This is a genomic window from Pedobacter chitinilyticus, from assembly GCF_003313385.1.
Classification (GTDB): domain Bacteria; phylum Bacteroidota; class Bacteroidia; order Sphingobacteriales; family Sphingobacteriaceae; genus Pedobacter; species Pedobacter chitinilyticus.
This window is the reverse complement of the sequence record NZ_QMHN01000003.1, coordinates 1-57,671: the sequence shown is the minus strand read 5'-3', so window position 1 is coordinate 57,671 and position 57,671 is coordinate 1. Positions and strand designations below refer to the sequence as shown.

Sequence of the window (57,671 nt, the reverse complement as noted above, 5' to 3'; positions counted from 1 at the left end):
ACGACAAGGGTCATGCGACCTACAAGAATTTATTGAGAGAGGCTCGATTCGAAATCAGTAAAGCTTTAGCCAACGATCAGAAAATTTTAGGCTTAACCCGATTACATCCCGAAAAATTCACCATCTTTTCAGCGGTAAGCTTGGCCTACGCATTTGCTAGGTTAGATAAGCAAATTTTGCTGATAGGTGATGCAGAAATGGCTTCGGAAATACAAAAATGGAATATTCCAACCAATCAATCGCTGAAGACTGTACTGGATAATCTAACTTTGCAAAAAAACAATCGTATCACCTTTTTGAATAGTGATTTAGGAGGTGTTTCCCTGCTTGAAAATAAAGACAATCCAAGTATTACGCAAATCTTTAAAAGCTTGAAAAACGAGTTTGACATGATCATTGTTTATTTGGATGCGGTCAACAGTGTTTCTGATATCAAAGAATGGATTTTGTTTACAGAGAAATATCTGGCCACTTTTATGGCAGGAAATTCCATCAATGAAAAAGATAAAGAGTCGATTAAGCTTTTAAATAAAGACGAAAAATTTATTGGCTGGTTGATTAATGGTGTGAAACAAAAATAAGCAAGTTGATGCTTAAAAATTTGTACATACATATTGGCAATCATAAAAAGCAATTGTTGTTTTTTTTAGTAGCCATGAGCCTCTCCATTCTGGTTGCTGGCTCCACCCAGCGCTATGGTTTTTTAGGCCCTTTGGCAGTGTTGGCTTTGGCTGCTGCTGGAACTTTCGTGATTGCTTCGTTCAATAATCCACGTATCGCTTTTATCTTTTATTTTGCCTATTGCTTTGTGCTGGGCTTCGTGGTGAAAACTTTTTTAAATATTCCTGTAGGTTTGGCCATGGATGCCATTTTATTGCTCACTTGGGGTAGTCTTCTGGTGAACATGAACAAGTTCAACTGGAAGAGTTTGAAAAACGAGCATGTGATGTTGTCGCTCATTTGGTTTGGCATAAGTCTGCTACAGGTACTCAATCCTTACGGGGGTAGCCTTACAGGATGGTTCAACGAGTTAAGGTTTACCGCACTGAGTTGGTTGTTGATAGCACCAATTGTTTTCCTGCTGTTTAATCAAATGGCCGATTTAAATCGGTTCATTGCTTTTATTCTGTTCTTCTCTTGCCTGGCTACCTTATATGGTGTTAAACAGTTGTATATTGGTTTGACTGGCGGCGAGCGGCAGTGGTTAGATGCCGGAAATAACGTTACCCATATTTTGGGTGGTAAGCTGCGGGCCTTTTCCATTTATTCGGATGCAGGTCAATTTGGCGCATCGCAGGCCATCATGGCGGTTATTGCAATGGTGCTTGCTATGGGGCCATTCTCCATCACAAAGAGATTGATTTTTGGAGCAATTGCTTTGATAATGTTATATGGGATGGCTATTTCGGGTACCCGCGGCGCTTTGTTTGCCTTGGTATCAGGTTTGGCTTATGCACTGTTTTTAAGTAAAAACTTTAAAATGCTCATTGTTGGAAGTGTGTTTGCACTTGGTGGCTTGGGGGTACTAAAATACACCAAAATTGGAGACGAAATTTTTCAGGTGAGGCGTTTACGTAGTGCCCTAGACCCTAAGGATGCTTCTTTTAACGTAAGGGTCGAGAATCAGAAGAAGCTCAAATTCCTATTAAGGGATGAACCTTTTGGGGCAGGTTTGGGCATGAGCGGCATGAATGGAACCACGTATAATGCAGATAAGCCCATTGCCAACATACAACCCGATAGTTATTGGGTAAAAGTTTGGGTAATGTATGGCATTATTGGTTTGCTCATTTGGTTCGGGATCAATTCCTATATCATTGGCAAATGCAGTGGTATTGTTTGGAATTTAAAAGACCCCAAACTGAAAGCGAAGATGATTGCTTTAACTTCGGGAACGGTGGGCTGCTTTATTTGTAGCTACGGTAACGAAGTCATGAATGGTTTACCCTCATCTGTAATTATGTTTATGTCGTGGTCATTTGTATTCATTTCACCCTGGTTAGATGAAAAAGCGAAAATAAAAGCCGATGGAGATGATTTATAGCTTGATAGATATTTTGTTTTGGGTTTTGGGTATTTATTTGCTGCTCAATTGCTGCTACTTGGCTTTTTTTGCGCTGGTAGGGTTATTCAACTTGCCCAAATCAAAGAAAGAGGCCAATGCATATCGGAAAATCGCCGTGTTGTTTCCTACCTATCAGGAAAATGCGGTGATTGTAGAAAGTGTAAAAACAGCATTAAAACATCAATATCCAGGAACTTTTAAAGTGGTGGTGATTGCTGATGGCTTGCAGCCAGAAACCATTGTTCATCTGAAAGAGCTGGGAGCAACCGTAATTGAAGTGTTTTTTGAGAAAAGCACCAAAGGCAAGGCGATGCAGTTTGCCATGAACCAATTGGAGCAAGAAGGATTTGATATTGCTGTAGTATTGGATGTAGACAATGTGATGAGCGACGAGTGTTTGCTGTATATTAACGGCGCTTTTGAAAGAGGAAACAAAGTGGTACAAGCGCATCGTGTCGCTAAAAACATGGATAGCAGCTTTGCATTTTTGGATGCTTGCAACGAAGAGGTAAACAATCATCTTTTTCGCAAAGGCCATGCGGTGGTAGGTTTATCCGCAGCACTCATTGGGTCTGGAATTGCTTTTGATTTTGAGTACTTCAGACATCTATTAAACAACATTGGTGAAACCGTGGGAGAGGATAAGCAATTGGATTTTATGATTGCCAAGGATAAAGTGGAAGTGGCATATTTGAACGATGTTTATGTTTACGATGAGAAAATAGAAAATGCCAAAGTATTTACCAAACAGCGTACCCGTTGGATCGCTTCGCAAGTAGAGTTCTTAAAGAAATATGCTTTTGAAGGTTTTGTGCAATTATTTGAAGGCAATTTGGAGTTCTTCAACAAAAGTTTACAGACTTTTTTGGCACCGCGGATGCTGCTTTTGGCGTTTCTTTTCATCATGTCGATACAGGCATTTTTTAATCCTTTTGGACCAGCAACCCAGTTTTGGGTAGGTTTATTCCTCAGCCTTTGTCTTACTTTAGTGATTTCAATCCCGAGAAGGTTTTATACGGATAAACGTTTATATATTTCCTTGTTCCAGATTCCTAGAGCAATGCTGGGTATGGTAATCGCACTTTTCAGCATAGGCAAGGCCAAAAAATCATTTATGGTGACGCCTCATCATCATAAACCAGTAGAAGAAAAAGAAGCTTAATGATATGCCTTTAGAAATACTTGCCATTCCTGCGATCATTTTTGGAGTCCTCGGATTTATCAGAGGATTAGGGGCGTATAGAAGAGCAAACAGTAATAATTCGTAGTGAAATGGCGATAATTGAAAATAGAGATTTTATTGTGGTTGGTCAACAACCCTGGGACACCCCAATTGGGAGTAACTGCAAAGATTTAGCTTTAGAATTCAGTAAACATAACCGAGTACTATACATCAATGCACCTTTAGATCGCCGTACAAAATTTCAGCAAAGCCATACCGAGGGCGTAAAAAAACGCATGCGGGTGATCAAGGGACAAGAAGAGGGACTGGAGCAGATAGGACCTAATTTTTGGGTATACTATCCCGATGTGATTAACGAATCCATTAACTGGATGAAGCCTACAGCATTGTTCAGGATCTTCAATAAAATCAATAATAAGCGATTTGCCAAATCGGTTAAAAAGGCAATAAAACAGCTAAATTTCAAAGATTTTATCCTTTTTAACGATAGCGATATGTTTAGGAGCTATCATTTGAAAGAGCTTTTAAATCCTAGCACGAGCATTTATTACTCTCGTGATAACCTGTTGGCCACACCTTATTGGGGTAAACATGGAAAGCATTTAGAACCAGAACTGATTAAGAAAAGTAACTTATGCGTAGCCAATTCGGTTTATTTGGCTAACTATTGCAAACAGTATAATCCAAATTCTTTTTACGTTGGGCAGGGCTGTGATTTTGAACTCTTTAAAAACGACGATAGTGTTAAAGTGCCAGAGAGCCTTAATGCGATTAAAAAACCAATTTTAGGTTATGTAGGTGCTTTGTTAGCTATACGACTTGATGAGCATATTCTGTTACACTTGGCACAGCAAAAGCCAGCATGGAGTATTGTTTTGATAGGACCAGAAGACGATGACTTCAAAAATAGCAAGTTGCACGAAATGGAAAATGTACACTTCCTTGGCCCTCAAAAACCCGAGACTTTGCCTGCTTATATTAAAGGTTTTGATGTTTGCCTAAATCCTCAAGCCCTAAATCCATTGACGATTGGCAATTATCCGCGTAAGATAGATGAATATTTAGCGATGGGTAAACCAACCCTTGCCACTAGAACCGAAGCGGTAGGTATTTTTGCGGACTATGTTTATCTTGCCGAAACCAAGGAAGAGTATGTGTCACTGGCGGAAAAAGCGTTGGCTGAAAATTCAGAAACTTTAGCTAACGAACGCATTGCCTTTGCAAAGACCCACACTTGGGAGAAAAATGCAGAAGAGATTTACAAGGCAATTCAAACTGTAGAATAATAATATGTCATTAACCACCATCATTACCGTTAATTTTCATCAAGCAGCGGTGACCATAGATTTATTGAAATCTGTATCAAAATGGTATAGCCCTTCTGAAGTGGAAATCATTATTGTGGACAATGGTGCTAATGAAAATAACGAAGCTACTTTTACGCCCTATTTTGGGAATACCACTTACATTCAGTCTAAAGAAAATTTAGGATTTGCGGGAGGCAATAATCTGGGCATTAAACAAGCCAAAGGCGATTATATTTTCCTGTTGAATAACGATACAGAAATCCCAGAGGGATGCATTGAAACACTTACGGCTGAACTGGAAGCCAACGAAAACATTGGTTTACTATCTCCATTGTTGTTGTATTTTGATCAAAAAGATTTAGTGCAATATGCAGGCTTTACGCCAATGAATTATCTTGTAGCCCGTAACGCCTACATTGGGCAGTTCGAAAAAAATGAAGGACAGTTTAATGATCAAACCTATCAAACTGGTTTTTGTCATGGTGCAGCGGTAATATGTCGTAAAGCAGATTTACTAAAGGCTGGCTTAATGGATGAAACTTACTTCCTGTATTACGAAGAGCTGGATTGGTGCGAGAAGTTTAAGCGGATTGGTAAACAGATTTGGTTTACTGGGAAAACTCACGTTTATCATAAAGAATCCATCAGTGTAGGCAAAGCAAGCCCTTTGAAAATCTACTTCAACACCCGTAACAGGATGTTGTTCATCAGAAAGAATACGAGCTTGGTAAACACGATGTTGTTTGCTGTTTATTTTTCTTTAATTGCCTGTCCAAAGGCGATTCTTAAATTCATGCTCAATAAGCAGCCACAGCTAGCCAAATGGACCTTCAAAGGTTTATGGTGGAACTATACCCACAGCAAAAACAGTAGGAATTTGGGGTATGAGATTAAGTAGGTTGCCTTTGCAAACTCGTAACCCCGTATGTGCGGGATAACGGTGATATAGACTATGCTAAAAAAGCTAACTAACTCATTTGTATGGTTACTATCGAACATCAAATTTTTAAAAGTTTTAATTTTTGATAGTATCATTTGCTACTATCATGAGAAGAAATAAAACACAGGAATCACTACCTCAACCGTTTCCAAACCGTAGCAAAAGCATATTTTGTGAACAGGTACATCGATTCAAATAGCCCTAATTTTTCACTTTCTCTTAGTATTTTCCAAGTGTAGCCAATTACTTTTAACTTGTTGGCCGATACGGAACCTTTTCTAATTCTGTACCACACTAAGGCATCATTAATACCATATCCAGTGACCGATTTTTTGAATAAGTCTAGCCAAAATATCCAATCCTCATGACCTGCTTTTTTAAATTTTAAGTCGCCAATGGCACTTCTTAGTGTAAGAGAAGTAGAAAAGATAATCACATTGTGAGACAATAACTGTCTGTAATTAACGCTGTAGGGCGCTTCTATTTTTGCAGAAATGATTTTTCCTTCCTCGTCGATTCTATGGTAGGCACAGAAAGTCATGGTTAGGTTTTTATCTTCCATGTAAGCCACTTGCTGTGTCAGCTTGTCTTTTAACCAAATATCATCGCTATCTAAAAAGGCTACATATTTACCATTAGTATGCTCCAAACCTACGTTACGGGCATTGGCAACACCACCATTTTGAGGTAATCTAACCAGCTTGATATTGCTGTGTTGTTGTACAAAACCTTCTACTATTTTGCAAGTATCATCTTTCGAACAATCATCAATCACAATGAGCTCCCAGTTTTGGTAACTTTGTTCCAATACAGACTGAATTGTAGGAACAATAAAATCGGCAGAATTATAACAGGGCGTAATGATGGATACAAGTGGTTCCAAGCGAAAATAAATTAAGTGCTACAAAACAAAATCATTAACAAAATAAACACATTTTCTCTTAAAACGAGTTAAAGTTTAAACATAAAACGATTACTTTAGCAAAGCTGTTTTCGGGTATGGATAAAAGACGTTTCGTAGTTAACCTAGTTTCAAATTTTTTCAGTGCACTCTCGGGCGTTGGTATTTCGTTTTTCCTAACGCCTTACATTGTAGAGCATTTGGGAAAGGAAGCTTACGGTTTCTTCCCCTTGTCGAACAATTTTGTGATGTACGCTGGGATTATCACTACGGCGCTAAACTCCATGTCTAGCCGATATATCACTATCAGCTTGGAGAAAAAGGACATTAAGGAAGCAAATACTTATTTCAATTCAGTTCTGTTTGGTAATATTCTCATCTCGCTGGGCTTCGTTCTGGTAAGTGCCATATTTTGTCTGTTTATAGATCAGGTATTGGATATTCCAACCGCTCTGATTCATGATGTACGACTGTTGTTCATTTTTATCTTCCTCAGTTTAGTCATCAACGTTTCTTCCGCTGTTTTTCAGGTTACGGCTTTTGCGCTAAACCGCTTTGATAAACTGGCATTCATCAATATTATTTCTAATGTGTTGAAATTGGGAGCAATTATCTTGTTGTTCTATTTCTTTACGCCTAGGATTTACTTTTTAGGTGTAGTTACTGCCGTAACCGCATTTTATATGCTTGTTGCCAATTATCGGCTGACCAAAAAACTACTTCCCGAAGTACAGATAAGCTGGTCTTTTTTCTCTAAAACTGCGCTATACGTTATTGTGGGTTCTGGAATCTGGAATTCTATCATGGCCATGGCCAATGTGGTCAATACACAATTAGATTTATTGATTGCCAACCATTTTTTCGGAGCGTCTGGCATGGGCTTTCTATCACTGACGAAGTTCATCCCCAATGCCATTTACATCCTTTTAGGAATTATTGTGCCTATATTTTTGCCAGAGATGCTAAAGGCTTATGCCAATAACGACATGAATAGGTTGAAAAAAACCTTAGATCTTTCATTTAAGGCTATTTTCGTGGTGGTTTTATTACCGCTATCCGTGTTTTTCGTATATGGCGAAGTGTTCTTTAAACTTTGGTTGCCTACGCAGGACGCCCATGCGTTACATATTTTATCGGTCATTACCTTAGTGCCTTTTATTGTACATGGTACTGTAGAGACGGTTTATCACGTTTTTGTGATTACAAATAAGTTAAGGATAGCTTCTTTTTGGGGCATTTTTGTCTCCATTTTTAACTTTGTACTGGTGATTGTTCTTTGTAAATACAGTTCTTTGGGAGTTTATTCTATTCCCGTTGGAGCGCTCATTAGTGGTGTAATAAGTCATCTAACCTTTACTCCTTTGTATGCCGCCTATTGCTTACAAGAAAGCAGGTGGTATTTTTTCTTTAAAATTATCAAAGGACTTGCTGGTTTCTCGGTATTGGTTGGGATCAGTTATGGATGGAAACAATTAAACTTATTTATGGTTAACACTTGGCCAATGTTTATCATTAACAGTTTAATTTTAGGCGCAATTTTGTTGATAGTTACTTTGTTTATGAGATTTAACAGTACAACTAGGGCTGATATTTTTAGGAAATTGAGACAAAAAGTAAATTTATGATACCCAAGATTATACATTATTGCTGGTTTGGCAGGGGCGAGATGCCAGAGCTTGCGTTAAACTGTTTAGAGTCTTGGAGAAAGTTTCTTCCTGACTTTGAAATTAAAGTTTGGAATGAAGATAATTTCGATGTAAATAGCTTCCGCTTTTCGGCAGAAGCTTACAAAGAAAGAAAGTTTGCCTTTGTGTCGGATGTGTGCAGGTTGTATGCGCTGAAGGAGATGGGAGGAATCTACATGGATACCGATGTTCAGTTTTTAAGGCCATTGGATGAAGAGATGCTTAGCAAAAAAGCCTTCACTGGTTTTGAAGATAATCTACTGTTATCGTCGGCAATTATGGGCAGCGAAAAAAATGGCAAATGGATTAATGACCTGTTGCCCCATTACGAAAATAGAAGCTTTTATTTGAAAGACGGTAGTTTTGATGTGAACCCCAATACAGAAATTATCACCGCCTTTATGAGAGATAAAAAGGGAATCAAAATCAATAATACTTTTCAGGAAATAGCACACTATTGTGTGATTTATCCGAGTGATTATTTTTGCCCTAAAAGCTGGAAGACTTTAAAGATAAAACAAACAAAAAATACCTATTGTATTCACCATTTTGCGGGTTCTTGGCTGCATACCAAACAGAGCTTTTTAGGTAAACTGGCTAATTTTTTGTTAGGTAAAAGAATTGCAAATGCTTGGGCGGAGAAGTATCGTGGCAATAAAAACGCTAAGTAAATAAGGTCTATAAATAGTAAATTAAGCTCATGATACCTAAGATTATTCACTATTGTTGGTTTGGAAGAGGAGAAATGCCAGAATTAGCGCTTAAATGCCTCGATTCTTGGAAAACATATTTGCCAGAGTATGAAATCATGCTTTGGAATGAAGACAACTTTGATTTTAATAAATACCAATATGCTGTTGATGCCTACAAAGCAAGAAAATTTGCTTTTGTGGCTGATGTTTGCCGTTTATATGTGCTCAAGGAAATGGGCGGTCTTTATTTAGATACAGACGTAGAATTTATCAAGCCTTTGCCAGATCAGTTTTTAGACGATATTGCCTTTACCGCATTTGAAGACCAATTAGTTTCGGCAGGCGTAATTGGCAGCGTGAAAAATGGAGAATGGATCAGTAGCTTGCTTTCTTTTTACAACGATAAAAGCTTTTACAAGTCGGATGGAAGCTTAGACGTAAATCCCATTACTGAAATGATTACGAGCTTTCTGGCTAAAGAGAAAGGGGTGCTACCTAACAATACCTATCAAAAAGTAGAAGGTTATTGTACCATTTACCCAAGCGAGTATTTCTATCCTAAAAGTTGGAAGACCTTAAAAATGAACATCACGCCAAATACCTATTGCATCCATCATTTTGCAGGCTCTTGGATTGATCGCAATTATACTTTATTAGGTAAAATTGCCAATTGGCTTTTAGGAAAAAGAACTGCTGAACGTTGGTCCGAAAAGTATCGAAAAATCAAATCTCGTAAATAATACTAAAGCGCTTTTACCCAATTCGAGAGATCTTCAATTACCCGCTGTTCTACATTGGCAGGTTTTTGGTATTGCAGCGCATTTCCTTTTTCCTCTTGTTGGCTAAATAAGTGGTTAAAGTCGGGATATAATTTGAACTCCACATTTCTGTAACCAGCCAAGGCATCCTTCCATAAAAGGTAATCGGTTTCTGGAACTTGAAAATCATAACCACCTTGAATAACGAAAATGCGTTGTTTTAAGGTTTTAGCTGTTTCAACTTGGTTGTAGTTGTTTAAGTCAACCCAATAGCTTGCTGGTAAGCCCAAAACAAGAGAATCGGGCTTCATTTTGCCAAGCTTGGTAAATCTGGTTTTTTCTATTTCAGTAATGGCCTCTGCAAGTGATTTTTGCATCGTACCTGTCGTATCTTTACTTTGTGATACCAAGTATTTGTTTTGATCAATAATCAAGTCGGTAAATTTACGTGCAGGAGCAGCGGCCAAAATAATACCTCTAATATCTGGTGCCAGTGTGGCAATACGAGGGGCAAGCATTCCGCCTAAACTATGACCAAGTACGTAAATGTTTTTAAGATCGGCTCCTTCAATGGTTTTTGCCAATGCGATCGCTTGTAAGGCGTCATCTAGCACTTCTTCTTTTACGGTGAATGCTTTACCAAACTCAGCTGGGTAAAGCAAGGTTCTTTTTACATAACGAACCGAAGCGATTCCATTAGCTGCTAAGCCTGCTGCAATATCCTTAAATGGTTTGTTGGGGCCAATAGTTTCATCCATATCACTAGGGCCCGAACCATGTACCAATACAACTACTGGGAAACTGTTGCCATCTTTAGGAACGGTAATCACCGCCGCTAGCTGATGTCCTGGAGTTTGAATATAAGTTGATTTTTCCTTGTATAACGTAGAATCCGCATAACCAGGAGCTCTATAAGTAATTGCTTTTGGAGGTAGATGCATGCCCACTAGCTTCTCTGATTTATCAAAAACCAGTACAAAGTCCTGTGAGTCATATTCGAACTCTCCACTTACGGTAACGGCATAAAACTCTCCTTGATTTTTGCTGCCAGTAGCATCTATTGCTTTAACTTTTCCAAGTCTTTTCTCTAATGCAGTCCAAAATTGTTTTAGATTTTCTGCGCTAACTTTTGTTTTTCCCTCTTCTGAGAAATAACCATGAGCTTCTTCAAATTTGCCTGCCGCAAATAAATCAAAAAAGGAATTGGCCTTGCCAAATAGGCTAAATACATTTTGTGAAAAGCTATTTAGTGAAAATGCAGCTAAAACAAATAGTAAAAAAATCTTCTTCATTAGTAACTTATGAAATTTAATAGTATGCTATAAAGCCAAATGTACTATTTTTTGCAAAAAGTCAACGTAGTTTTTAGTTAGAAGAAGAACTATTTTGCCACAGATGCACAGAACATGTCTTGTATGATGTTAGAATTTAAAATATCTGTGAATCTGTGGCTAAAAATTGTGAGAGTTTAGTCGCTTATAATAGCTCAGACTCTAAGGTAATATCAGTGTTTAATAATTTCGAAATGGGGCAATTTGCTTTGGCATCCGCTACCAATTCATCAAATTTTTCTTTGGATAATCCTTCGGCTTTTACTTTTACTACCAAATGGATATTGTCAATCGCTCCTTTTTCAGGATTAAGGTTTACGGTAGCTTTAGTTTCAATACTTTCTGGCGTAATGTTTTCTGCCGAAATGTTGAAACTTAGTTTCATGCTGAAACATCCTGCATGCGCAGCAGCAACTAATTCTTCAGGGTTGGTTCCTGTGCCTTCTTCAAAGCGGCTTTTAAATGAATATTGAGTGTCTTGTAAAGTAGTGCTTTGGGTAGTTAAAGTACCTTTTCCATCTTTACCTGTACCGTTCCATACGGCGGTTGCGTGTCTTTTCATCTGTTTTAAATTTTATGGCTTATACTAAGATAAGTGCTATACATCAAATTAATGTTGTACACAGGTTAATTGTTTTCATAAATTTAACTTTATTTGTTTAACTCAATCAATCATGACCCCAAACGAAGCCCTTATCCATCAGTTTTATACAGCATTCCAACAAAAAGATGTGAAGACCATGCAAAACAGCTATGATGACCAAGCTATTTTTAATGATGCTGTTTTCATCAATCTTGATGCCCAAGAGGTAAGGGCCATGTGGCAAATGTTGTTATCGCGTAGTGAAGATATGAAGCTGAGTTTTGGCAAGGTGAAAGAAGATGGCGATAAAGTGACCGCTTATTGGGAAGCCCATTATACATTTACCGCTACAGGTAAAAAGGTGGTCAATAAAATTGATGCTGAATTTGAGATTAAAGATGGCAAAATCATTAGACACACGGATACCTTTAATTTTTACAAATGGGCCAGACAGGCTTTTGGTAGTGGTGGACTATTGCTAGGATGGACAAACGTTTTTAAGGAGAAAGTTCGTCAAACAGCAAAGAAGAAATTGGATGATTATATGCAGAAACTTAATCAACAGTAACTGTTAAACCCTCTTGTTGTAAGATTTTTCGGTACACTTCCATCTCGGTAAAAGAGCCTTCCAAAACAGCGCATTTACCTTCGTTATGTACTTTCCACGCTATTTTTTCAGCTTGCGTTTCATTGTAGTCGAGGTAGCGCATCATGCACCAAATCACATGATCAAAGGTATTTACATCGTCATTCCACAGAATTAAACGGTGTATCGTTTTCAACGAAGTTAAAATCTCCTCAAGGGTGAAGGTTTCTTCCTGAGTTTGTGTTGACATGTTACAAAAATACAAATAGATTTACGAATAACGATTTTAGATTTACGATTTGATTAGAAAACATCATGTTGCGCCAATTTCTTTGTTCGGGACAATAGTCATTAGTCGATCTAAAATCGTAAATTAACCTATCTTTGTTGATCAAACCACCTAATATGTATAGGACAAAAATTGCTGGCATAGGTCACTATGTGCCAAAAAACGTGTATACCAATAACGATTTGTCGAGGTTTATGGAAACCAGTGATGAGTGGATCCAAGAGCGTACTGGTATTAAAGAACGTCGTTTTGCCGAAAGGTTCGAAGAAACCACCACTACCATGGGTATTGAAGCGGCTAAAGTGGCCATGGAAAGAGCGGGCGTAACAAAGGACGATATAGACTTTATTATTTTTGCCACACTTAGTCCTGATTATTATTTTCCAGGTTGTGGTGTATTGTTGCAGCGTGAAATGAAGATGAAGGAAGTAGGTGCCTTGGATATCAGGAACCAATGCTCGGGTTTTGTGTATGCACTTTCTGTTGCCGATCAGTTTATTAAAACTGGGATGTACAAAAATATTTTGGTGGTAGGTAGTGAAAAGCACTCTTTCGCCATGGATTTTGAAACCCGAAGCAGAAATGTATCCGTGATTTTTGGAGATGGTGCTGGAGCTGCGGTGTTACAACGTTCCGAGAAGGAAGGACAGGGAATTTTAAGTACGCATTTGCATAGTGATGGCGCCGATGCTGAGATTTTGGCCATGCATTATCCCGGTGCTCACGCCAATAAATGGCTGAAGGATAAACCTGCTTTCCCAGAAAAGGAACTTGGCGGTTTGTTTATGACTACTGAACAATTGGAAAGCGGTGCAGCTTTGCCTTATATGGATGGTCCAGTGGTATTTAAAAAGGCTGTAGTGAAGTTTCCAGAAGTGATTAACGAAGCTTTAGCGGCTAACGATTATACCGCAAAAGATATTGATTTATTGGTGCCGCATCAGGCTAATTTGCGCATCAGTCAATACGTGCAACAATTGTTGGGCTTGGCTGATGATAAAGTGTTTAACAACATTCAAAAATATGGCAACACCACTGCGGCATCTGTGCCTATCGCATTGAGCGAGGCATGGGAAGCAGGTAAAGTTAAAGACGGAGATTTGATATGCTTAGCGGCATTTGGCTCAGGATTTACTTGGGCAAGCGCATTAATTAAATGGTAACAATAAGCAATAAAAATCCACTTCTAAATACTAAAGGCTAATTACTAAATACTATTATGTTCAAAATAGGAGATTACGTTCGGTTTATTGATGAGAAAAGAGAAGGCTATGTAACTAGTGAAATAGACGAGCACACGGTAGGGGTTACAGATACTGACGGGTTTGAAATACCAGTGTCCACAGGTAATTTGACCTATGTGCATGGCCATTTTAGCAATGCCGAAACGAGCAATAATGCCATGCCTACCCAACAGGTAGATGAGAAATTTGTAGAAGACGGGATTTATTTGGCAGTTGCTGAAGATGCTAAGGCTTCTGTGGTAGCGCATTTTACATTATTGAACCAAACTTCTTATCAACTATTGTTTTCCTTAAAAACTGAAAAAGGGGGGATTTATAAAGGTGAATTTGCAGGTGTAATTCAACCTAAAGGGATAGTGCAAGTTTACACCGCTAATCTGGGCGATTTAGACAACTGGCCTAATTTTACTTTTCAAGCATTATATTTTACGACTTCCAATAAAAAACCTAAAACACCATTACAAGTCGAAAAACGCTTTAAGTCGAAAGATTTTAGTGGCGCTAAGAACCAAATTACAGAGATCAATAAATTTGGTTGGCTAGTGAGGTTAGATGAACCAGCATTGGTGGTCGATGCTCAAAAACTAAAGGAGAGCTTTTTTACACCTAAGGAAGAAAGGCCAAAAATTGCCAAACCAGCTAATGAGGTAGACTTGCATATTGAGAGGTTAAGGGATGATCATCAATTCCTGTCGCAAAGCGAAATCTTAGAAGTTCAATTGGCAAAGTTTCAAGGAGCTTTAGACGCTGCGATTGTGCATCAAATGCCTTCCATCGTATTCATCCACGGTGTTGGAAATGGTACGTTAAGACATCATATCCATCAAAAAATCAGCAAACACCCTCAGGTGCGCACTTTCATGGATGCCCGTAAAGAGAAATTCGGTTACGGCGCTACCGAGGTTGTGTTTAAGGTATAAAATAGGAAGTTGGGTGGGTAAACCACCCAACTTTTATCCAAATAAATCTTCTTTAACACCTGTAAGTCCTAAACCAGGCAGTTGATTGAGCACATATTTACCATGTTCAAAAGCAGGTTGGTCGAATGGATTGTTAATGGTCAAAAATGGCCCATCTAAATCAGCCCAATCGCAAAGCGGAGCTAAATGTGCACCTGCCAACGTCGCAATGGAAGTTTCGCTCATGCAACCAATCAATACTTTCATGCCTAGTTGACGTGCCCTTAAAATCGTCTGATGGCCTTCGTACATGCCCGTGCTTTTCATCAGTTTAATATTAATGCCGTGATAAGCACCTTTCAATGAATCTAAATCAGAGAGACGTTGCATGGCCTCATCAGCTAAAATTGGAACAGGGCTACGCTCCGTTAACCAAGCATTGCCTTCCAGATTATTTTTGTCCATCGGTTGCTCAATCAAAACCACTCCTTTGTCGTGTAGCCAATAAATCAAATCGATGGCTTTTTTTCGTTCATTCCAACCTTGGTTGGCATCTACATAAAGTGGTACATTGGTAACGCTGCGAATGGTTTCAATAATTTCTTTATCATTATCTCTGCCAAGTTTAACTTTTACCACTTTAAAGTCTTTGGCATCTTCCAGTTTTTTCTTTAAAACTTCGGGGGTATCAATGCCTACGGTGAAAGAAGTTACAGGCATTTTTGCAGGATCAGCACCAAATATTTCGTAGCAAGGTTTGTTCAATAACTGACCATTTAAATCGTGAAGTGCTATATCGATAGCTGCTTTGATCGCAGGATTTCCAGGAGCCAAACTATCTAAATATGCATTAACACTAGCAAAGTCAAGCGGGAATTTAAATTGGTTCCAGTCTACTTTTTTCAAAAAAGCATTTGCCGTTTCATAGCTTTCGCCCATGTAAGGCACCATACTTGCCTCTCCATAACCCACTTTACCTTCGTGTTCTACTTTTAATAAGAATAATGGGGTGCTGGTTCGGGTGAATTTGGCAATAGAAAATGGGTGTTTTAACTCTAATTCAAATTCCTTGCAACTAATTTTCATCTTTAATCGTCTAAATCATTAAAAAGGTTTACAGCCTTACAGTATATTTGTTAACGCTAATATATGGCCATGAATTCTATTTCAAGATTACGTTATTTTCTTTACTTATCCATATTAATTGTTGGATGTACTACTGGAAAAAATGCCTTACAAAAAGGTGATTACGATGCGGCAGTTTCTAAAGCGGTTGACCGATTAAGAAGCTCCCCACAAAATAAGGAAGCAATGCAGGTTTTACCCGAGGCATTTGATTTGGCTATTAAAACCCACTTGAGGAAAATTGACGAAGCTAAGGTTTCGGTGGATGCCCTGAAATGGGAAAATATCATGTATCGCTATCAACAAATTAACCAGCTGAGCGATGAAGTGAACGCTTGTCCAAGCTGCTTGAATTTAGTTCCCAACCCGCCAAAATATGTAAAGGAATTTGAGGATTCTAGATACAAGGCAGCCGAAGCACGTTACTTACTAGGCGAGCGTTCGTTGAGAGAAAACAATCGTCAAAGTGCAAAGGTGGCTTATCAACATTTTGTGAAAGCGCAAAGTTTATATCCATCCTTAAAAGGAGTAAAGGAAAAGATTGAAGATGCCTATTGGGCTGCGGTGCTAAAAGTGGTGGTTCAGCCAGCAGTCATCAATAGTAACGCCTATAAGTTGAGTAATCAATATTTTCAGCAGCAAATTGCCAATTATTTGGCCACCTATAAAGGGAATACTTTTGTAAGATTTTATGCAGAAGAAGATGCTGCGGCACAAAAAGTAAGGGCCGATCAATTGATAGAATTGCATTTTGATGATTTTATTGTTGGCCAAACCTACGTAAAGGAGAGAGTAGAAAAGTTGAAAAGAGACAGTGTAGTGATTGGAGAAAACAGACATGGTAAAATTTACGGAACAGTAAAAGCTACTTACAGTGAGTTTGAGAAGCAAGTTTCTTCTTCGGGTTTATTGAACTTTGCCGTTGTAGATTTGCGCACCAACAAACTACTACGTAATCAAAAAATAGCTGGTACTTACGTTTGGAAAGATTACTGGGCTTCCTTTAGAGGAGATGAACGTGCATTAGATAGACAGCAACTAGCACTCACTAGAAAGCGAGAGGTGATGCCTCCGCCTCCAGGCAATTTATTTGTGGAGTTTACGAAGCCAATTTATGCTCAGTTAGTAGATCATATCACTTCGTTTTATAGCAGGTATTAGTTTAATTTTGAATGATTAAGAGTTGAATGATTGAATAAAGCTATTGATCAGTTAACCAGTTAAACAATTTCAACAGTTAACCATCTTTCATCAATATGACAATAAAACAATTACTCCCTTGTCAATTATTGTTAATATTGCAACGATGAACCATAGTCTTTATAATCCTTTTAAAACGTTCGATTTTAGAAACGACAAATGCTTTTTGAGCGGTAGTTCAACTTCACCTCTGGCTGTTCGCGTGTTGCCTGATTGGTTGTTAAACATGGCCAAGCTTACCGGCGAGGAACAGATTAAGTTTTTGGATGAAAGCATTAGGACGTATAAAAGTTTGGTGGTTCCTGCCAGCGCAGAAATCTATACGGAAACCATTTTACCTTTAGAGCAAAAGCTGGAAACTGCTTTTGAGCAAGGTTATAAAGGTGCTTCGGCTTTGCCAGAAATAGATTTGTTTCATTGGATTGGCAAATTGATGTACAGCTTTTTGTATATCGAAATGCAAGGGGCAATACGCTTAAAGCAGCTGAGTGGCGATGGCATGAATATGTCGCAAGGCTTAATGCACAAGTTTAGCAATTTACATTTAATGCTGCAAGGTATTTTTAGAGCGGTAGAATTTGAAGAATTTAGACCCTGGTCAATTGTGGTAGTTCCTTTAGAAAATACGGAGACCGCATTTAGCTTCCGAGATGAAATTAATACCTTGATTTTCTCCCTAAAGTTTAAAGATTTTGGAATTGTGGCCTGTTTGCAGGATAATGGAACTAATAAAAGATACCATCACGAACTGCTAGAATCTATTAACGACAAGCCATTGACCGACCAGCAGTTTGAAGAGTTGGCTGCTCGCTTCTTTTATTCGGCTTATTTGTTTAATCGCTTGCCAGAGTACAATGTCATTGAAGCTAACGATGTGGCTTACATTGACCCAATGCCTTTGCGTGGGATCCAAAACAAACCTCTTTTTGATGAATGGCAACACAAAACCTATGCACAGGTACTCGAAAATTTCTGGAAACCTTATGGCTTTACCTTATTCGAGATCATCAAAGATCCAAAAGCACCAATGAGCTTTTTCGAGCAACCTTTATTGCCAGATGCTGGTTAGCTGATTTAAGAAATGAGTGATTATTCCAGGTTTAAGAACTACCGTTAAAATTAATCCAGATAATGCACCAAAAAAGTGTGCATCGTGGTTAATATGATCTCTGGAGTTTTTGGACATGTACATGCAATAAGCAAGGTAAAGCACGCCAAACAAAATAGCTGGCATAGGAATGAACATTACCAGAATGAGATTCAGGGGATCAAACAAAATGTAGCTAAAAAGCACTGCGCTAATTGCTCCTGAAGCGCCCAAGCTGCTGTAGCTATAATCGTCTTTATGCTTAATGGCCGTTGGAATATCGCTGACCACCAGGGAAATTAAATAAAGCACGGCAAATTGCCAATGGCCTATCATGGCTTCTAATCTAAAAGCAAAGAAAAAGAACGTAAACATGTTAAAAAACAAGTGCATCCAATCCGCATGGATAAGCCCACTGGTGACGAATGTATAGAGCTTTCCTCCTTTTGCCAGGCTATAAGGATGCAGCATAAACTTGCCGAATAGCTGTGTATTGTTAAAAGCGTAAATGCTTGTTGCAATAGTGAAAATAAAAATGATGGAGGCCACGGGAGCCATGTTCCAATATTCTAATGCCATATTGATTTTTGGTTACTGTTTTAAAAATCACGTCATTGCGAGGCACGAGGCAATCCTACAAATAAGTTAAAGGAGAAACTCTCGCTTTAAAATGGATTCGTTCCTCGCAATGACGAAAATCTTATTATTTTATGTCTAATTCAATTTCCTTCACTAACCTTCCAATAGGGTAGCGCATAAAAGTTGGCTCAAAATAATCAGAATTTTTGTAAATGAACTCTAATTGTGCATAAGCACTTTTGGACAGCTCCGAATTTTTAGCTTTTTCGGCTTCCAGTTTTTGCTTTAAGGAAGGATTGTCTTTTAAAAGTTGTGCTGCGGTATCTTCAAAAATGTAGGATGAAAAATGTTCCTTTTGTCCTAAAATAGAATCGAAGAAGTTCCAATTGAAGAAAGAATCAGGAGCTTGAGGTTCCAAGGTTTCTACAATGTATCGATTGGTTTTTTGATTGACATAAACAACATAATCTCCCGCATAACATTGAATGTTTTGTTGCTTAGGCTCTACTTTTACTGCAGAATGTAGATAGTGCCCTTCGAAAGGTTTTTGAGCGGTCTTAAAATCAATGATGTAATACATTTCAAGGGCTAACTTTACGTCTTTTTTAAACTGGCTCACCTTAACATTATTCAGTTTAAGCAATTGTACCACTTGGCTCCAAGCCTTTGGAATAACGTAAGCAATAGGCTTTTCAATTGTTAAAGCTGGCTCAAAATTGTTCCATTGCTTAATGGTTTTGGTATAAGGTTCGTTCCTATCGTAATACAATCTTTCCAACCCACTTACCTCACTAGGTTTGTATTTGGCAGCATAACCTTTAAATTCTATCTCATCAAACTGATCTCTGTTCAATTTCCAGTCTAAAGTAAATGTTGTTTTCGATGCCGTCTCCGCATCTGCTTTTTTCTTATTCTCCCCAATTGTTTTGGCATCACGTTCTACCAAAGCAATATAGGTTTCCAGTAGTTTGTAAGTTGATTCTACCCTTTGATCATAAGGTTTTAGCATGTGAGTTTCGGGCATAAAACCAATGGTATTGTGCAATGCTGCATAGCCTGTGCTATATCGTGGGCTTTCCATAAAACCAGAGATGCCGTTGTCTGGAGTTTCCTTAACCGAATTTACATAGGGAATTAACTCAAAACCTTTTTCCTTCATTTCTTGATACAGATAAGGCAGCATTGTTTGGGTGAGATAGTTCGATAATGTGGGATTGAGCTTGTCCTTTTGTGTAGGGATCAAAGTCATTGTGTATTGATAATCTGCGCCATTGCTGGTATGGGTATCCACAAAAATTTCTGGCTGCCAAGCGTTAAAAATCTGCTGGAAAGCTGCTGAGTTTTTAGAGTCAGTTTTGATGAAATCACGATTAAGATCGTAATTCTTTCCGTTGCCTCTAAAGCCGTAAGCTAGTGGGCCATTTTGGTTCGCTCTTGAAGTACTGGTTCGGTTAAAGCTACCATCAATATTGTAAACGGGGATAATACAAATGACTACATCTTTGGGTAGCTGTCCTTGTTTGAGCAAATCCCTTGCTAACATCATACAAGCATCAATACCTTCTGGTTCACCAGGATGAATCCCGTTGTTAATGAGCAACACACGTTTATCTGCTTGTTTGATCTTGGCTACATCAAAAATACCATCTCTGTTAAGTACCAACAAATGTAACGGCTTACCAAAATCAGTTTGACCGTAAGTCATCAGCTTTGCTTGCTTGTCAAATGTTGTAGCTAGTTTTTGATAGTAAGCAATTGCCTCACTATAAGTTGCAGTAGCTTTTTTTTGACTAGCCTCATAAGGAGTTAATTGTGCAAAAGCAGTCATGGTAGTACAGATAAGTGACAAAAGAAAATATACCCTCATTATAAAATGATTTGAGCATAAAAATAGCTTTTGTTTTTTTAAGAAGATGACTGTATCCAAAATTTTGGATAGCCTAGCACAAAATAAACTATCGGATGGTTTTTCTGGTAATGCCCTTAGGACCAAATGTATATTTAACGCCTATAGAAAGGAAGTTATACATGTCTGGACTTACGTTTTTAAATCCTTTTGCTCTAGGGTCATTATATCCGTCAAAATTATCAGCAAACACAAAATTTGTTTGATAATTGACGTTAAAAATGTACCTGATTTCGCCCCAGCTATCTGGGAAGTAGAAATCAATTCCTAAGTTAACAGGCACCATCACACTTGAGCCCTTATCTTCGCCAGGAAATGTATAAATACTGCCATCATCTTGTGGTTTATACCTTACAATGGAGTTCATATGGCTCTGAACAAAACCTAAGCCTGTTCCAAGGTAAAACCCTTTGGTGTAATTCAAAAAATCACTGTAGTAAAAATCGGTGAATTCGCCAGCTCTAAATTTGAAGTTTAGGGCAACGGCTTTAAAGGCATTAGTAAATTCTCTTTGGTGAGGATCTGTTACACGATTGCCACCTTTGGCCAAGCCCATTTGCAATTCTAAACCTCCAGTAATAAAAGGAGTAAAGTGATAGTCAAGAGCACCATAAGCACCGTATCCAAAACCACCTTTTTTAACGTCGGTGAAAGTGTATGTTCCACCGCCGCCAATACCGCCGCTTAATTTATAAAAATTTGATTGACCAAATGCTGTAACCGTAAAAAAAATCAGTGATAAAGCTAAGTAACGTTTTTTCAAGTTGTTATAAATTAAGTGCTTACTTTGCAAAAGTATAATTCTTATTCAAAATAATAAATAATATCTTTGAATTTATGCAAGATATAAAAATAAATGCTGTTTCTATAACCGAAAGGTTCATGAAATATGTAAAAATAGACACTCAATCTGACGCTTCTTCACCAACCACTCCTTCTACTGCTAAACAGAAAAATCTGGGCAAGATTTTAGCGCAAGAATTGCTAGAGTTAGGCTTAAGTGATGCACACTTGGACGAGCATGGCTATGTCTATGCAACTATTCCTTCTAACACAGATAAAAATGTGCCCGTAATTTGCTTTTGCTCACATATGGATACCTCTCCAGACAGCAGTGGAGAGAATGTAAAACCGATTATTCATAAAAATTACCAAGGTGAGGATTTGGTTTTGCCAGATGATCATAACATCGTCTTAAAGTTTTCGGAACACAAGGATTTAAAGAACCAAATAGGCAACGATATTATCACTGCAAGTGGAACTACCTTGTTGGGTGCCGATAATAAAGCTGGCGTTGCCGAGATTATGGAAGCCGCTACTTATTTGACACAAAATCCTCAGATAAAACACGGTACCATTAAAATACTTTTTACTCCTGATGAGGAGATTGGCCGTGGGGTAGATAAAGTGAATTTAGAAAAGCTAGGCGCTGATTTTGCTTACACCATAGATGGGGAGACTTTAGGTTCTATCGAGGACGAAACTTTTTCTGCTGATGGCGCAAAGTTGATCATTAATGGCGTAAGTGCACACCCTGGATTTGCGAAAGGAAAAATGGAAAGTGCCATTAAGATTTTAGCAGAGATTATTGATGCACTTCCAAAAGATAAACTCAGTCCAGAAAGTACTTCTCAAAAAGATGGTTTTATTCATCCCGTGGGGATCAGTGGAAGTGTGGAACAGGCAGAAGCAAATTTCATCCTTCGTGATTTTGATGATGACTTGTTAAAATCTCATGGAGAAACTTTAGAGAAAATTGTAAAGCAAGTGCTTACGGCTTATCCAAATTCGACTTATAGCTTAACGATTAAGGAGCAATACCGTAATATGAAGCAGGTGTTGGATAAATATCCTCAAATTATGGCCAATGGTATTGAAGCTCTGAAAAGAGCAGGACTTAATCCAGTAACCCGTAGTATCCGTGGTGGTACTGATGGTTCCCGTTTGTCATTTATGGGGTTGCCTTGTCCAAATATATTTACTGGTGGACATGCTTTTCATGGTAAACAAGAATGGGTTGCAGTACAAGATATGGTGAAGTCGGTAGAAACCATTGTTCAATTGGTACAAGTGTGGGAAGAAAACAGCTAATTTACGAGTTACGATTTTAGATTGACGATCAGCAGATAGTGATATTTTTAATCGTATCGTAATTCTAAAATCGTCAATTACAAAGTTAATTGTGCCAAATACTGATCCTGCTCATCCACATAAACAATCTTACAATTCCAGCCATACTGCTTGCTTAAGCGCTGCAGTGTGGTTGGATCAATATACAACCAGTTAAACCAATTACCCTTCTGCTTTTTGTATTCATAACAATAGCTAATTTCCCCAAAATACTGATTGGTAGGCATAGGTAAATCATCATACAAATAGGAAATATCGGAACTGTCGAATAATAACTGCCCTTTTGGAAGAAGAAGGTTTTTGGCACTTTCTAATAAGTTTTCGAAGCCTGGTAAGGTGCCAGTTAAACCAATACCATTCATCATGAACAATAAGGTGTCGTATTTTTCTGTAGTCTTGAAGAAGTCTTGAACCAAAGGCTTTTTAACGCCACGCTCTTGCATGATCTGCACCGCTATTTCAGAAATATCTATCGCCGTAACATCTAACCCTTTTTTCTCTAAAAGCAGCGCATGGCTACCTACACCAGCACCCACATCAAGTACCTTACCCTTACATAGCGCTAATGCTTTTAACTCAATCTCGGGCATATCATCCTCACCCCTAAAAAAGACCTCAACAGGCATTTCTTCAGGTTCATCATAAGAATTATGAAGCCATAAGATTTCGGCTTTACCAGTCTGGCGAAAATCTAAAAGGGCGTTTCCGTAAATATCCATTTTCAAAGATACGGAAATGCCTTTTTATTAAATATTAAAAGCTGATGCTTAAATAAATTCAGCACGACGGACCATTCGATTATCGTCACCCTGAATTTATTTCAGTGGCAGTTTGCAATAATTGATTAATTGAAATCAATTATGATTTAATATGGTCAACTCTTTCTTTAACCGCATCGGCAACACCGGCAAGCTTATCTTTTGATTTATCGAAAAGGTCGCAAAACCAATCGTTTATTTTACTTTTCATGTCACTATGTTTATCAGACGATAACACCATCGCAACTACGGCCCCTAAAGCTACTCCCGCTAAAACACCGCTCAATATCTTTGTTTGCTTTGTCATAATTAAAAATCTTTTAATTAAAACGATACGGGACTGGGATTGTTTGTTGTTTTTTGTTAAATCTTAGGCTGAAGACTTACGAAGTTTTCAAAACTTCATAAGTCTGTGGGTAAATTATCCAGAGATTTCTCGTTGTACTGGAAATGACAACGGAGCTAAAATGCAAAAGCCATTTAAAATTTAATTGCTTTTATGCTGTTCATTGATGCTTTGTATTGCCTTTCATGTACCGTCATTGCCAGCTCGACTGGCAATCGTAATACAATAAGGAGTTAATAGTTCACTAACTTCTTGTAATGACGCAAGTCACCGTCATCTCGACCTTGTGGAGAGATCTTTAAAATAGTATTAAATATTCGCAGGATTATTAAAAAGTCAAAAGATTTCTTCGCTGCGCTGCGGTCGAAATGGCGGGATATAAGCGGCGCTGCATAAAAACAAAAATCCCCAAGCCTAATGAAAGATTTGGGGATTTATTTATAATGCAATTGAACTTATACTTCTTCTTCGCTGATAAATTTAGCGCTTAGGTAATCTCTGTTCATACGAGCGATGTTCTCCAAAGAAATACCTTTTGGACACTCAGCCTCGCAAGCACCAGTATTGGTACAGTTACCAAAACCTTCTTCGTCCATTTGAGCTACCATGCTTTGTACCCTGCGGTAACGCTCAGGCTGTCCTTGTGGCAACAAAGCCAATTGAGATATTTTAGCTGAAACGAAAAGCATTGCCGAAGCATTTTTACAAGTAGCCACACAAGCGCCACACCCAATACAAGCCGCAGCTTCAAAAGCAGCATCAGCTTTAGATTTAGGAATTGGCAAGTTGTTCGCATCTTGCGCATTACCTGTGTTAACGGATACGAAACCACCTGCAGCGATGACGCGGTCAAAAGCAGAACGGTCTACCGCTAAATCCTTAATTACAGGGAATGCTTTTGCTCTCCATGGCTCTACTACAATGGTATCACCATCTTTGAACGAACGCATGTGCAATTGACAAGTAGTTACTAGGTCTTTTGGTCCGTGTGGTTGTCCATTAATGAACATCGAACACATTCCACAGATACCCTCTCTACAGTCGTGGTCAAATACTACTGGCTCTTCGCCTTTGGTAATTAGTTGTTCGTTTAAAACGTCAAACATCTCTAAGAAAGACATGTCTGGAGAAATATCAGAAAGCTTGTAATCAACTAGTTTTCCTGCTGATTTGCTATTTTTTTGACGCCAAACTTGTAGCGTTAAATTCATGTTTCCTGTACTCATCTTATTGAGATTTGAGTAGTTAGTAATTAGTCGTTAGATTTTTGGTCTAACCACTAATTACTTCCCGTCTAAATACTATTTATAATTTCTTTGTGCAACCTTAATATTTTCGTAGTTCAATTCTTCTTTGTGCAATTCGAATTCACTTACGCCTTTGTATTCCCATGCAGCTACGTATGCAAAGTTTTCGTCATCACGTTTTGCTTCGCCTTCTTCAGTTTGGTGCTCCTCTCTAAAGTGACCGCCACAGCTTTCTTCTCTGTTAAGGGCATCAATACACATCAGCTCTCCCAATTCAATAAAGTCGGCAACACGGTGCGCTTTTTCTAATTCAGGATTAAACTCATCGGCAGAACCAGGAACTTTAACATCAGCCCAAAACTCTTTACGTAAATCCTGAATTTCTTTAATTGCCTGAGTCAAACCCTCTCTGTTACGAGCCATACCACATTTTTCCCACATAATGTGGCCTAATCTTTTGTGGAAATGGTCTACGGATTTAGTTCCGTTAATGCTTAAGAACTTATCTATGGTTGCCTTTACTTCATTTTCAGCTTCCACAAACGCAGGGTGGTCTGTAGGAATTGGTTTAGTTGCAATTTCTTTCGATAGGTAAGAACCAATCGTGTAAGGCAATACGAAATAACCGTCAGCCAAACCTTGCATCAAGGCCGAAGCGCCTAAACGGTTAGCGCCGTGGTCAGAGAAGTTGGCTTCACCTGTGCAGTACAAACCTGGAATAGTGGTCATCAAATCATAATCAACCCAAACACCGCCCATGGTATAGTGTACCGCAGGGTAAATACGCATTGGCGTTTCGTATGGATTTTCGCCAGTAATTTGTGCATACATGTCAAATAAGTTACCGTATTTTTCTTTAATTACGGCAGTACCTAAACGCATGCAAGTTTCTTTATCAGGATTATGGTTACCAGCTTTTGAAGCTTCGATACGACCATAGCGCTCTGTATTTGCTTTAAAATCTAAGTACACGGCAAGCTTAGAAGCACCTACACCATAACCAGCATCACAACGCTCCTTAGCAGCACGAGAAGCTACGTCACGAGGTACCAAGTTGCCAAAAGCAGGGTAACGACGCTCTAAATAATAATCTCTTTCATCTTCTGGAATATCCGAAGGTTTACGAGGATCATCTTTCTTTTTAGGAACCCAGATACGGCCATCGTTACGTAACGACTCCGACATCAAGGTTAATTTTGACTGGTGATCTCCAGAAACTGGAATACAAGTTGGGTGAATTTGGGTGTAGCAAGGGTTGGCAAAGAAAGCTCCTTTTTTGTGCACTTTCCAAGCAGCAGTAACATTACTTCCCATGGCATTGGTTGATAAGTAGAATACGTTTCCGTAACCTCCAGTACCTAAAACCACCGCGTGACCAAAGTGGCGCTCTAACTCGCCTGTAATTAAGTTACGAGCAATTATACCACGAGCTTTGCCATCTATTACTACCACATCAAGCATTTCGTGGCGGGTGTACATTTGTACTTTACCCATACCTACCTGACGCTCTAAAGCACTATAGGCACCTAATAACAACTGTTGGCCAGTTTGACCAGCAGCATAAAAAGTACGTTGAACCTGAGTACCACCAAAAGAACGGTTATCTAACAAACCACCATATTCACGCGCCAAAGGAACCCCTTGAGCCACACATTGGTCAATAATATTAGCACTAACCTCCGCTAAACGGTGTACGTTAGCCTCACGTGCTCTGTAGTCACCACCTTTAATGGTGTCATAAAACAAACGGTAAGTGCTATCACCATCATTTTGATAGTTTTTTGCAGCGTTGATACCACCTTGAGCAGCAATAGAGTGCGCCCTACGAGGTGAATCTTGGAAACAAAAACACTTCACTTTGTAGCCCATTTCTGCTAAGGTAGCCGCTGCTGAAGCGCCTGCCAAGCCAGAACCTACTACAATTACTTCTAAACTTCTTTTGTTCGCTGGGTTAACCAACGGCACAGAAGATTTATATTTAGTCCACTTTTGGGTCAATTCGCCCGCAGGGATATTTGAATTTAATTTCGACATTTACTTAATCCTATTTAATTAAACGTTTCGGTTTAGCCAATCCAACCTAAATAGATAGATATTGGCATTAAAGCAAAAATGATAGGTACAATAATGGAAAACCATATGCCTACAGTTTTTACCACTGGGGTCCATTTTTTGTGATTCCAACCCATCGTTTGAAAAGCTGATTGAAAACCGTGCAATAAGTGATAGCCTAATGAAATAACACCCAATACATAAACAACCACTACCCAAGGCTCTTGGAAAATCATTACAATGTTTTGGAAAGTGTTGTGTTCTTGGTGTGTGTAAACAGCCACTTTAGTAGGCCACCAAAAATGGTAAAGGTGCAAAACTAAGAACATTAAAATTAATGTGCCTAACAAGCCCATGCTACGAGAATACCACTTGCTATTGGCCGATGCCTTATTGTAGGCATATTTCTCTGGTCTCGCGGCATTGTTTTGCGAGGTTAAAATAATGGCCTGTACAATGTGAAGGATAATCCCTACGAATAATCCAACCTCCATAATACGGATCACAATGTTGTGCCCCATGAAATCGGCGGCTACATTGAAAGTTTCTCCACTGTCATTTAAAAAAATCAGTGCATTGATAGATACGTGAACAATAAGGAACGAAATCAAGAAAAGACCCGTTAGCCCCATTACAAACTTTTTACCTATAGACGACGTAAAAGCTTTACTTAAACTACTCATTAGATTGTTTATTTATAATTCTAGTGTGCAAATCTATCTAAAATATGAAAACTTATTGGGAATAAAACTTACAAAAAAACGACAAAACGACAATTTAGAAACGTTCTAAGTAAAATGGTCTTTTGGCAACGTTTGCACTTGTACTTTAAGGAGTTAAATTTGAAAATGTAAGTCAGCATTTCATCGGTAATGGTAGTCCCGCTTTATGCAGCAATCTTTTTGTGATTGTTAGGAGCTTAAACCTCGTAGGTTTTCAAAACCTACGAGGTTTCTGGGCCATGCCACAAAAAGTATTTCCGCTGCAATACGGGTTTATTTAACCAAAAACTGTGCAATGAAGATTGGCGTTCTCTGCGAACTAGTGTTTTTCTTTGCTGTTAAATTTTAATGCAAAGTTTTTTAATTTTCCGCAAAGCGGCGTAAAGAGATACTACAGTTGATGAATATGGGAATTGTATTCATAATTAACAGCTTTCAAAAAAAGCTGCTTTACATTGTGATTTGCTTTTAGCCCCAATTAAAAGTACTTTTATAGTCAATTTATTAGATAAAATATTGGATTTTAAAGAATTTGGATTTAATACTGAGCTTTTAGAAGGCTTACTAGCAATGGGCTTTAAAAATGCTACACCCATACAGCAACAGGCCATTCCCATCATTAGTGAAAACAAGGATTTGATTGCTTGTGCACAAACTGGAACAGGTAAAACGGGTGCTTACTTATTGCCTTTGATGAACCTGTTGACCCAAAAGCACGAACGACATAATAACGTATTAATTTTAGCACCAACCCGTGAGTTGGCCCAACAGATAGATGTACAGGTAGAAGCACTTTCTTATTTCACCAACATTAGCTCACTAACGGTATATGGTGGTGGCGATGGGGTAGCTTATGATCAGCAAAAAAGATCGATGCGTGACGGAGTGGATATCATTATTGCAACACCAGGCAGATTAATTTCGCATTTGGCATCGGGAACACTAAAAATGGACAAGTTGGAACACTTGGTACTAGACGAAGCCGACCGTATGCTAGACATGGGGTTTTATGATGATATCATGAAAATTGTAGGTTATTTGCCAACAAAGCGCCAAACAGTAATGTTCTCGGCTACCATGCCGCTCAAAATAAGAAAGCTAGCTAACAATTTATTACAGCAGCCCGAGCAAATTAACATTTCGATTTCTAAACCTGCAGAAGGGATTAACCAGCAGGTGTATTTGATCCACGATGATCAGAAAATTGCCCTGCTAACAGAAATCTTAAAATCTGCCGATTACAACCGCATCATCGTATTTGCAGGGCGTAAGGAAAAGGTGAAGGAGTTAGGAAAGGTGTTTAGAAAGCTGGGACTTAAGGCCGAGGCATTTCACAGCGACTTGGAGCAGAAAGAACGGGAAGCCATTATGCTGGACTTTAAGAACAGCAAGCTCAATGTTTTAATTGGTACCGATGTGTTGAGCCGTGGAATTGATGTAACAGGTATTGATTTGGTGATCAACTTTGATGCCCCGCAGGATCCTGAAGATTATATTCACCGTATTGGGCGTACCGCTCGTGCGGCAACTACTGGAACGGCCATCACCTTGGTTAATCCAAAAGATAAACGACGTTTAGCCAATATTGAAAAATTAATAGAACGTTCTATTGAGCGCATTCCTCTTCCTGAACATTTAGGAGAGGCGCCAAAAGAGCAGCCTGAAGGAGAAAAGAAACCTTACAAAAAGAAGAAGAAAAAGTTTTTTAAGAAAAAGCCGAAAACAGTTTAGCCACAGATGCACAGATAATCGTCTTGTCTTTAAGGCGTATTTTTACTTATCACAAAATAAAAGTTACCTATGAATTTTATTTTGAAAGAAGAGACGTACGAGATCATTGGACTTTGTATGGAAGTTCATAATCAGTTGGGTGTAGGATTTTTAGAGATCGTTTATAAAGATGCACTTGAGTATGAGTTTCAAAAAACAAACATATTTTATAAACGAGAGCAGGAATATCTTGTTAATTATAAGGGAATTGTTTTACCGCATAAATTTTATGCGGACTTTGTTGTTTTTGACAATATCATTTTGGAAATTAAATGTACAAGCTGTATCGTGGACGAACATATTGCACAAGCCATTAACTACTTAAAAGTTTCTAAAAAGAAAATAGCGCTTGTTGTTAACTTTGGAGAGACCCGCTTGAATTATAAGAGACTTATATTATAAATACAAAATCTTGGAAGATATTGTAACATCTCGATAAGATTTTATACCTATTGACTATAAAGATATTTGTGCATCTGTGGCCAAAATAAATTTTATGCAAAACCTAATACCATTAGCCGAAAGATTACGACCAAAAAACCTTGACGAATATGTAGGGCAAAAGCATTTGGTGGGCGAAGGTGCGGTTTTGCGGAAAGCAATTGAAAGTGGTCGCATTCCATCCATGATTTTTTGGGGGCCACCAGGCGTAGGAAAAACAACCTTGGCTACCATTATTTCCCAAAACTTAGACCGTCCATTTTTTGCGTTAAGTGCCATCAATTCGGGCGTGAAAGACGTGAGAGAGGTAATCGATAAAGCCGCTGCAATGAAAGGCGGTTTTATGGGAATGCCCGTCTTATTTATCGACGAGATTCATCGATTCAGCAAGTCGCAGCAAGACAGTTTGCTTGGAGCGGTAGAACGAGGATTGGTTACTTTAATTGGAGCAACTACCGAAAATCCAAGTTTCGAAGTCATTTCAGCTTTGCTATCCAGATGTCAAGTTTATATTCTCCAGAATTTAACGGAAGAAGAATTGGTTGGACTGTTAAATACATCCATCACCAAGGATGAAGTCCTCTCAAAAAAGAAGATAAAAATTAAGGAACACGAAGCGCTAATTCGTTTAAGTGGTGGCGACGCCAGAAAATTATTGAACGTTTTAGAAATTGCCGTTAATGGAATAGGTGGGGACCAACTAGAGCTGACCAATGAAAATGTACTGGTCCATGCACAACAAAACTTGGCGCTCTATGACAAGGCTGGCGAGCAACATTACGATATTATTTCAGCTTTTATCAAATCCATCCGAGGCAGCGATCCCAATGCAGCGGTATACTGGTTGGCCAGAATGATAGAAGGTGGAGAAGATCCATTATTTATCGCTCGCAGGTTGCTTATTCTGGCGTCCGAAGATATTGGAAATGCTAATCCCAACGCACTGCTTTTAGCTAATAATTGCTTTCAGTCGGTAAACGTGATTGGTTTTCCCGAAGCTCGCATCATCCTTTCGCAATGTGTAACCTATTTGGCATCTTCAGTTAAAAGTAATGCTTCCTATATGGCCATTAATCATGCCCAAGCTTTGGTAAAAGAAACGGGAGATTTGCCAGTGCCTTTACATTTACGTAATGCACCAACTAAATTGATGAAAAACATCGGTTATGGTGCAGACTATAAATATTCACATGCTTACGATGGTAATTTTGAAGCGCAGGAATACCTGCCGGAAAAATTAAGTGGCACCAAACTTTACGATCCAGGGAAAAACCCCGCTGAAGAAAAACTAAGAGAGAAACTGAAACAGAATTGGAAGAATAAATACAATTATTAATATGCTGACTACTTTTTTATCACATCAATGGAAATCCTTTTGGCGTAGCCGAAATAAAGCAGGAAGTATTGCTGCTCAAATCGTACTTGGGTTTTTTATGCTTTATTTTTTGGCAGTAGCCATAGGCGTAGGTTTTTGGATGACCGCAATTATCGAGAAGGTGATGCCTAATGTCAATCCAGTCATTGTATTTAACGGATTGATTTTATATTATTTTTTGCTGGACTTGGCCATCAGGATACAAATGCAGGAACTCCCTACGCTAAGCATTGTTCCTTATCTCCATTTGAATATCTCTAGGCAAACCATTGTTAATTTTTTAAACCTTAAATCGCTAGTTTCCTTTTTTAATATCCTGCCGTTATTTATTTTCTTGCCGTTTATATTTATCAATATCAATGCGGCAAACGGGGTGGTTGGCGCATTGGCTTATTTGGTATCTATATTAGGTTTGATTTTGTTCAATAACTTCTTAGTGCTTTATATCAAGCGCAAAGCGATTAACAATGTTGCCATTTTTGCGGCAGGTATTGTGGTTATTTTAGGGTTGGCCGCTTCTGACTATTATGGTTTCATTTCTATTCGAAATTTCTCTAACCTGGTCTTCCAAACAGTTGCTAAATATCCTTTTTTGGCGTTGATTTTCCCAATCATGGCTTTTGCTGTCTTTTATATCAATGCTAAATTTTTAAAAGCCAATTTGTACACCGAAGAGTTGAGCTCGAAGAATGAGAAAAAGGTGAGTACTGATTATCCTTTCCTTAATCAATTTGGTAGGGTTGGAGAATTAGCTGCATTAGAATTGAAACTAATTTTGAGACACAAGCGTTCAAGAAGCTCTGTCATTATGGGATTTATGTTCTTGTGCTATGGTTTCTTTTTTTATCGGATGCCATTAATTGAAGGCGATGAATTTGGTAAAATGCTTTTTGCCGCAGTGTTTATGACGGGGATTACCATTTCAATATATGGACAGTTTATGTTTGCTTGGCAAAGTGCGCATTTCGATGGTTTGCTGACCAACAAAATCAATCACAGGGATTTTATCAAGGCTAAATTTCTGCTCTTTACTATGAGCAGTACCATCATTACGCTGCTTTCAAGTTTTTATGGTTTCATGAGCTATAAACTGCTATTATTGCACTTAGCAGCATACCTATATAACATCGGTGTAGGCACCATTGTGGTACTTTATTTTGCCAATTTTAATTATAAGCGATTAGATATTACCCGCAGTGCAAGTTTCAACTGGCAGGGAGTGGGCGCTACGCAATGGTTGCTAGGTTTGCCATTACTTTTGCTCCCAGTAATTATTTATTTGCCATTTGGCATTCTTAACCTGCCTTATTGGGGTTTAGCAACATTGGCTTTTTTAGGCTTGTTAGGTTTGCTAATGCGTAATTTTTGGGTAGGTGTAATTGTAAGGAAATTTGAACAACAACGTTATAAAATAGCCGAAGGCTTTAGAGAATAAAAACTATGATTGAAGTAAATAATTTAGTAAAAAGCTACGGTGGCCGAACCGTGGTAGATATTCGAAGTTTAAATATTAGAGCAGGCGAAACCATTGGTCTAGTGGGAAACAACGGAGCGGGAAAAACCACATTTTTCAGAATGCTTTTGGATTTAATACGACCAGATAGCGGCGAAATCCTTTCGAAAGATATCAATGTTGCTAAAAGCACCCAATGGAAAGATTATACCGCTTCTTATTTAGATGAAGGGTTTTTGATCGATTACCTTACCCCAGAAGAATATTTTACTTTTATAGGTAGTTTGCATGGGCTAAGCATTGCCCACGTTGCTGATTACCTGAAACAGTACGAAGAATTTTTCAATGGTGAGATATTGAACCGTGGAAAGTATATCCGAGATTTTTCAAAGGGCAATCAAAATAAGGTAGGTATTGCAGCGGCGCTAATGCAGAAACCAGAACTGTTAATTTTGGATGAGCCTTTTGCCAACTTAGATCCAACCACCCAAATTAGGCTAAAAACTTTAATTAAGAACCTGAGCACAACACAGCGTTTAACCACTTTTATTTCAAGTCATGATTTAAACCACGTAACCGATGTATGTAATCGAATCATTTTACTAGAGAAAGGGCAAGTCATTAAAGATTTCCATACTGATGAAAATTCTTTGAAGGAACTGGAAGCCTATTTTGGGGAATAATATAATCTTGTAACGAGTTTGTTGTATAAAATTGTGGTCAATCGCTAAACAAGAGATGAGAGCTATGGCTTTTGATTTATTTGTCAATCAATGCTGTTTGGCTAAAAAAGCGAATATTTTATACACGGGTGTTAAATTGGCATTACCTTTGAATAGTGGAATACACAACATTAAGAATTAAACAACATAAGAAATGATGACTACAAAATTTAAGACAGCAACTGTCGCTATAGCTTTATCGGTAGGTGCAATGATTTTTCAAAGCTGCGATAGCCTAACCAATACTCAAAAAGGTGCAGGTATTGGCGCAGCAGCTGGTGGTGTAATAGGCGCTTTAATTGGAAAAAAAGCGGGTAACACTGCTGTGGGCGCTGTAATAGGTGCTGCTGTTGGTGGTACTGCTGGTGGTTTCATCGGAAAGAGAATGGATAAGCAAGCCGCAGAAATTCAACAAGCAATTCCAGGTGCAGAAGTAATTCGTGAAGGTGAAGGGATTATTGTAAGATTTGATAGTGGTATCCTTTTCGATTTCAACAAAACTGAATTGAAAGATGCAGCTAAAAAGAACATTCAAACTTTAGCCGCTTCATTAAACCAATATCCAGGAACTGATGTAAAAGTGATTGGTCATACCGATAACGTAGGTACTGCAGCGGTAAATCAAAGTGTATCTGAAAAAAGAGCTGCAGCGGTTAAAACTTATGCAGTTTCACAAGGCGTTCCAGCATCACGTTTGGTAACAGAAGGTAAAGGTTTCAATGAGCCAATTGCAGATAATGCAACCGAAGATGGTCGTGCAGCTAACCGTAGGGTAGAAATTGTAATCGTTGCTAACGAGCAATTGAAAAAAGAAGCAGCTGAAAAAGCTGGATAAGCTAAGCTTAAATCATAAAAAAATCCCCCAGCGAGCAATCACTGGGGGATTTTTTATTCGTAAATATCTGCAAAGTAATTAATTGCTAGAGATCTAAGTAGCATTTCCTGTTCTAATCCCACATAAGCAGGGATTTGTTTGACTAGTTTCCAATGAGGCCAACCGTCTTGGTCAATCCCTTCCAATTCGTAAAAGCCCATTTCGCTTAACAAGCGACAAGTAGCAATATGCATCAATTCTTCTTTCTGTCTTTTGCTAAATTTACCTGGACCTTTTCCCAATTCCTGTACACCTATTAAAAACAGTATTACTTTTAAATCTGGGATTTCCGAATCAAAATCCTGCGCAATCTTTTCTTGCAGTTCTTTCCATTTGATATTGATTTCGGATGCTTTCATAACGCAAATATAGTGTTAATGATTTTCACATCGACGAAAGGTGCTAATTTTACCTTGTGCTGAACTTTACAACATATTCAGCATCTTTTAAAGGATAACCGTCTTTTGATCTGAAACTTCTATTGGTGATGATGAATTCATAATCCTGTTTGGGTTTTAAAGCAATATTTAATACCAAGGTCTGGTCGTCATTCTCCTGACCTTTTACAGTAGTGATAGGAAAATTGGCTTTACCCTTTTCCGAAAAACTAATGGAATATCGTTTAGGGATCATTGGCTTGGAGAAGGTAATCCTTAGTTCCTTCATTGTTGTATCTACATTTTTGTCGCCGTTGTTAAATGGCGACATACTTAGCACGGTAGGTTGCAATTTTTGATAAGCTTTTATAAGTGCATTTTTGTCTATTTTTTCAGAATAAAAACCTGATCTTTCTAAGAAAAGCTCAACGTCCTGATCATTACTAAAATCTAACTCAATAATGTCCTTAATGGCTTGTGTTTTATTTTTGGCTTGCTGATAATAGGCTTTGCAGATTTCATAACCTACATAATAGCCTAGGTCTGCATCTTCTGACCGTTGGCTTCCATTATATAACCAGTTTGTATAATCACTTAAGAACATTTCTTTTTTAAAAAGTTCCTTAATACTCAAAGCATTGGCTTTCCCATAACTTAGATATTTGGTTTGGAGAGGCTTTTGGATAGACAATTCAGCAATAAAGTCACAAGACCCTTCCCTGATGACCTGACTGAGTAAGCTGGAGCCGTTAGGTTTTTGCTGCGTATGGATATACTCATGAATGTTAAGAGACACAATGTTGTCTAGCGATTGCCCTTGGAAAACATTTTTTAGCCAATTGTTAGTAAACTCAGAAACATCTATACTGGCATTTCCAGTGGCAATTTCAGCACCTACCAGTACCATATTGTCCTTTACTGTTCCGGCTGATCGTAGCCCGCCAATAGTGAAATACATCTCGGCAGGTTTTAGCTCAGGATAAATATCTTTTAACTTAATAATCGCTTTTTCGAGCTCAGCGGTTTTATGCTTAATATTTAACGTGTTTGCCCTTATCGAATTCCAGAACTTAGGTAGCTTATCTATCAATTCCACCCAAAGCGTATCGTTATATTGTCGTACCTCCATAAAGGCTTTAAGGCCCTTGCTTCCTTTGTTGATGTATTGCTCATTAATGATGAAAATTTTTTCTGAGAAATCCTTTGCTTGTTGAATAGCATCATAAGCGGTCCAAAAATGATCAATATCAGTAGTACTTATAAACGTTTGTTTTTGAGCGTATAGGTTTCGCCCTAAAGTAAGCAGGCACAGCACAATTAAAATTCTTTTCTTCATATGGTTAAATGACAAATAAAAAATGGGAAAGTTGCATGCTTAGCAAAAATAATATCCGTTAGTTTCTTGGGTGAATAGTTCCACTTTGATATCTGCGCTAAATTTCTAGATTTGTAGTTATGAGACCTAAAATCAATGTGGGCTTAATGGCTTACGGTATGTCGGGTAAAGTATTTCATGCCCCTTTTGTTCACCAAAATGATGGATTTAATTTTATAGCCGTTACCGAAAGAAGTAAAAAACAGGCGGTGCAGGATTATCCCAATATCACTAGTTACGATAGTATCGATCAGTTGATCGCTGATGACAACATTGATCTCGTGATCATCAATACCCCTAACTATACCCATTACGAGTATGCTAAAAAGTGCTTATTGGCAGGTAAACACATCTTGGTTGAAAAACCCTTTACCGCTACAGTTGCCCAGGCCAAAGAGCTTTTTGATTTAGCTAAAGAAGTAGGAAAGCATGCCTTGGTTTATCAAAACAGAAGGTTTGACAGCGGGTTTAAAATGACGAAGGAAGTTATTGATAGTGGCAAACTAGGGAAATTAACCGAAGTGTATTTCCGCTTTGATCGTTATCGGAATGAAATAGGCCCAAAACTATTTAAAGAAGACAATAGCTATGAAGCCAGTGGATTGCAATACGATTTGGGGCCGCATTTGATAGATCAAGCCATTGCTTTATTTGGGAAGCCCGAGAAGTTTTATAAGGTTTTAGCTAATAATCGTGAAAGCAGTAAAGTAGATGACTATTTCTTCATTCATTTGTCGTATCCCAACCAATTAAATGTGTACCTGACTGCAACTTTATTGGCCGCAGACATTCCACCAGCTTTTGTTGTGAATGGTGCTTTAGGTGCTTTTTCTAAAAACCATGGCGATGTACAGGAAGCGCAACTTTTGAAAGGGATGAAGCCGTCTGACGAAGGTTACGGTTTGGAGATTGTGAAGGATGCAGGTAAACTTACTTTAGTCAATAGTGATGGCGGGAGAGACGTTTCTTTGCTCACTTCTCCATTGGGGAATTACGGCGAATTATTTGAAGCCGTTTACCAAACCATTGTAAACGATCAACCTTATCCCATCAGCCAAGAAGATATCATTGCCCAATTAGAAATATTAGAAAGTTAATCAAAATGAAACGAATTTTACTCCTTTTGTGTGTTATCGGCCTTTTAAAAACATCCTATAGTTATGGCCAAACTAAAGTATTGCTGTTGGGCACCTTCCATTTTGATAGTCCTAATCTCGATCTGGTGAAAACCAATCCTTTTGATGTGGTTAAAGGACAGCAAGAGCTCGAGAAAATTACCGACCAAATCAAAAAATTTAATCCTACCAAGATATTTATTGAATGGAATTACGATGAACAAGGAGAATTGGATACGTTATACAATTTGTACAAAGAAGGAAAGTTTTTAGACTTTGTAAAACAAAAATATCCAGGAAATAAGTTTTATCAAGAGAGCGAGATTTTTCAGTTGGCTTTTAGGGCAGCTAAAAAATGCGATAATGCTCAACTATATGCCATCGACATACAAACTAAGTTTCCATTTGATGAGGTGATGAAAGCTATCCAAGAAGCTAGGCAAGACCAATTAGCTCAAACAATTCAGGATAAAATTGCCAAAATGGGCAAAAAGGAAGATGAAGACCGAAAAAAATACAATCTTACACAATTGCTTTTAGCAAAAAACACTGCACAAGCAAGAAAAAATGACTATAGCGATTACGTTAGTTTGTTTAATAAGGCAGGTAAACTTCACGATTTTAGAGGCGCCAATTTGGTATCGGAGTGGTATCGCAGAAACTTGCTGATGTACTCGATGGTACAGAAGAATGTTACCCCAAAAGATGAGCGTATTATGGTAGTTCTGGGAGCTGGACATATCGCAGTGTTAAAGCAGTTGGTAGACCTTGATCAGAATATGAAAGCGGTTGACCTACATGAAGTTTTGAAATAAAAAAACTTATCTTAGGAATTAAACATGAGGTTAAATTTTCTTCGAAGTGACTGCTGAGTAATGTAATGCGCAATGACGTTTTTATTTACAATAGTAACGATGTCGTTATTTCGACCGTAGTGGAGAATTCTTTGGATATACTAACCAAAGCGAAAAATATCTCCATTTCATCCGACGCTTTGATTGATGGCGATCTCCTATAAATTTTCCAACAATGCTTTAAAAAAATCCTCAGGTTTTTCCAAGTGTGGAATATGCCCAACACCTTCAAATTCGATCAGTTTAGCCCCTTGTATTTTAGCCGCGGTGGTTTTCCCCAAAACCTTATACTGCCCATATTTCTTTTGATCTTCAGCGTTAAGTAATCCTTTGCCGACAATGGTTTTATCCTCCTTCCCAATCAACAATAAGGTAGGTACTTTTATGTTGACAAACTCATGCACCACAGGCTGCTCATAAATCATGGTGAAAGTTAACGCGGCCACTTTTGCCCAACGTGGATAGTCAGCACTGAAAGTTACCCCACCAGCTATCTCAACTAGTTCGTCGTATTCAGGCTTCCATGTAGTGAAATAAGAATTTTGGTAATATTTTTTGACACTTTCGGCAGTAGTTTTCAACTCTGTCTTATATTGTTGTTCGGTGCTTACATAAGGCACAAAAGCTCTGTAATCCTCTAAGCCAATAGGGTTTTCCAATACGAGTTTTTCCGTTTTTTCTGGAAAAAGCAGCGCAAATCGGGTAGCCAGCATACCACCCATCGAGTGACCTAAAATAATGGATTTGTTAATCTTTAAACTATCCAAAAGCTGGCTGTTCCATCTTGCCATTTGATGAAAACTATAATGAATAAAAGCTTTGGAAGATTTTCCAAAACCGATTTGGTCAGGGACAATTACACGATAACCATTTTCAGCTAGTATTTTAATCACGTTAGTCCAGTAGTAGCCCCCAAAATTTTTACCATGAAACAACACTGCTATCCTACCATTGGCCTTGGCTGTTGGCGCAACGTCCATGTAGGCCATCCGCAAATCTTGCCCTTCTATTTGTATCGGAAAATATTTAACAGGGTAGGCATATTTAACTTGTTCTAAAGTAATGGATAAAGTGTCGGATTTTTGTGCGAAAGAGTTAACACAACAAAATAGAATAGCAGCAAATAAAAATAAACGCTTCATGATCATTAAATAATTGTATAAACGTGAAGGGAACAAATTAGTTTAAATTTATCATTATTTATACTTTTGCGGCAACCAGATAAATCGATATGACCAATTACGAAGTAGGCAGTAGTGTGCTAAGCATTGCTTTTTTGCAGGAAATTATACAATCAGGAAGAAGCATTGCGCTATCCACAGCAGCTACGGACCGTATTACAAAGTGTAGAGCTTATTTAGATGAGAAATTAAGTCGTACCGAAGACCCTATCTATGGAATCAATACAGGCTTTGGTTATTTGCAGAATGTAAAAGTGGATGCAGATAAACTTACCCAGCTTCAGCATAACCTACTCCTCTCTCATGCTTGTGGTACTGGACAAGAAGTGCCAAAACCTATTGTGAAGCTAATGCTTTTGTTGAAAATACAATCATTAAGCTATGGACATTCCGCAGTGGCATTAACTACTGTTCAGCGGTTGATCGATTTTTACAATCATGATATTTTGCCTGTGGTGTATACCCAAGGTTCTTTGGGCGCATCGGGAGATTTAGCACCTTTGGCGCACTTGGCCATTCCATTAATTGGCGAAGGCGAGGTTTGGTATAAAGCACAAAAAATAAGTACGCAAGAGCTTTATCAACAACTAGGTTGGAAACCGCTTACCCTGCAAAGCAAAGAGGGTTTGGCGTTAATTAATGGTACGCAATTTATGAGTGCTTATGGCGTAAATTGCTTGCTGCAGGCCAAACGTTTACTGGCTTGGGCCGATGCCGTGGCAGCCATTGCGATTGATGCTTTTAATTGTCGCATTGATCCATTTTTGAGCCTTAGCCATGTGATCAGACCGCATCAAGGACAGTTGCAAACTGCTGAAAATATTAGAAAATGGCTAGAAGGAAGCGAACTTATTGCCCAACGAGATAAACAAACACAAGACCCTTATTCATTCCGATGCGTGCCACAGGTACACGGAGCAAGTAAAGACAGCATAGCTTATATCCAATCAGTTTTTGAAACGGAAATCAACGCCGTAACAGATAATCCAAATGTTTTCCCTGACGAAGATTTGATCATCTCTGCAGGAAACTTTCACGGACAGCCGTTGGCGCTTACGTTAGATTTTCTTTGTATGGCATTGGCCGAGATCGGTTCTATTTCAGAAAGAAGAACTTTCCAATTGATTTCGGGCACCAGAGGATTGCCTCCTTTCTTGGTAAAAGAAGCAGGGCTTAACTCTGGACTGATGATTACCCAATATACAGCAGCGTCTATTGCCAGCGAAAACAAACAATTGTGCACACCTGCATCCGTAGATAGTATTGTAAGCAGTAATGGGCAGGAGGATCATGTGAGCATGGGTGCAAACGCAGCGACCAAATGTTTACGTGTGGTAGAGAATGTAGAGCGCATTTTGGCCATTGAGCTGATTACTGCTACACAGGCTTTAGATTTACGTAGACCATTAAAATCATCGCCTCAAATAGAAGCTTTGTCAAATGATTTTAGAAAGGTAGTAAGCTTTAACGATGCTGATAGATTGTTGGCTAATGATATCAAATCTGCCGTTCAATTTATCGCTAAAGGCCAACCTAATTAACAGGATTGGTATAGGAAAATAAGGACTATAATAATAAAGATCATAAAGAGAAATTTGTAAAACAGGCGAAAGTATATTTCGCCTGTTTTTGGTTATTATTTAATTGCTGTTAACAAAGTTTGAATTTCTGATTTTTTGTATTTCACAGCATAATCAAGCGCAGTTTGGCCCTCGCTGTTTTTGATGGTAGCATCGGCACCAGCTTTTAACAAAGCTTTGGCGAAATTCAGTTCTCCATATTTTGCCGAGTACATTAAGGGTGTTTTGCCACTACATATTTTGTTTAAATCTGCTTTGGCAGTTAGTAGCGCATTAAAGATATTTGGCCTATTGAGTTTAATACTGATGGAAAGCAAGTTGTAGCTCACCCCCTCGTTATCAAAACAATCATTAATGTTTGCTTTTTGAGCTTTCACTTCAGTAAGCAGTGCATCCGCATCATCCGTTTTAAAAGCATCTTTAATTTTGTCGTTTAACTGCTGCGCAAAACTCAGGCTACTGATAAATAGCAAGCCAAAGGTAATTATTGTTTTCATCTACTTATTTTAATAGCTGTTTTAAATTGATTACGGGTAATTGAATAGAAGTTTGGTTAGATAAAGATCCCTTTGCATTGGCAATGTCAATAGATTTAAAGGTGACATTAGCACTGTCGATGGTTGTTAGATACAAGTTTTTAATCGTGAATTTCTCCTTGTTATCTCTATCTCCAAATACTTGAATTTCATTTTTGCCTACTGAGGTAATGTTTAAATCCTGATAAGAAACGGATTCACTTCTAAAATTCGAATGCTTCAAATTCAGATGAAGGGAATTGGTGATCTTACTTTCTATATCGATTCTATTAACTGCATCGCTAGACGTGCCCAAACCATCGGCGTTGATGCTAAGTTTATTGAATAAAGTTGCTTCATCGAATTTCAAATCACTAAACTTTTTAAGGTTAACCAAAAGTGAATCTCCTTTGGCATTTAATGATATAGAAGAAGCATTATCGATGTTGATGGCCTTTGTTTCGGGCGCATAAACGAATAAGCTAATGTTGTAATGGCCTTTAATTTTATCAGTGAGTGCTATTTGTAATTGTCCAGCTTGATTTACGCTACATTTGATAAGGTCTTTGTCCTGCTTATTGATTTTAAGACCGTATTTGTGGTCTTTTATTACTCTGATATACAAATTTATTCCTTTTCCGTCTGCAAGACTAATCGTGCTAAATTGACTTAAGGGTATGGCTTCCATACTTTCTGATTTGGCATCGAAGCTGTCATTTTGTTTTTCCAAGTTGGTGAAATTTTTGGCATCAGTATAATACACCTTGGAAAAATAGGCCATCACTAATACTGGCACTGCAATGAGTACAGCAGCGAAAGCGATTAATAATTTATTGCTGGTTTTCATCTGTTTATAATTTGTTTTTAGTTGTCAGATGTTCCTTCCCGTTATCAAATATTTATGGCGATATTTTTATAAATATTTAATGACGGAAGGTTCATGAATTCGGGTATTAAAAGTTTTCTTTAACAAAAGTGTCGTAGCGATTTTTCAGCTCGTCAAAATCAATATTTAATAAATAGATGTTCCGAAAAACTGTTGGCAACTCCTCGTCTATAAATTGAGTTCTTCGATAAACGGTTATATTAGAAACCGCATCGTCAGTTACAAAAAGTCCTACCCCCCTTTTATTTTGTATCACATTTTTTTGCTGTAATAAGTCGTAGGTGCGCATTACCGTATTCGGATTAACCTCCATTTCTATAGCCAGCTCCCTTACCGATGGTATTTTTTGCTCGCTTGGCCATTTCCCCAGCATAATTTGCTCGCAAACAAAATCTGCTATTTGCAGGTATATCGCCTTGTTTTCTCTAAATTCCATATCTATACCTTTTTGGGTTAAACTTCTTTTTCTTTATACCTGATATAGCCCACTATGTAGAAAAATAATGCAACAATAGTGATGCCCGTGGCAATCAACAGTGGGCCGTTATCTCCAGGGCCATTAAAAGAGTTATCAGACGAGATGCGTACTTTGTTATCGAAGAAAAACTTTCCAGCTTGTACGTATATCAACATTGCAACACTTACAAAAGCGGAAATGGTAACCAAGGTTTTGATGTATTGAAAGCGATTGAAATAGATAGAACCTACTAAAAAAACGCTTGTAACCAGTATTGAAAAAGAGCTACAAATAAGCGCAACCTCGTTGAAATAGCTATGGAGCAAATGCGAATGGTTAAAGAAAAGCCAACCACCTTTTTCAATGGTTCGGTTAACATACTGACCACCTTCATATACCTTTTCTACGTAAGAGTAGTCGCTCAGGTAGGCTTGTACAAAGCAAAAATCAACTACAGAAAATATGAAAACATAAGATAGTATAGGCACGATGGAAGTGTAAATTATCGCGGTGACATATTTTTCGAGTTTCGAGGCGGGTGTTAACAGGTCGCTTGTTGCTTTTGCCTTGTTGCCTAAGTGCGCAAAATAGGTGCCAGCAATAATGCTGATAAACAATGGCCCTAATAATGTGAATAAAGGCTCTCTAAAATTGATGCGGTACGGAACCATTTCAGTTTTTTTGTATTCGGAGAGATCAGGGAAGTTAAAAAGATAAAAACCTACGATAATTGCTATAATAATTCCTAAGCTCATCAAATAGATTTTCCCAAACTCTAACCACTGCCTTTTTAGTAACAGGCTAAACCTGCGTGTATTGAAAGTATTGTTCATGTTTGTTTAGTTAAAAATTGGTTTCAATTTATCTTTCTCTGCTAAAACTGCGTTAAAAAGCAATTCCATATCTAGCTTGCTGTCCTCCTGATGATAATTTGGCGTGATGGCATTGTATCCAGCTAAGGACGCTTCAGCGTAAATGACGGTTTCATCAATTTCCTTCATGCGTTTAAAGCAAAGTTTATTGGCAACTTCATCTACCGAAGCTTTTAAGGCAATCTTGTTTTCGTCCAACATAATTACGGTATCAATCAGATTATCCAAATCACGTACTTGATGCGTAGAAATGATGATGCATTTCTCTTCCGTTAAGGCAGATGCCATGATTTTACGAAATTGTGCTTTCGAAGGAATATCCAAACCATTGGTTGGTTCGTCCATGATTACCAATTTTGCATTAGTGGCTAAGCCAAAAGAAATGATCACTTTTTTCTTTTGGCCGTAGCTCATGTCAATCAGTTTTTGTCCTGCTGGAATATCAAATTCCTTCAATAGGTCTGCAAAATACTGATGGTCGAAATTTGGGTAGAAAGGAGCATTGGCTTTTATATAGCTATCAATTTTAATTGCAGGCAAATGAAACTCCTCGGGAATGAAGCAGATTTGTTGTAACAAAGCCGGCTGTCTTTTGGCTGGGTCGAAACCAAGCACATCAATTTTTCCACTTTGCGCATATACCAAACCTGCTAAGTTTTTCAATAAGGTGGATTTACCTGCACCGTTTTTGCCCAATAGTCCATAGATATGACCGTTGCTCAATTGCATGCTTATATTCTTAAAAAGAATTCGATGCTTGCTATAGCTAAAATTTAGATTGTCTATCTTTATCATACTAGTGTATTAGTTAAATAATACGCTAAAGTAGTGCTAATTTTTTAATCTCCAAATTTTCGAAAAAAACTTTTTTAAAAATTATTTGAGATTTTGGTGAGAAGTGAATAAAAAAGCCCTTCAAATTCACTTGAAGGGCTTTTTTATACTGCTCGTCATTTCGACGAAGAATGAGGAGAAATCTAACCATTTATTTTTACTGTTTGTTAGATTTAACCTCGTTTATTTTAATTCTCTCTATGTTCGAAATGACGAATATTAGAGTCTGAGCAGTGTTACAATGGCACACTCACGCCAAAGCTTACATTACGTCCAGGATTGTAAATTCCTGCTAATTTGTATCTGCTCAAATGATTATAGTAAAGTTTATTGGTCAGGTTTTGTCCCGTAACCCAAACGTTTAATTTTCCTCTTTTGGTTTTAAACGAGGTACCTATTCCAGCATCTAACAAAGTATAGCCATCGGTTTCGGTTTCAAACGCATCAATTCTATCTTGTTTAAATACATTGGTTAAGCCAACTTTAATAAAGCTGTCGTTCAAGCCTTTTAAAGTGGGCTCAAAACGAATTTCATTGTTTAAGCTTGCTGCGGGTATAAAAGGCAGGGGTGAGTTGGTAGCCTTATTGGTACCTTTTACATAGGCAAAAGTATTTTCGAAATGCAGCGCTTTTACCAAGTGAAAATCTACGGAAGCTTCTCCACCAACCAAACTGGCATTGGTTTGTAAGAAACGGTATACAGGCAATGTCTCGGTATTACCTTCGTGATCGGTATTTACAATGGTTTCGTTATTGAGATTGCTCAAATAAATATAGTCGTAAATTTTGTTGCTGTACGCATTTAAGCCTAGGGTAATGTTTTCAGCATTATAAGTTAAGCCCAAATCAAACTGTAAACTGGTTTCTTGTTTCAGGTTACTGTTGCCAATTTCATATCTAAAAGTACCTTCGTGTTTACCATTTGCGCCAAGCTCAGCAATGTTAGGGGCCCTAAATCCCGAACCTATATTTCCTTTTAGGTTAAGGTTTTTGGCGATGTCAAATGCAAAACCTAATGAACCTGTAAAGTTGGAAAAATTGTTGCTGAAAGCTGAAAATACTTGGTCTTGATGGTCGTCGTGTGTCTCAAACAAATCCTTGCCATCTATTTTTTTATAATCGTAACGCACACCCGCATTAATGGCGCCATTGCTAAAATTACGTTTCAAATAGGCGAAAGCGCCAATATTATTGCTATTGTAATCAGGTACTAAAAATTCTTCGCCACTGTTTTTATTGGTTTGGTACATTCCCTGAACACCAATGGTGGGCTCCCACTTGCCATCGTTAGCAAAAGAATATTTCACATCATAAGTGTAAGAGTTAAGGCCTAAGTTCAATCCAGGTTCGTCCTTAGTCTCTTCAAATTCTTTACGGATGTTGCGTTGGAAAGCCAGGGTAGATTTTAATTGTCCGCCGCCAAGCAAGATATTGCTATTTAAAGCTGCACGATAATGGTTGATGTTTTGGAAAGGCAAGTTTAATGATCTTTTGCGGGCGTCGCTGTTGCTGATCACATTGCCTTCTTCATCAAGATAATTACCATCCTCATTTGGTCCGTCTTCTACCAAACCAATATTGGTGGCGAATCTTGATAGACTTAAATGAGTATAGCCCCAAGTTTTATTAAGCCCTAACATGGCACTGGTATTGATTTCGTTGAAACCTGCATTAGGAACCACGTGGCCTTTATAACCAAAACCATAGGCATTTTTATACGAAACTCTACCGCGGTATACAAAACCATTGGTATTGCCCTGAGCCATAATTGAAGAACCCGTTAAGCCACCATTAGTATTGTAATTAGTAGTGAAATTTCCATTAAATTGTCCTTCCGCAGGTACAAGGTCATCAATAATGTTAATGACACCTCCTAAAGCATCAGAACCATATAGCAAACTGGCTGGGCCTTTCAAAACCTCTATGCGGGCTGCGGCAAACTGGTCTACCTGTACGCCATGCTCATCGCCCCATTGTTGACCTTCTTCTCTGGCGCCATCCACCATGGTTAATACACGGTTATAGCCCAAACCCCTAATGGTTGGTTTAGAAATAGCACCTCCAGTGGTTACTTGTGCAACTCCTGGTATTTTGGCTATCGCGTCCACTAAATTGGTGGCGGCTGATTGGGCCAATTTATCTCGACCTACCGTAATTACCGCTAAGCTGTTGGTTTTATTGTTAGCACTAAGAGGAGTTCCTGTAATGACCACTTCGGCACTTTCAATCACTGATGGATCTAGTGCAAAGGTGATTTCCTCTTGTGCAGATAAGTCGATAACCTTGGAAGAAGTTTTATAGCCTAAGTAACGAACCTCTAACAGGAATTTGCCTTTGGCAGGCACATTGTTAAAGGTAAACTCGCCATTGTTATTGGTGCTTGTGGAAGCTTTTAAATCAGAAATGTATAAAGTGGCACCCGCCAAAGGTGATTGGGTGCTGGCATCAATTACTTTTCCCTTAATGCTAGCCAAAGTATTTGCCATGGCATTAATTGACAGGAATAAAGCAATAATAGTTACTAAAAAAGGTAACCTTTTCATAAACGAAAATATAAGTAGGATGATTTTTCACATCCAAATGGTGATAGTAAATAGATTATTAAAGCCATAGTCTTTCATCGCCTTGGTGGCAATAAATAAGATGGCATCGGAATAGGTAGAATTATGAAAAGGTTGGGGGACCACGTAAACACGAAGCAATGATTTCGGTAAAAGCGCCACCAATAGATGGAGTTGCCCTTTTAATGAAATCACTTTTCAAGTGAACGGAATAACTATTGAAGTTGTTGGTAAAGTTCTTTTCAAAATGAGCTTTACAAATCAAACAAGTTTCGGTAGAAGTTTTTACGTGTACTGTATGTGTACAATGCTTTTCCTTTATAACAATATTTTCTTCATGATGATGCAGCGCACCCCATGGAGTAACAGCTAGCGCAAACACGCCCAACATGAGCATAGCAAAAAGCTGTTTCAAGAAATGACGTTTCTTTGCGTGCATTGTGATACAAAGTTAAGTAAATATTAAGCAATGTTGTTTTAAAGAAATGTAACATTATTCTTCATGCGCTAAGTTTGACACATGGTTAACCATAAAGGACTTAAGTTGTTGCTGCTAAAAAATATCTGCATGTTAAATGTTAAAATATTTAAAGTGACTACATTTGAAGCACGTAATTTTCAAATATAAAACCAAATATATGAACCTGAAAATAAGTCAAACACCTTATGGAAACACCTTGAACTGTAAAGGATGGGTACAAGAAGCAGCATTACGCATGTTGTTGAACAACCTTGATCCAGCAGTTGCAGAAAGACCCGAGGATTTAATCGTATACGGCGGAAGAGGAAAAGCAGCCAGAAACATGGAAGCCCTTGAGTTGATCATTAAAGCCCTTAAAAATTTAGAAGAAGATGAAACTTTGCTAGTGCAATCTGGAAAACCAGTTGCCGTGTTGCCGACCCATAAAGATGCGCCGAGAGTACTAATCTCGAACTCGCAACTCGTACCTAAATGGGCTACGCAACAACATTTTGATGAGTTGGAAGATAAAGGATTGATGATGTATGGACAAATGACCGCAGGTTCTTGGATTTATATTGGCTCGCAGGGTATTGTGCAGGGTACGTATGAAACGTATTCGGCGCTAGCTAAAAAGCATTTTAACAGCAACCTGAGAGGGAAATTAAACGTTACCGCTGGTTTAGGAGGTATGGGAGGGGCGCAACCTTTGGCCATCACGATGAACCAAGGGGTTTGTTTGGCGGCTGAAGTAGAAGAATGGCGTATTCAAAAGCGTTTGAAAACAAGATACATTGACGAAATTGCTTATGATATTGATGAAGCCATTGATAAAGCATTGCAATATAAAGAAGAACAGAAAGCCATTTCGATTGGTGTGGTTTGTAACGCAGTAGAATTGCTACAGCGTTTAATTGATCGAAACATCGTTCCTGATACTTTGACCGATCAAACATCAGCACATGACCCGTTGATTGGTTATTTCCCAGAAGGATTGACCGTTGAAGCAGCAGCAGATTTACGTAAAAATAACCCTGATGAATATGTGAAGCAGAGTTATGCGACCATGGCCAAACATGTACAACAAATGTTGGAACTGCAAAAACGCGGGGCAATTACTTTTGATTATGGAAACAATTTAAGAGGTAGAGCACTGGAAGTGGGTGTCAAAAACGCTTTCGACTTTCCAGGTTTTGTGCCTGCTTACATCCGACCATTGTTTTGTGAAGGTAAAGGACCTTTCCGTTGGGCAGCGTTAAGCGGCGATCCTCAAGATATTTACGAAACCGATAAATTGATATTGGAGCTATTCCCAGAAAATGAAAGCTTAAAACAATGGATCACCATGGCGCAGGAGCGAATTGCTTTTCAAGGTTTGCCAGCACGTATTTGCTGGTTGGGGCAGGGTGAGCGAGAAAAGGCTGGCTTGGCTTTTAACCGCTTGGTGGCAGAAGGGAAAGTAAAAGCACCTATTGTAATTGGTCGTGACCATTTAGATACAGGTTCTGTAGCTTCTCCAAACCGAGAAACCGAAGCAATGTTGGATGGCTCGGATGCTGTAGCAGATTGGCCAATTTTGAATGCGCTGATCAATACCGCGGGTGGTGCCAGTTGGGTATCATTGCATCATGGTGGTGGTGTAGGTATTGGTTATTCTATTCATGCGGGAATGGTGATTGTGGCCGATGGCACTGAAGATGCTGCAAGACGACTGAAGAGAGTATTACATAATGATCCAGCAATGGGCGTTATTAGGCATGCCGATGCAGGTTACGACATCGCCAAGGATACTTTAAGAAAACATAGATTAGGATTATAATCTTTTGCCACAGATGCACAAATACTCCGAAAAACAGAAAATAAAATATCTGTGCATCTTTGGCTAATTTTTACTTCCTTTGTATAAAGGAAATGGTGTCTTCCTAATTGAACCGCCCTAAAAAGCTGATGGCGCCTGGTTGCAAATGTATTTACATTGATCAGGAAAAGTATGTCATTAATGAAACAAAAATCTTTCGCTGAAAAGCTCACGCTAACTTTTAAGTTGCTTAGCAAACGACACCCAGCCATCCCTTATTTGTTAAAATGGATTTTGATTAGCCTATTGCTCGGTGGATTGATAGGAACTGCCTCTGCTATTTTTTTGCAGTCGTTGGAATGGGCTACACAAACAAGAGAGCAACATTTATGGCTAATTGGTTTTTTACCTATCGCAGGTTTGCTCATCGGGTTACTGTATCATTATTATGGAAAAGATATTGCTTCTGGCAATAACCTGCTGATTGATGCCATCCATCAGCCCTCGGAAAAAATTCCTTTCCGAATGACTGTATTCATCTATCTGGGAACCATTGCTACGCATTTGTTTGGAGGTTCAGCAGGTAGGGAAGGAACAGCTTTGCAAATGGCTGGTGGAATTGCCGATCAGTTCAGTAAACCTTTTAAGCTATCTGCAGAAGATAGACGAACATTGATTATTGCTGCGGTAGCTGCTGGATTTGGATCGGTATTTGGAACTCCGTTGGCTGGTGCCATTTTTGCCATGGAGTTTTTTTTAGTAGGCAGACTGAGGTATAATGCCATTTTTCCAGCCTTTGCTGCAGCTATATTGGCAAGTGAGGTGACCCACCTTTGGCAAGTAAAACATACGGTATACACCATTGCTTCGGTTCCGGATATTTCATTTTTGAATTTAGCCTATGCATTATTGGCGGGTATCGCATTTGGGGTATGTGCGGCTATCTTTAGCAAAACCTTGCGTTTTGTGAATCAGATATTCAAATCTAAAATCAAATATCCACCGTTAAGACCTTTTGTTGGAGGGGTAATTCTAATATTGTGCATTTTGGTTTTGGGTAATACCAAATACATTGGTTTAGGTATTCCAACGATTGTGGAGTCTTTTGGACAGCAGTTGCCACCCTATGATTTCGCGATCAAGCTGGCCTTAACGGTGCTTACCTTGGCGGCAGGCTTTAAAGGTGGCGAAGTAACTCCCTTATTTTTTATTGGTGCTACTTTAGGGAGCACATTATCCATTGCGTTGCCTTTACCTGTAGCGCTTTTAGCAGGGATGGGCTTTGTTGCCGTTTTCGCTGGAGCTACCAACACTCCTTTAGCGTGTACCATCATGGCTATGGAACTGTTTGGAAGCCAGTGTGGTATTTATGTGGCTATTGCCTGTGTAGTTTCGTACTTGCTTTCGGGCCATACAGGGATTTACGAAAAACAAATCATCGGCGAGGCTAAACACCACCGCTTTTCAAGGGATGTGAATAAATGGATTGGAGATCTCTAGAAAATCCTAAAGATTAGGTATATTTTGATTTAAAAATATCTGTATATTCGGACCCATGCAACACCACAACTTCGACGTAGATATCGTCATTCCTTCATCGAAACAAAAAGTTAAGATTACTGCCGAGGCTATTGAGGTAAATCAAACCCGTATTGCTTGTAGCGATGTGGCGGCCGTTAAATATGGCGTGTCACTTATTGGTCCCGTAAAAAAGCCCATCAAGAAAAAATATATGATTGATGTAAGAAGCAGAGACGGTAGAACCATAAACATACAATTTGAAAGCAGTAAGGTTGAGGAGCTTTTGGAAGAAGATCATACCTACTATTATGTAATGTCTGGCTTATGGCAATATGTGAAAAAGCATTTGGTAAATGAGTTTATTGAGAAATTAAACAATCAGGAAAAGCTAGAAGTTGGCGCTGCAAAATTCAACTATCAAGGTTTTGAAATGCAGTATAAAACTTGGTTCTTGGGTAAAACAAAAACTACGGTAGTAGGATGGAGCCAAATCAAATATTTCTTAGATAAAGGTGTTTTGCATATCCAAGATATGTACGATAAAAAGAAAAATATTAATGTGAGCTTGCATGATGATTGGAATGCCGTAGTATTGAATACTTTGCTCCATTATCTTTCCCAAGAACATAGAAAAGAAAAACTCGAAAAAGGAGAGAAGATATAATTGAAAAGTCCCGCAAGTGCGGGACTTTTCAATTATATGCCTGTACGTAGGCTAAGAGGTGAAGACAATAGAACTAGAATAATGGTTCTGGCAGTTTCTTAGTATAGCGGATGGAAAAGTCTTAATCTACTTAAACGAGGCAATTTAAAGTTCAATATACTATATGTTGTTAATGCTCTCTTGATTTCGTTATAACCACCTAAACTCAATTGAATAGATAAAAAGTACTAAAGGGAGAAAAGAATAGACAGTCCTATATATAAGTAGGTGCTAAGTTTACCAAACATTATTGATGTTCAAAGGAAGCCGATGAAGGTTGTGCAAACTATATTGAATAAAACTAGTGTTTTTATTCAATAGCTCTTTCATCTTTTCGAAATCCTTTTTTATATACCTATATGTTATGTTTGTTGAGAATGCGCCAGACCCAAATTTTCGTGAGGTTGTCGATTGTCTCGATGATATAGGCGCTCGTAGTAATATAACCCGTGCTCCATTCCTTGTTTATAGATTGGTTGAATATATAAATCTACAGTACGGGGCATGACATGGGCACCATTCCTCACGGTTTTAAATTGGTTTTGAAATGCCTTGTTATTTTTTTTAGCTGTTTTACAGTGTTTTGTGTGTTTTTTTAGAATAAATAGCGCTTTTGGTGTTGCGGGCCTATAAATATTTTCTACCTTTGCACTCCCGCTACGGAGGTAACGAAGGAAATAAAAGAGAAAGAAGAAGTGAAGTTGGATTGAAATAATGGAAACGGATTTGCAGATGTTTCTGGTTCTAAAATAAAAGAACAGAAAAAATAAAAAAAAGTTTGCAGGTTTTAAAAAGTTTCCTACCTTTGCAGTCCCAAACGAAACGGGAGTTATCAAGCGGAGCTTGATAACAAATAAAAAAGATTGAAACGACGGAAACGGATGCCAGAACAATAAGACTGGCCGAAGGGGGAGTCGGATAGATATAGAGGGCCGCCGCGAGGTAGAGCCGGAAAGTTCATTAAAGAGATATCATTTATAAAAGCGCAGCGAGGCGAAAATGTTTACTGTAAAGTACATACAGCCAAACTGTTTTCTTTAGGTCGGTTCTTACAGACAATACAATCAAGAACAGACAATCAATTTTAGTTAATAGATAGTCAGCGTTCGAACTACAACATTTTACAATGGAGAGTTTGATCCTGGCTCAGGATGAACGCTAGCGGCAGGCCTAATACATGCAAGTCGAGGGGTATGGGAGAGCTTGCTTTCCCTGAGACCGGCGCACGGGTGCGTAACGCGTATGCAACCTACCCTTTTCTGGGGGATAGCCCGAAGAAATTCGGATTAATACCGCATAAGACCACGACACGGCATCGTGACGGGGTCAAACATTTATGGGAGAAGGATGGGCATGCGTGCCATTAGCTAGTTGGCGGGGTAACGGCCCACCAAGGCTACGATGGCTAGGGGATCTGAGAGGATGGCCCCCCACACTGGTACTGAGACACGGACCAGACTCCTACGGGAGGCAGCAGTAAGGAATATTGGTCAATGGGCGCAAGCCTGAACCAGCCATGCCGCGTGCAGGAAGACGGCCCTCCGGGTTGTAAACTGCTTTTGTACGGGAATAAACCTTTCTTCGTGAAGGAAGCTGAATGTACCGTAAGAATAAGGATCGGCTAACTCCGTGCCAGCAGCCGCGGTAATACGGAGGATCCAAGCGTTATCCGGATTTATTGGGTTTAAAGGGTGCGTAGGCGGCCTGTTAAGTCAGGGGTGAAAGACGGTGGCTCAACCATCGCAGTGCCCTTGATACTGATGGGCTTGAATGGACTAGAGGTAGGCGGAATGTGACAAGTAGCGGTGAAATGCATAGATATGTCACAGAACACCGATTGCGAAGGCAGCTTACTATGGTCCTATTGACGCTGAGGCACGAAAGCGTGGGGATCGAACAGGATTAGATACCCTGGTAGTCCACGCCCTAAACGATGAACACTCGCTGTTGGCGATACACGGTCAGCGGCTAAGCGAAAGCGTTAAGTGTTCCACCTGGGGAGTACGCCCGCAAGGGTGAAACTCAAAGGAATTGACGGGGGCCCGCACAAGCGGAGGAGCATGTGGTTTAATTCGATGATACGCGAGGAACCTTACCCGGGCTTGAAAGTTAGTGAAGTATCCAGAGATGGATGCGTCCTTCGGGACACGAAACTAGGTGCTGCATGGCTGTCGTCAGCTCGTGCCGTGAGGTGTTGGGTTAAGTCCCGCAACGAGCGCAACCCCTATGTCTAGTTGCCAGCATGTAATGGTGGGGACTCTAGACAGACTGCCTGTGCAAACAGAGAGGAAGGAGGGGACGACGTCAAGTCATCATGGCCCTTACGTCCGGGGCTACACACGTGCTACAATGGACGGTACAGAGGGCAGCTAGACAGCAATGTCGTGCCAATCTCAAAAAGCCGTTCACAGTTCGGATCGGGGTCTGCAACTCGACCCCGTGAAGTTGGATTCGCTAGTAATCGCGTATCAGCAATGACGCGGTGAATACGTTCCCGGGCCTTGTACACACCGCCCGTCAAGCCATGGAAGTTGGGGGTACCTAAAGTACGTAACCGCAAGGAGCGTCCTAGGGTAAAACCGATAACTGGGGCTAAGTCGTAACAAGGTAGCCGTACCGGAAGGTGCGGCTGGAATACCTCCTTTCTGGAGTGGGATTGGCCACTCGCTGCGCACAAATGATAAATGTATATCTCAAAAAAGGAAAAACACCAAGAAGATGAAGCCGCAGGTCTTACCGGCCACTGGGCAGGGGATATGGATGGCACATCGATATAGTCCCGTAGCTCAGCCTGGTTAGAGCACTACACTGATAATGTAGGGGTCTCCAGTTCAAATCTGGACGGGACTACGACCAAGTTTTTTTGGGGGATTAGCTCAGCTGGCTAGAGCGCCTGCCTTGCACGCAGGAGGTCAACGGTTCGACTCCGTTATTCTCCACCATCTTAGGTTAAAAGGTGAAAGTCAAAAGTTAAAAGTGCGAACTTGTAACCCACGACTCATAACCTCTAACTTAAAAGAAAAGTTCTTTGACATATTGGAAGAAGTTAAAAAGAAGAGCAAACAACAATAGGCGACTGTTGTGTTTGTGCTCGCCCATCGCAAGATGGGCATGAGACATCATGACAAGAGCAAAAAAGCACACCGTGCGGCGCAAAAGGCGCACGAGTGGAAGAAAGTAACAAAGAGTATACGGGGGATGCCTTGGCTCTCGGAGGCGATGAAGGACGTGATAAGCTGCGATAAGCCGTGGGGATCTGCAAATGAGATTCGATCCGCGGATTTCCGAATGGGGAAACCCGCCATGTTGAAGACATGGCACAATAAGAGCGAACCTGCCGAACTGAAACATCTAAGTAAGCAGAGGAAGAGAAAATAACAATGATTTCCTGAGTAGTGGCGAGCGAAAGGGAAAGAGCCCAAACCACTTATGTTACGGCATATGTGGGGTTGTAGGACTGTGATGTGGCTACATTAACGTGAAGTGGAACGGGATGGGAAGCCCGGCAATATAGAGTGATAGCCTCGTACACGTAAGCAATAATGGCCTAACAGTATCCTGAGTACCGCGAGGTCGGAGACGCCTTGTGGGAATCTGCCGGCACCATCCGGTAAGGCTAAATACTCCCGAGAGACCGATAGTGAACCAGTACCGTGAGGGAAAGGTGAAAAGAACCCCGAACAGGGGAGTGAAATAGAACCTGAAACCGTATACTTACAAGCGGTCGGAGCACCTTCGTGGTGTGACGGCGTGCCTTTTGCATAATGAGCCTACGAGTTACTCTTCACTGGCAAGGTTAAGTGCTTCAGGCACGGATCCGAAGCGAAAGCGAGTCTGAACAGGGCGCATAGTCAGTGGAGGTAGACGCGAAACCTTGTGATCTACCCTTGGGCAGGTTGAAGTTGCGGTAACACGTAATGGAGGACCGAACCGATAAACGTTGAAAAGTTTCCGGATGACCTGAGGGTAGGGGTGAAAGGCTAATCAAACTGGGAAATAGCTCGTACTCCCCGAAATGTTTTTAGGAACAGCGTCGGTGTTGAGTTATATAGAGGTAGAGCTACTGATTGGGTGCGGGGGAGTCAAATCCTACCAAATCCAGACAAACTCCGAATGCTATATAATATAACCGGCAGTGAGGCTCAGGGTGCTAAGGTCCTGGGCCGAGAGGGAAAGAACCCAGACCATCAGCTAAGGTCCCTAAATTACAGTTAAGTTGAACTAACGAGGTGCGATTGCATAGACAGCTAGGATGTTGGCTTGGAAGCAGCCATTCATTTAAAGAGTGCGTAACAGCTCACTAGTCGAGCGATCGTGCATGGATAATAAACGGGCATCAAACTGTATACCGAAGCTATGGGATTGAAATATATCGGTAGGGGAGCATTCCAGCGGCGGTGAAGCTGTGGCGCGAGCCGTGGTGGAGCTTCTGGAAAAGCAAATGTAGGCATAAGTAACGATAAGGCGGGAGAGAAACCCGCCCACCGAAAGGATAAGGTTTCCTGATCAACGCTAATCGGATCAGGGTTAGTCGAGGCCTAAGGCGAACCCGAAGGGGGTAGTCGATGGACAACGGGTTAATATTCCCGTACTTTTTATAGCTGCGATGTGGGGACGGAGTAGTGAAACTGCCGCGAACTGACGGAATAGTTCGTTGAAGACAGTAGGTATACGGATGGTAGGCAAATCCGCCGTCCGTGCTGAATGTCGATAGTACCGCGAGCCTTCGGGCAAGTGGATAGCGCAGGTAATCAGACTTCCAAGAAAAACCGCTAAGCCCTAGGCTATAAAAACTCGTACCGCAAACCGACACAGGTATCCGGGATGAGAATTCTAAGGTGCTCGAGTGAATCATGGCTAAGGAACTCGGCAAAATGGCCCTGTAACTTCGGGAGAAGGGGCGCTGTCAGCAATGGCAGCCGCAGTGAAAAGGCCCAGGCGACTGTTTAACAAAAACACATGGCTTTGCAAAATCGAAAGATGAGGTATAAGGCCTGACACCTGCCCGGTGCTGGAAGGTTAAGAGGGGATGTCAGCCGCAAGGCGAAGCATTGAATCGAAGCCCCAGTAAACGGCGGCCGTAACTATAACGGTCCTAAGGTAGCGAAATTCCTTGTCGGGTAAGTTCCGACCTGCACGAATGGTGTAACGATCTGGGCGCTGTCTCAGCCATGAGCTCGGTGAAATTGTGGTCCCGGTGAAGACGCCGGGTACCCGCAACGGGACGGAAAGACCCCATGCACCTTCACTACAGTTTAACATTGACATTGGGTACAGGATGTGTAGGATAGGTGGGAGGCTTTGAAGCGGCGTCGCCAGGCGTCGTGGAGCCAACGTTGAAATACCACCCTTTCTGTATTCGGTGTCTAACTCCGCTAAGCGGAGGACATTGTTTGATGGGTAGTTTGACTGGGGTGGTCGCCTCCAAAAAGGTAACGGAGGCTTTCAAAGGTAAGCTCAGTACGCTTGGTAACCGTACGGGGAGTGCAATAGCATAAGCTTGCTTGACTGTGAGGCATACAGGCCGATCAGGGTCGAAAGACGGATATAGTGATCCGGTGGTTCTGCATGGAAGGGCCATCGCTCAAAGGATAAAAGGTACGCTGGGGATAACAGGCTGATCTCCCCCAAGAGCTCATATCGACGGGGAGGTTTGGCACCTCGATGTCGGCTCGTCACATCCTGGGGCTGGAGAAGGTCCCAAGGGTTCGGCTGTTCGCCGATTAAAGTGGCACGCGAGCTGGGTTCAGAACGTCGCGAGACAGTTCGGTCCCTATCTGTTGTGGGCGTTGGAATCTTGAGTGGGGCTGACCTTAGTACGAGAGGACCGGGTTGGACTAGCCTCTAGTGAATCTGTTGTTCCGCCAGGGGCATTGCAGAGTAGCTACGCTGGGAATAGATAAGCGCTGAAAGCATCTAAGTGCGAAACTAGCCACGAGATGAGGATTCCATATAGGGCCGTAGCAGACTACTACGTTGATAGGCTACAGATGTAAAGGTGGCGACACCACAGTCGAGTAGTACTAATAGCCCGAGGCTTTCAAAGCTGCACACACGTTGTTTGTTCTTCACATAACTTCTTTCAATAATATGTCATTTCATGAGCTGCGAGCTGAAAGTTGCCAGTTTCGGGTATAATGCCCATAACCCATAGCCCGTAACCCTGAATTAAAAATCTTCAGGTGCCTATATCGGCGGTGTCCACCTCTTCCCATTCCGAACAGAGAAGTTAAGCCCGCCAGAGCCGATGGTACTGCGGTAACACGTGGGAGAGTAGGTCGGTGCCTATCCCTAAACGCCCCCCTTCAGAAATGTCGGGGGGCTTTTTTGTG

General features: G+C 39.6%; 49 protein-coding genes, 2 tRNA genes, 3 rRNA genes and 1 riboswitch (1 of these 55 running past the window's edge). Of the genes, 31 read left to right on the top strand and 23 right to left on the bottom strand.

From position 1 onward, the window contains the following. The 5 genes from DUT70_RS10415 to DUT70_RS10395 all read left to right on the top strand — a co-directional run. Positions 1-581 carry the final stretch of a GumC domain-containing protein gene (locus tag DUT70_RS10415; protein ID WP_113647276.1) on the top strand. It extends 1,570 nt beyond the left edge of the window, so the window shows 581 of its 2,151 coding nt (coding positions 1,571-2,151); the start codon falls outside the window, past its left edge; its stop codon occupies positions 579-581. Between the two features lie 8 nt (positions 582-589). Then, positions 590-2,044: an O-antigen ligase family protein gene (locus DUT70_RS10410; RefSeq protein WP_113647275.1), complete on the top strand. Its 1,455-nt coding sequence runs from the start codon at positions 590-592 to the stop codon at positions 2,042-2,044. Beyond that, positions 2,028-3,227: a glycosyltransferase gene (locus DUT70_RS10405; RefSeq protein WP_113647274.1), complete on the top strand. Its 1,200-nt coding sequence runs from the start codon at positions 2,028-2,030 to the stop codon at positions 3,225-3,227. The genes DUT70_RS10410 and DUT70_RS10405 overlap by 17 nt, the downstream gene beginning before the upstream one ends. Before the next feature lie 110 nt (positions 3,228-3,337). Then, positions 3,338-4,534, top strand: coding sequence for a glycosyltransferase (locus tag DUT70_RS10400; RefSeq protein WP_113647273.1), 1,197 nt, complete (start codon positions 3,338-3,340; stop codon positions 4,532-4,534). A gap of 4 nt (positions 4,535-4,538) precedes the next feature. Further along, the gene (locus DUT70_RS10395) at positions 4,539-5,453 is read left to right on the top strand and encodes a glycosyltransferase family 2 protein (protein WP_113647272.1); all 915 of its coding nucleotides are present in this window, start codon (positions 4,539-4,541) and stop codon (positions 5,451-5,453) included. A 175-nt stretch (positions 5,454-5,628) separates the two neighbouring features. On the opposite strand, the gene DUT70_RS10390 is transcribed toward DUT70_RS10395, so the two are convergent. After that, the gene (locus tag DUT70_RS10390; protein WP_162926603.1) at positions 5,629-6,378 is read right to left on the bottom strand and encodes a glycosyltransferase family 2 protein; all 750 of its coding nucleotides are present in this window, start codon (positions 6,376-6,378) and stop codon (positions 5,629-5,631) included. Between the two features lie 116 nt (positions 6,379-6,494). Between DUT70_RS10390 and DUT70_RS10385 the strand changes: the two genes are divergently transcribed. The 3 genes from DUT70_RS10385 to DUT70_RS10375 are packed head-to-tail and all read left to right on the top strand — an operon-like array spanning position 6,495 to position 9,513. Next, positions 6,495-8,021, top strand: coding sequence for a lipopolysaccharide biosynthesis protein (locus tag DUT70_RS10385; protein WP_113647270.1), 1,527 nt, complete (start codon positions 6,495-6,497; stop codon positions 8,019-8,021). Then, positions 8,018-8,752 carry a glycosyltransferase family 32 protein gene (locus tag DUT70_RS10380; protein ID WP_113647269.1) on the top strand — a complete coding sequence of 245 codons (735 nt, stop codon included), beginning with the start codon at positions 8,018-8,020 and terminating at the stop codon, positions 8,750-8,752. Before DUT70_RS10385 ends, DUT70_RS10380 begins: the two co-directional genes overlap by 4 nt. Positions 8,753-8,781: 29 nt before the next feature. Further along, positions 8,782-9,513 (top strand): glycosyltransferase family 32 protein, encoded by a 732-nt coding sequence (locus DUT70_RS10375; protein ID WP_113647268.1) that lies wholly within the window; start codon positions 8,782-8,784, stop codon positions 9,511-9,513. 2 nt (positions 9,514-9,515) lie between these two features. Here the strand turns inward: DUT70_RS10375 and DUT70_RS10370 are convergent, their stop codons facing one another. Next, positions 9,516-10,823, bottom strand: a complete 1,308-nt coding sequence (locus tag DUT70_RS10370) for a DUF3887 domain-containing protein (RefSeq protein WP_113647267.1) — start codon at positions 10,821-10,823, stop codon at positions 9,516-9,518. A 184-nt stretch (positions 10,824-11,007) separates the two neighbouring features. Beyond that, the gene (locus tag DUT70_RS10365) at positions 11,008-11,424 is read right to left on the bottom strand and encodes an OsmC family peroxiredoxin (protein WP_113647266.1); all 417 of its coding nucleotides are present in this window, start codon (positions 11,422-11,424) and stop codon (positions 11,008-11,010) included. 112 nt (positions 11,425-11,536) lie between these two features. On the opposite strand from DUT70_RS10365, the gene DUT70_RS10360 reads away from it, so the two are divergent. Next, positions 11,537-12,013: a nuclear transport factor 2 family protein gene (locus DUT70_RS10360; protein ID WP_113647265.1), complete on the top strand. Its 477-nt coding sequence runs from the start codon at positions 11,537-11,539 to the stop codon at positions 12,011-12,013. Here the strand turns inward: DUT70_RS10360 and DUT70_RS10355 are convergent. Next, positions 12,000-12,281 carry an ATP-dependent Clp protease adaptor ClpS gene (locus DUT70_RS10355; RefSeq protein WP_113647264.1) on the bottom strand — a complete coding sequence of 94 codons (282 nt, stop codon included), beginning with the start codon at positions 12,279-12,281 and terminating at the stop codon, positions 12,000-12,002. The two genes, DUT70_RS10360 and DUT70_RS10355, sit on opposite strands and share 14 nt — an antisense overlap. A gap of 155 nt (positions 12,282-12,436) precedes the next feature. Here DUT70_RS10355 and DUT70_RS10350 point away from each other — a divergent pair, with 155 nt between their 5' ends. After that, positions 12,437-13,483 carry a 3-oxoacyl-ACP synthase III family protein gene (locus DUT70_RS10350; protein WP_113647263.1) on the top strand — a complete coding sequence of 349 codons (1,047 nt, stop codon included), beginning with the start codon at positions 12,437-12,439 and terminating at the stop codon, positions 13,481-13,483. A 56-nt stretch (positions 13,484-13,539) separates the two neighbouring features. Further along, positions 13,540-14,484, top strand: coding sequence for a Smr/MutS family protein (locus DUT70_RS10345; protein ID WP_317047818.1), 945 nt, complete (start codon positions 13,540-13,542; stop codon positions 14,482-14,484). 33 nt (positions 14,485-14,517) lie between these two features. On the opposite strand, the gene DUT70_RS10340 is transcribed toward DUT70_RS10345, so the two are convergent. After that, a complete protein-coding gene (locus tag DUT70_RS10340) occupies positions 14,518-15,549 on the bottom strand; it encodes a dipeptide epimerase (RefSeq protein ID WP_113647261.1) in 1,032 nt (343 codons plus the stop codon). Positions 15,550-15,618: 69 nt separating this feature from the next. Here DUT70_RS10340 and DUT70_RS10335 point away from each other — a divergent pair, with 69 nt between their 5' ends. Both DUT70_RS10335 and DUT70_RS10330 read left to right on the top strand, forming a co-directional pair. Beyond that, positions 15,619-16,749 carry a hypothetical protein gene (locus DUT70_RS10335; protein ID WP_113647723.1) on the top strand — a complete coding sequence of 377 codons (1,131 nt, stop codon included), beginning with the start codon at positions 15,619-15,621 and terminating at the stop codon, positions 16,747-16,749. 145 nt (positions 16,750-16,894) lie between these two features. Beyond that, positions 16,895-17,857 carry a hypothetical protein gene (locus DUT70_RS10330; protein ID WP_113647260.1) on the top strand — a complete coding sequence of 321 codons (963 nt, stop codon included), beginning with the start codon at positions 16,895-16,897 and terminating at the stop codon, positions 17,855-17,857. Here the strand turns inward: DUT70_RS10330 and DUT70_RS10325 are convergent. The 3 genes from DUT70_RS10325 to DUT70_RS10315 form a co-directional block, all read right to left on the bottom strand. Further along, positions 17,837-18,454, bottom strand: coding sequence for a rhomboid family intramembrane serine protease (locus DUT70_RS10325; RefSeq protein ID WP_113647259.1), 618 nt, complete (start codon positions 18,452-18,454; stop codon positions 17,837-17,839). The genes DUT70_RS10330 and DUT70_RS10325 overlap by 21 nt on opposite strands. A 124-nt stretch (positions 18,455-18,578) precedes the next feature. Next, positions 18,579-20,282 (bottom strand): M14 family metallopeptidase, encoded by a 1,704-nt coding sequence (locus DUT70_RS10320; protein WP_240432078.1) that lies wholly within the window; start codon positions 20,280-20,282, stop codon positions 18,579-18,581. Between the two features lie 127 nt (positions 20,283-20,409). Further along, positions 20,410-21,123, bottom strand: coding sequence for a hypothetical protein (locus DUT70_RS10315; protein WP_113647257.1), 714 nt, complete (start codon positions 21,121-21,123; stop codon positions 20,410-20,412). Between the two features lie 74 nt (positions 21,124-21,197). On the opposite strand from DUT70_RS10315, the gene pepT reads away from it, so the two are divergent. Further along, the gene (gene pepT / locus DUT70_RS10310; protein WP_113647256.1) at positions 21,198-22,451 is read left to right on the top strand and encodes a peptidase T; all 1,254 of its coding nucleotides are present in this window, start codon (positions 21,198-21,200) and stop codon (positions 22,449-22,451) included. Positions 22,452-22,528: 77 nt separating this feature from the next. Here the strand turns inward: pepT and DUT70_RS10305 are convergent, their stop codons facing one another. The 5 genes from DUT70_RS10305 to DUT70_RS10285 all read right to left on the bottom strand — a co-directional run bounded on the left by DUT70_RS10305 (position 22,529) and on the right by DUT70_RS10285 (position 27,576). Further along, entirely contained in the window at positions 22,529-23,209 is a 681-nt protein-coding gene (locus DUT70_RS10305) for a class I SAM-dependent methyltransferase (protein ID WP_205529784.1), read from the bottom strand. Positions 23,210-23,348: 139 nt separating this feature from the next. Further along, positions 23,349-23,555 (bottom strand): YtxH domain-containing protein, encoded by a 207-nt coding sequence (locus DUT70_RS10300; protein WP_113647254.1) that lies wholly within the window; start codon positions 23,553-23,555, stop codon positions 23,349-23,351. 494 nt (positions 23,556-24,049) lie between these two features. Next, entirely contained in the window at positions 24,050-24,820 is a 771-nt protein-coding gene (locus DUT70_RS10295; protein ID WP_113647253.1) for a succinate dehydrogenase/fumarate reductase iron-sulfur subunit, read from the bottom strand. 75 nt (positions 24,821-24,895) lie between these two features. After that, positions 24,896-26,875, bottom strand: coding sequence for a fumarate reductase/succinate dehydrogenase flavoprotein subunit (locus DUT70_RS10290; RefSeq protein WP_113647252.1), 1,980 nt, complete (start codon positions 26,873-26,875; stop codon positions 24,896-24,898). Between the two features lie 32 nt (positions 26,876-26,907). After that, positions 26,908-27,576: a succinate dehydrogenase cytochrome b subunit gene (locus tag DUT70_RS10285; RefSeq protein ID WP_113647251.1), complete on the bottom strand. Its 669-nt coding sequence runs from the start codon at positions 27,574-27,576 to the stop codon at positions 26,908-26,910. Between the two features lie 555 nt (positions 27,577-28,131). On the opposite strand from DUT70_RS10285, the gene DUT70_RS10280 reads away from it, so the two are divergent. The 6 genes from DUT70_RS10280 (at position 28,132) to DUT70_RS10255 (ending at position 34,211) form a co-directional block, all read left to right on the top strand. Further along, entirely contained in the window at positions 28,132-29,346 is a 1,215-nt protein-coding gene (locus DUT70_RS10280; protein WP_205529783.1) for a DEAD/DEAH box helicase, read from the top strand. Positions 29,347-29,415: 69 nt separating this feature from the next. Then, complete coding sequence (locus DUT70_RS10275; protein WP_113647250.1) at positions 29,416-29,787, top strand: GxxExxY protein; 372 nt, start codon at positions 29,416-29,418, stop codon at positions 29,785-29,787. Between the two features lie 94 nt (positions 29,788-29,881). Continuing rightward, positions 29,882-31,162 (top strand): replication-associated recombination protein A, encoded by a 1,281-nt coding sequence (locus tag DUT70_RS10270; RefSeq protein ID WP_113647249.1) that lies wholly within the window; start codon positions 29,882-29,884, stop codon positions 31,160-31,162. A gap of 1 nt (position 31,163) precedes the next feature. Further along, the gene (locus tag DUT70_RS10265) at positions 31,164-32,636 is read left to right on the top strand and encodes a DUF5687 family protein (RefSeq protein WP_113647248.1); all 1,473 of its coding nucleotides are present in this window, start codon (positions 31,164-31,166) and stop codon (positions 32,634-32,636) included. Between the two features lie 5 nt (positions 32,637-32,641). Further along, a complete protein-coding gene (locus tag DUT70_RS10260) occupies positions 32,642-33,337 on the top strand; it encodes an ABC transporter ATP-binding protein (protein ID WP_205529782.1) in 696 nt (231 codons plus the stop codon). Positions 33,338-33,530: 193 nt separating this feature from the next. Then, entirely contained in the window at positions 33,531-34,211 is a 681-nt protein-coding gene (locus tag DUT70_RS10255) for an OmpA family protein (RefSeq protein ID WP_113647246.1), read from the top strand. Positions 34,212-34,264: 53 nt separating this feature from the next. On the opposite strand, the gene DUT70_RS10250 is transcribed toward DUT70_RS10255, so the two are convergent. Continuing rightward, entirely contained in the window at positions 34,265-34,609 is a 345-nt protein-coding gene (locus tag DUT70_RS10250; protein ID WP_113647245.1) for a hypothetical protein, read from the bottom strand. Between the two features lie 49 nt (positions 34,610-34,658). Then, entirely contained in the window at positions 34,659-35,963 is a 1,305-nt protein-coding gene (locus tag DUT70_RS10245) for a gliding motility protein GldB-related protein (protein ID WP_113647244.1), read from the bottom strand. 119 nt (positions 35,964-36,082) lie between these two features. Here DUT70_RS10245 and DUT70_RS10240 point away from each other — a divergent pair, with 119 nt between their 5' ends. After that, positions 36,083-37,099, top strand: coding sequence for a Gfo/Idh/MocA family oxidoreductase (locus DUT70_RS10240; RefSeq protein ID WP_113647243.1), 1,017 nt, complete (start codon positions 36,083-36,085; stop codon positions 37,097-37,099). A 5-nt stretch (positions 37,100-37,104) separates the two neighbouring features. Further along, the gene (locus DUT70_RS10235; RefSeq protein WP_113647242.1) at positions 37,105-37,932 is read left to right on the top strand and encodes a DUF5694 domain-containing protein; all 828 of its coding nucleotides are present in this window, start codon (positions 37,105-37,107) and stop codon (positions 37,930-37,932) included. A gap of 197 nt (positions 37,933-38,129) precedes the next feature. Here the strand turns inward: DUT70_RS10235 and DUT70_RS10230 are convergent, their stop codons facing one another. Then, positions 38,130-39,113, bottom strand: coding sequence for an alpha/beta fold hydrolase (locus DUT70_RS10230; RefSeq protein WP_113647721.1), 984 nt, complete (start codon positions 39,111-39,113; stop codon positions 38,130-38,132). 89 nt (positions 39,114-39,202) lie between these two features. On the opposite strand from DUT70_RS10230, the gene hutH reads away from it, so the two are divergent. Further along, positions 39,203-40,693: a histidine ammonia-lyase gene (gene hutH, locus DUT70_RS10225; protein WP_113647241.1), complete on the top strand. Its 1,491-nt coding sequence runs from the start codon at positions 39,203-39,205 to the stop codon at positions 40,691-40,693. Positions 40,694-40,788: 95 nt separating this feature from the next. Here the strand turns inward: hutH and DUT70_RS10220 are convergent, their stop codons facing one another. From DUT70_RS10220 to DUT70_RS10190, 7 genes are all read right to left on the bottom strand, one after another. Then, positions 40,789-41,229, bottom strand: coding sequence for an ankyrin repeat domain-containing protein (locus DUT70_RS10220; RefSeq protein ID WP_113647240.1), 441 nt, complete (start codon positions 41,227-41,229; stop codon positions 40,789-40,791). A 4-nt stretch (positions 41,230-41,233) separates the two neighbouring features. After that, positions 41,234-42,094, bottom strand: coding sequence for a hypothetical protein (locus DUT70_RS10215; protein ID WP_113647239.1), 861 nt, complete (start codon positions 42,092-42,094; stop codon positions 41,234-41,236). Positions 42,095-42,200: 106 nt separating this feature from the next. Further along, the gene (locus DUT70_RS10210) at positions 42,201-42,569 is read right to left on the bottom strand and encodes a GntR family transcriptional regulator (protein WP_113647238.1); all 369 of its coding nucleotides are present in this window, start codon (positions 42,567-42,569) and stop codon (positions 42,201-42,203) included. A gap of 17 nt (positions 42,570-42,586) precedes the next feature. After that, entirely contained in the window at positions 42,587-43,423 is an 837-nt protein-coding gene (locus tag DUT70_RS10205; RefSeq protein WP_113647237.1) for a hypothetical protein, read from the bottom strand. A gap of 6 nt (positions 43,424-43,429) precedes the next feature. Further along, positions 43,430-44,257 (bottom strand): ABC transporter ATP-binding protein, encoded by an 828-nt coding sequence (locus DUT70_RS10200; RefSeq protein WP_113647236.1) that lies wholly within the window; start codon positions 44,255-44,257, stop codon positions 43,430-43,432. Positions 44,258-44,532: 275 nt separating this feature from the next. After that, positions 44,533-46,839 (bottom strand): TonB-dependent receptor, encoded by a 2,307-nt coding sequence (locus DUT70_RS10195; protein ID WP_113647235.1) that lies wholly within the window; start codon positions 46,837-46,839, stop codon positions 44,533-44,535. 121 nt (positions 46,840-46,960) lie between these two features. Continuing rightward, complete coding sequence (locus DUT70_RS10190) at positions 46,961-47,296, bottom strand: hypothetical protein (protein WP_113647234.1); 336 nt, start codon at positions 47,294-47,296, stop codon at positions 46,961-46,963. 199 nt (positions 47,297-47,495) lie between these two features. On the opposite strand from DUT70_RS10190, the gene hutU reads away from it, so the two are divergent. The 8 genes from hutU (at position 47,496) to rrf (ending at position 57,629) form a co-directional block, all read left to right on the top strand. Further along, on the top strand, positions 47,496-49,136 hold the full coding sequence (gene hutU / locus DUT70_RS10185) for a urocanate hydratase (RefSeq protein ID WP_113647233.1): 1,641 nt from the start codon (positions 47,496-47,498) through the stop codon (positions 49,134-49,136). 79 nt (positions 49,137-49,215) lie between these two features. After that, a riboswitch (Fluoride riboswitch) is annotated at positions 49,216-49,281 on the top strand. Positions 49,282-49,316: 35 nt separating this feature from the next. Then, positions 49,317-50,615: a voltage-gated chloride channel family protein gene (locus tag DUT70_RS10180; protein WP_205529781.1), complete on the top strand. Its 1,299-nt coding sequence runs from the start codon at positions 49,317-49,319 to the stop codon at positions 50,613-50,615. Positions 50,616-50,670: 55 nt separating this feature from the next. After that, entirely contained in the window at positions 50,671-51,300 is a 630-nt protein-coding gene (locus tag DUT70_RS10175) for a hypothetical protein (RefSeq protein WP_113647232.1), read from the top strand. A 1,162-nt stretch (positions 51,301-52,462) separates the two neighbouring features. After that, positions 52,463-53,984: ribosomal RNA gene (locus DUT70_RS10165) — 16S ribosomal RNA — on the top strand. Positions 53,985-54,114: 130 nt separating this feature from the next. Continuing rightward, a tRNA-Ile gene (locus DUT70_RS10160) sits at positions 54,115-54,189 on the top strand. Positions 54,190-54,204: 15 nt separating this feature from the next. Continuing rightward, positions 54,205-54,281, top strand: a tRNA-Ala gene (locus DUT70_RS10155). A 229-nt stretch (positions 54,282-54,510) separates the two neighbouring features. After that, positions 54,511-57,385, top strand: a 23S ribosomal RNA gene (locus tag DUT70_RS10150). Positions 57,386-57,517: 132 nt separating this feature from the next. Next, positions 57,518-57,629 (top strand): 5S ribosomal RNA (rrf, locus tag DUT70_RS10145). The 16S, 23S and 5S rRNA genes sit together here with 2 tRNA genes alongside, the layout of an rRNA operon. Positions 57,630-57,671: the final 42 nt, after the last annotated feature.

What these genes read in the sequence shown, in the direction of transcription:
- DUT70_RS10345 (WP_317047818.1), top strand. Translation starts at nt 13,540, where the DNA reads ATGTTCAAAATAGGAGATTACGTTCGGTTTATTGATGAGAAAAGAGAA.
- DUT70_RS10360 (WP_113647265.1), top strand. Translation starts at nt 11,537, where the DNA reads ATGACCCCAAACGAAGCCCTTATCCATCAGTTTTATACAGCATTCCAA.
- DUT70_RS10260 (WP_205529782.1), top strand. Translation starts at nt 32,642, where the DNA reads ATGATTGAAGTAAATAATTTAGTAAAAAGCTACGGTGGCCGAACCGTG.
- DUT70_RS10290 (WP_113647252.1), bottom strand. Translation starts at nt 26,875, where the DNA reads ATGTCGAAATTAAATTCAAATATCCCTGCGGGCGAATTGACCCAAAAG.
- DUT70_RS10340 (WP_113647261.1), bottom strand. Translation starts at nt 15,549, where the DNA reads ATGAAAATTAGTTGCAAGGAATTTGAATTAGAGTTAAAACACCCATTT.
- DUT70_RS10395 (WP_113647272.1), top strand. Translation starts at nt 4,539, where the DNA reads ATGTCATTAACCACCATCATTACCGTTAATTTTCATCAAGCAGCGGTG.
- DUT70_RS10175 (WP_113647232.1), top strand. Translation starts at nt 50,671, where the DNA reads ATGCAACACCACAACTTCGACGTAGATATCGTCATTCCTTCATCGAAA.
- DUT70_RS10195 (WP_113647235.1), bottom strand. Translation starts at nt 46,839, where the DNA reads ATGAAAAGGTTACCTTTTTTAGTAACTATTATTGCTTTATTCCTGTCA.
- DUT70_RS10350 (WP_113647263.1), top strand. Translation starts at nt 12,437, where the DNA reads ATGTATAGGACAAAAATTGCTGGCATAGGTCACTATGTGCCAAAAAAC.
- DUT70_RS10375 (WP_113647268.1), top strand. Translation starts at nt 8,782, where the DNA reads ATGATACCTAAGATTATTCACTATTGTTGGTTTGGAAGAGGAGAAATG.
- DUT70_RS10335 (WP_113647723.1), top strand. Translation starts at nt 15,619, where the DNA reads ATGAATTCTATTTCAAGATTACGTTATTTTCTTTACTTATCCATATTA.
- DUT70_RS10405 (WP_113647274.1), top strand. Translation starts at nt 2,028, where the DNA reads ATGGAGATGATTTATAGCTTGATAGATATTTTGTTTTGGGTTTTGGGT.
- DUT70_RS10300 (WP_113647254.1), bottom strand. Translation starts at nt 23,555, where the DNA reads ATGACAAAGCAAACAAAGATATTGAGCGGTGTTTTAGCGGGAGTAGCT.
- DUT70_RS10400 (WP_113647273.1), top strand. Translation starts at nt 3,338, where the DNA reads ATGGCGATAATTGAAAATAGAGATTTTATTGTGGTTGGTCAACAACCC.
- DUT70_RS10270 (WP_113647249.1), top strand. Translation starts at nt 29,882, where the DNA reads ATGCAAAACCTAATACCATTAGCCGAAAGATTACGACCAAAAAACCTT.
- DUT70_RS10215 (WP_113647239.1), bottom strand. Translation starts at nt 42,094, where the DNA reads ATGAAAACCAGCAATAAATTATTAATCGCTTTCGCTGCTGTACTCATT.
- DUT70_RS10370 (WP_113647267.1), bottom strand. Translation starts at nt 10,823, where the DNA reads ATGAAGAAGATTTTTTTACTATTTGTTTTAGCTGCATTTTCACTAAAT.
- DUT70_RS10240 (WP_113647243.1), top strand. Translation starts at nt 36,083, where the DNA reads ATGAGACCTAAAATCAATGTGGGCTTAATGGCTTACGGTATGTCGGGT.
- DUT70_RS10295 (WP_113647253.1), bottom strand. Translation starts at nt 24,820, where the DNA reads ATGAGTACAGGAAACATGAATTTAACGCTACAAGTTTGGCGTCAAAAA.
- DUT70_RS10265 (WP_113647248.1), top strand. Translation starts at nt 31,164, where the DNA reads ATGCTGACTACTTTTTTATCACATCAATGGAAATCCTTTTGGCGTAGC.
- DUT70_RS10285 (WP_113647251.1), bottom strand. Translation starts at nt 27,576, where the DNA reads ATGAGTAGTTTAAGTAAAGCTTTTACGTCGTCTATAGGTAAAAAGTTT.
- DUT70_RS10305 (WP_205529784.1), bottom strand. Translation starts at nt 23,209, where the DNA reads ATGGATATTTACGGAAACGCCCTTTTAGATTTTCGCCAGACTGGTAAA.
- DUT70_RS10205 (WP_113647237.1), bottom strand. Translation starts at nt 43,423, where the DNA reads ATGAACAATACTTTCAATACACGCAGGTTTAGCCTGTTACTAAAAAGG.
- DUT70_RS10320 (WP_240432078.1), bottom strand. Translation starts at nt 20,282, where the DNA reads ATGACTGCTTTTGCACAATTAACTCCTTATGAGGCTAGTCAAAAAAAA.
- hutH (WP_113647241.1), top strand. Translation starts at nt 39,203, where the DNA reads ATGACCAATTACGAAGTAGGCAGTAGTGTGCTAAGCATTGCTTTTTTG.
- DUT70_RS10325 (WP_113647259.1), bottom strand. Translation starts at nt 18,454, where the DNA reads ATGGCATTAGAATATTGGAACATGGCTCCCGTGGCCTCCATCATTTTT.
- DUT70_RS10410 (WP_113647275.1), top strand. Translation starts at nt 590, where the DNA reads ATGCTTAAAAATTTGTACATACATATTGGCAATCATAAAAAGCAATTG.
- DUT70_RS10230 (WP_113647721.1), bottom strand. Translation starts at nt 39,113, where the DNA reads ATGAAGCGTTTATTTTTATTTGCTGCTATTCTATTTTGTTGTGTTAAC.
- DUT70_RS10180 (WP_205529781.1), top strand. Translation starts at nt 49,317, where the DNA reads ATGAAACAAAAATCTTTCGCTGAAAAGCTCACGCTAACTTTTAAGTTG.
- DUT70_RS10255 (WP_113647246.1), top strand. Translation starts at nt 33,531, where the DNA reads ATGATGACTACAAAATTTAAGACAGCAACTGTCGCTATAGCTTTATCG.
- DUT70_RS10380 (WP_113647269.1), top strand. Translation starts at nt 8,018, where the DNA reads ATGATACCCAAGATTATACATTATTGCTGGTTTGGCAGGGGCGAGATG.
- hutU (WP_113647233.1), top strand. Translation starts at nt 47,496, where the DNA reads ATGAACCTGAAAATAAGTCAAACACCTTATGGAAACACCTTGAACTGT.
- DUT70_RS10190 (WP_113647234.1), bottom strand. Translation starts at nt 47,296, where the DNA reads ATGCACGCAAAGAAACGTCATTTCTTGAAACAGCTTTTTGCTATGCTC.
- DUT70_RS10220 (WP_113647240.1), bottom strand. Translation starts at nt 41,229, where the DNA reads ATGAAAACAATAATTACCTTTGGCTTGCTATTTATCAGTAGCCTGAGT.
- DUT70_RS10250 (WP_113647245.1), bottom strand. Translation starts at nt 34,609, where the DNA reads ATGAAAGCATCCGAAATCAATATCAAATGGAAAGAACTGCAAGAAAAG.
- DUT70_RS10385 (WP_113647270.1), top strand. Translation starts at nt 6,495, where the DNA reads ATGGATAAAAGACGTTTCGTAGTTAACCTAGTTTCAAATTTTTTCAGT.
- DUT70_RS10200 (WP_113647236.1), bottom strand. Translation starts at nt 44,257, where the DNA reads ATGATAAAGATAGACAATCTAAATTTTAGCTATAGCAAGCATCGAATT.
- DUT70_RS10245 (WP_113647244.1), bottom strand. Translation starts at nt 35,963, where the DNA reads ATGAAGAAAAGAATTTTAATTGTGCTGTGCCTGCTTACTTTAGGGCGA.
- DUT70_RS10235 (WP_113647242.1), top strand. Translation starts at nt 37,105, where the DNA reads ATGAAACGAATTTTACTCCTTTTGTGTGTTATCGGCCTTTTAAAAACA.
- DUT70_RS10355 (WP_113647264.1), bottom strand. Translation starts at nt 12,281, where the DNA reads ATGTCAACACAAACTCAGGAAGAAACCTTCACCCTTGAGGAGATTTTA.
- DUT70_RS10210 (WP_113647238.1), bottom strand. Translation starts at nt 42,569, where the DNA reads ATGGAATTTAGAGAAAACAAGGCGATATACCTGCAAATAGCAGATTTT.
- DUT70_RS10330 (WP_113647260.1), top strand. Translation starts at nt 16,895, where the DNA reads ATGAACCATAGTCTTTATAATCCTTTTAAAACGTTCGATTTTAGAAAC.
- pepT (WP_113647256.1), top strand. Translation starts at nt 21,198, where the DNA reads ATGCAAGATATAAAAATAAATGCTGTTTCTATAACCGAAAGGTTCATG.
- DUT70_RS10275 (WP_113647250.1), top strand. Translation starts at nt 29,416, where the DNA reads ATGAATTTTATTTTGAAAGAAGAGACGTACGAGATCATTGGACTTTGT.
- DUT70_RS10365 (WP_113647266.1), bottom strand. Translation starts at nt 11,424, where the DNA reads ATGAAAAGACACGCAACCGCCGTATGGAACGGTACAGGTAAAGATGGA.